At 52.0% G+C, this 57,671-nt stretch carries 21 protein-coding genes, 11 tRNA genes, 2 rRNA genes and 3 pseudogenes (2 of these 37 cut by a window edge); 1 reads left to right on the top strand and 36 read right to left on the bottom strand.

The features are described from left to right. From MKX59_RS04205 to MKX59_RS04135, 15 genes and pseudogenes are all read right to left on the bottom strand, one after another. On the bottom strand, nucleotides 1–10,986 hold the 5' portion of the coding sequence (locus tag MKX59_RS04205) for a non-ribosomal peptide synthetase (RefSeq protein ID WP_340857669.1). The gene continues 7,776 nt to the left of window position 1, outside the view; only the first 10,986 of its 18,762 coding nucleotides appear in the window; its start codon is at nucleotides 10,984–10,986; the stop codon falls past the left edge of the window. Nucleotides 10,987–11,216: 230 nt separating this feature from the next. After that, entirely contained in the window at nucleotides 11,217–12,950 is a 1,734-nt protein-coding gene (locus MKX59_RS04200) for an ABC transporter ATP-binding protein (RefSeq protein WP_028542659.1), read from the bottom strand. Continuing rightward, entirely contained in the window at nucleotides 12,947–14,773 is a 1,827-nt protein-coding gene (locus MKX59_RS04195) for an ABC transporter ATP-binding protein (RefSeq protein ID WP_028542658.1), read from the bottom strand. The genes MKX59_RS04200 and MKX59_RS04195 overlap by 4 nt, the downstream gene beginning before the upstream one ends. Then, nucleotides 14,763–18,071 (bottom strand): non-ribosomal peptide synthetase, encoded by a 3,309-nt coding sequence (locus MKX59_RS04190; protein ID WP_310168857.1) that lies wholly within the window; start codon nucleotides 18,069–18,071, stop codon nucleotides 14,763–14,765. The genes MKX59_RS04195 and MKX59_RS04190 overlap by 11 nt, the downstream gene beginning before the upstream one ends. A gap of 154 nt (nucleotides 18,072–18,225) precedes the next feature. Then, the gene (locus MKX59_RS04185; protein WP_340857666.1) at nucleotides 18,226–33,111 is read right to left on the bottom strand and encodes an amino acid adenylation domain-containing protein; all 14,886 of its coding nucleotides are present in this window, start codon (nucleotides 33,109–33,111) and stop codon (nucleotides 18,226–18,228) included. Nucleotides 33,112–33,790: 679 nt separating this feature from the next. Continuing rightward, nucleotides 33,791–33,991: pseudogene (locus MKX59_RS04180) on the bottom strand (diaminobutyrate--2-oxoglutarate transaminase); the annotation flags it as partial. Between the two features lie 419 nt (nucleotides 33,992–34,410). Then, on the bottom strand, nucleotides 34,411–34,575 hold the full coding sequence (locus MKX59_RS04175) for a hypothetical protein (RefSeq protein WP_340857664.1): 165 nt from the start codon (nucleotides 34,573–34,575) through the stop codon (nucleotides 34,411–34,413). Continuing rightward, nucleotides 34,572–35,021: a group II intron maturase-specific domain-containing protein gene (locus MKX59_RS04170; protein WP_023990471.1), complete on the bottom strand. Its 450-nt coding sequence runs from the start codon at nucleotides 35,019–35,021 to the stop codon at nucleotides 34,572–34,574. The genes MKX59_RS04175 and MKX59_RS04170 overlap by 4 nt, the downstream gene beginning before the upstream one ends. A gap of 516 nt (nucleotides 35,022–35,537) precedes the next feature. Beyond that, a complete protein-coding gene (locus MKX59_RS04165; protein WP_179086231.1) occupies nucleotides 35,538–35,927 on the bottom strand; it encodes a hypothetical protein in 390 nt (129 codons plus the stop codon). Between the two features lie 471 nt (nucleotides 35,928–36,398). Then, nucleotides 36,399–36,680 (bottom strand): helix-turn-helix transcriptional regulator, encoded by a 282-nt coding sequence (locus MKX59_RS04160; RefSeq protein WP_256703709.1) that lies wholly within the window; start codon nucleotides 36,678–36,680, stop codon nucleotides 36,399–36,401. 484 nt (nucleotides 36,681–37,164) lie between these two features. Next, nucleotides 37,165–37,563: a hypothetical protein gene (locus MKX59_RS04155; RefSeq protein ID WP_076265428.1), complete on the bottom strand. Its 399-nt coding sequence runs from the start codon at nucleotides 37,561–37,563 to the stop codon at nucleotides 37,165–37,167. 122 nt (nucleotides 37,564–37,685) lie between these two features. Continuing rightward, nucleotides 37,686–37,775 (bottom strand): annotated as a pseudogene (locus MKX59_RS04150) (DNA-binding response regulator); the annotation flags it as partial. 62 nt (nucleotides 37,776–37,837) lie between these two features. After that, nucleotides 37,838–39,145, bottom strand: a pseudogene (locus MKX59_RS04145) (histidine kinase); the annotation flags it as partial. 121 nt (nucleotides 39,146–39,266) lie between these two features. After that, nucleotides 39,267–39,848 carry a TetR/AcrR family transcriptional regulator gene (locus MKX59_RS04140; RefSeq protein ID WP_053326174.1) on the bottom strand — a complete coding sequence of 194 codons (582 nt, stop codon included), beginning with the start codon at nucleotides 39,846–39,848 and terminating at the stop codon, nucleotides 39,267–39,269. A gap of 92 nt (nucleotides 39,849–39,940) precedes the next feature. Then, entirely contained in the window at nucleotides 39,941–40,951 is a 1,011-nt protein-coding gene (locus MKX59_RS04135) for a fumarylacetoacetate hydrolase family protein (RefSeq protein ID WP_071558190.1), read from the bottom strand. 165 nt (nucleotides 40,952–41,116) lie between these two features. Here MKX59_RS04135 and MKX59_RS04130 point away from each other — a divergent pair, with 165 nt between their 5' ends. After that, complete coding sequence (locus MKX59_RS04130) at nucleotides 41,117–42,139, top strand: MBL fold metallo-hydrolase (RefSeq protein WP_068939586.1); 1,023 nt, start codon at nucleotides 41,117–41,119, stop codon at nucleotides 42,137–42,139. Between the two features lie 402 nt (nucleotides 42,140–42,541). Here MKX59_RS04130 and MKX59_RS04125 read toward each other — a convergent pair whose 3' ends face one another. From MKX59_RS04125 to MKX59_RS04025, 21 genes are all read right to left on the bottom strand, one after another. Continuing rightward, nucleotides 42,542–42,880, bottom strand: a complete 339-nt coding sequence (locus tag MKX59_RS04125; protein WP_025683559.1) for a helix-turn-helix domain-containing protein — start codon at nucleotides 42,878–42,880, stop codon at nucleotides 42,542–42,544. Nucleotides 42,881–43,060: 180 nt separating this feature from the next. Continuing rightward, the gene (gene glmS / locus MKX59_RS04120; RefSeq protein WP_023990480.1) at nucleotides 43,061–44,893 is read right to left on the bottom strand and encodes a glutamine--fructose-6-phosphate transaminase (isomerizing); all 1,833 of its coding nucleotides are present in this window, start codon (nucleotides 44,891–44,893) and stop codon (nucleotides 43,061–43,063) included. 631 nt (nucleotides 44,894–45,524) lie between these two features. After that, on the bottom strand, nucleotides 45,525–46,865 hold the full coding sequence (gene glmM / locus MKX59_RS04115; RefSeq protein WP_013312125.1) for a phosphoglucosamine mutase: 1,341 nt from the start codon (nucleotides 46,863–46,865) through the stop codon (nucleotides 45,525–45,527). A gap of 60 nt (nucleotides 46,866–46,925) precedes the next feature. Further along, the gene (locus tag MKX59_RS04110) at nucleotides 46,926–48,395 is read right to left on the bottom strand and encodes a CdaR family protein (protein WP_028542644.1); all 1,470 of its coding nucleotides are present in this window, start codon (nucleotides 48,393–48,395) and stop codon (nucleotides 46,926–46,928) included. Beyond that, nucleotides 48,392–49,225 (bottom strand): diadenylate cyclase CdaA, encoded by an 834-nt coding sequence (cdaA, locus tag MKX59_RS04105; RefSeq protein ID WP_013312127.1) that lies wholly within the window; start codon nucleotides 49,223–49,225, stop codon nucleotides 48,392–48,394. Before cdaA ends, MKX59_RS04110 begins: the two co-directional genes overlap by 4 nt. Before the next feature lie 221 nt (nucleotides 49,226–49,446). Beyond that, on the bottom strand, nucleotides 49,447–50,070 hold the full coding sequence (locus tag MKX59_RS04100; RefSeq protein WP_013312128.1) for an anti-sigma factor: 624 nt from the start codon (nucleotides 50,068–50,070) through the stop codon (nucleotides 49,447–49,449). A gap of 150 nt (nucleotides 50,071–50,220) precedes the next feature. After that, nucleotides 50,221–50,787, bottom strand: coding sequence for an RNA polymerase sigma factor SigW (gene sigW, locus MKX59_RS04095; RefSeq protein ID WP_016818747.1), 567 nt, complete (start codon nucleotides 50,785–50,787; stop codon nucleotides 50,221–50,223). A 191-nt stretch (nucleotides 50,788–50,978) separates the two neighbouring features. Then, nucleotides 50,979–53,771: a phosphoenolpyruvate carboxylase gene (ppc, locus tag MKX59_RS04090; protein ID WP_028542643.1), complete on the bottom strand. Its 2,793-nt coding sequence runs from the start codon at nucleotides 53,769–53,771 to the stop codon at nucleotides 50,979–50,981. A 738-nt stretch (nucleotides 53,772–54,509) separates the two neighbouring features. After that, nucleotides 54,510–54,580 (bottom strand) — tRNA-Gly (locus MKX59_RS04085). 9 nt (nucleotides 54,581–54,589) lie between these two features. Next, nucleotides 54,590–54,663, bottom strand: a tRNA-Pro gene (locus MKX59_RS04080). A gap of 18 nt (nucleotides 54,664–54,681) precedes the next feature. After that, nucleotides 54,682–54,758, bottom strand: a tRNA-Arg gene (locus MKX59_RS04075). 5 nt (nucleotides 54,759–54,763) lie between these two features. Continuing rightward, nucleotides 54,764–54,838: transfer RNA gene (locus MKX59_RS04070), tRNA-Gly, on the bottom strand. Nucleotides 54,839–54,848: 10 nt separating this feature from the next. Then, nucleotides 54,849–54,929: transfer RNA gene (locus tag MKX59_RS04065), tRNA-Leu, on the bottom strand. Nucleotides 54,930–54,940: 11 nt separating this feature from the next. Beyond that, nucleotides 54,941–55,016: transfer RNA gene (locus tag MKX59_RS04060), tRNA-Lys, on the bottom strand. A 4-nt stretch (nucleotides 55,017–55,020) separates the two neighbouring features. After that, nucleotides 55,021–55,095 (bottom strand) — tRNA-Gln (locus MKX59_RS04055). Between the two features lie 55 nt (nucleotides 55,096–55,150). Further along, nucleotides 55,151–55,226, bottom strand: a tRNA-Val gene (locus MKX59_RS04050). Between the two features lie 11 nt (nucleotides 55,227–55,237). Continuing rightward, nucleotides 55,238–55,309, bottom strand: a tRNA-Glu gene (locus MKX59_RS04045). 11 nt (nucleotides 55,310–55,320) lie between these two features. Continuing rightward, nucleotides 55,321–55,393, bottom strand: a tRNA-Thr gene (locus MKX59_RS04040). A 3-nt stretch (nucleotides 55,394–55,396) separates the two neighbouring features. Further along, nucleotides 55,397–55,472, bottom strand: a tRNA-Asn gene (locus MKX59_RS04035). A 19-nt stretch (nucleotides 55,473–55,491) separates the two neighbouring features. Beyond that, a 5S ribosomal RNA gene (gene rrf / locus MKX59_RS04030) occupies nucleotides 55,492–55,608 on the bottom strand. A gap of 150 nt (nucleotides 55,609–55,758) precedes the next feature. Next, nucleotides 55,759–57,671 (bottom strand): 23S ribosomal RNA (locus tag MKX59_RS04025) (it continues 1,013 nt past the right edge of the window).

Below are 57,671 nucleotides of genomic sequence, written 5' to 3'. Positions count from 1 at the left end.
AAGCTCCGGCCGCTCTTTCGATACGCAATGGCTGATGACTTCACGCAAGCTCGAATGAAGCAGGGTGCCCAGGCGCTCTACCGTTTCCCGTTTATACTGGGTTTCCCCATAACGGATCGTGAGTTCCTGCACTCCTTCCGACACCATACCGTTGATATCGAGGACATAATCCATCACTGCATTCGGGCTTGAATCGGAGCCCGGGCTGAACGGAGACGGCCTCGAGCCGCTGCTTTCGTAATCCTGGTCGAACTGACCCAAATAGTTAAAGCTGATCTCCGGCTCCAAAGCGAAGCGCTCGCCGTCACGCGGCGCCGACAAATAACGCAGGATGCCGTAGCCGATTCCTTTGTTCGGAATGCGGCGCAAGCTTTCTTTAACCTGTTTCACCTGATGACCGAGCGCCTGGGCGTGACCCGGCTCCAGAACGACAGGGAATTGGCTTGTAAACCAGCCTACCGTGCGCGTAATGTCCACATCCGGCAAAATATCTTCCCGGCCGTGGCCTTCGAGATTCACCAGCACGCGTTCCCGGCCGCTCCAAGCTTGTACCGCGAGGCCAAGCGCGGCAAGCAGCAAATCGTTCATTTCCGTATGGTAAGCACGGTGTGCCTGCTTCAGCAGCTGTTCGGTTTCCTCCGCCGTCCAGCGAACGGTCACGAGCCCGCTGTCCTTCAGCTTGGATCTGCCTTGTTCAAAATCTTTCGGAAGCGGCTCATAGGTCAATTGCTCGATATGCTGCCAATACTCTCTCTCGCTTTCCATCGCCGGACCGTTCGCATAATCAGCGAGCTGTTTCGCCCACGTTTGGAATGAATCCGTTTTGAGCGGCAGACGGATCGGCTGCCCTTGCAGCGCCTGCTCATAGCCGGCAGCAAAATCCTCAAGCAGAATCCGCCAGGATACGCCATCTACGACCAAGTGATGGATCGCGATGAGCAGGTGGTCGCCGTCGTCGCAGCGGAACAAGCCGAGCTTCACCAGCGGACCGTTTTCCAGATCGATGCTCGCTTGAATGTCATTCGCCTTAGCCTCTACCGCTTCTTTCACGTCGCCGACTCCCTTGAAATCGACAACTTCCAGATCGAACAGCGCTTCGTTCTCTCCGGCGCCGCGGTTCCAGGCGGTATAGCCGTTCTCGGTTTGGCGGTAAACCGTACGGAGAGCATCGTGATGCACGACAAGCTGACGCACCGCTTGGCGTAAAGCTTCTTCGTCAAAGCCTTGCTTGGAGAACTGCATGAACGCCTGGTTGCTGTGATGCACGTCGGCCGGATTTTGTTCAAAGAACCAGCGCTGAATCGGGGTCAAGATGACCTCTCCCCTCACTTCGGCCTGGCTTGCCGTTCTCTCCGCCGTTTGCAGCTGCAAACTAAGGGCGGAAATCGTCGGGTAATGGAACAAATCTTTCATGACCAGCTTGTACCCCGTTTGCAAAAGACGGGACGATACCTGCAAGGCCTTGATCGAATCGCCGCCGAGCGCAAAGAAATTGTCCATCGTGCCGACCTGATCCACGCCCAGCACCGACTGCCAGACCGACGCAAGTGCTTGCTCGGCAGGAGTACGAGGCGCCGTGTATGCAGCCTCGGCACGAATGCTTCCTTCCGGCACAGGCAGCGCTTTACGGTCGATCTTCCCGTTCGGCGTAAGCGGCATTTGATCCAGGCGCATGATGCGCGAAGGCACCATATGGGAAGGCAGCGCGGCGTCCAGATGGGCCACAAGCCCTTCCAGATCGAAGCTGGAATCCGCTACGACATACCCACACAAATATTTCTGCCCCCGCTCGTCCGTCCGGTCGATGACAAGCGCTTGACGCACGCCGGCAAAATTTTTCATAGCCGCTTCAATTTCACCAAGCTCGATCCGATAGCCGCGAATTTTCACCTGGTTGTCGATCCGGCCGATGAAGTCCACGTTGCCGTCCGGCATCCAGCGCGCCAGGTCGCCCGTCCGGTACAGACGCTCCCCAGCGGCGAACGGGCTGTCTACGAATTTCTCCGCCGTCAAATCCGGGCGGTTCAAGTAACCGCGGGCCACACCCGCTCCGCCGATAACCAGCTCGCCCAACACCCCGATCGGCACCGGCTTCAGATTCGCATCCACGATGTAGAACTTGGCGTTCAGCCACGCTTTCCCGATCGGCACGCTGCCCGTCTTCGGCAGCTTCTCCAGCGGCTCGTCATAGAAGCTGGAGTCAATCGCCGCTTCCGTTACGCCGTAGCTGTTAATAATACGGAACTGCGAGCCGAAGCGCTCCTGCAAGGTGCGGTAATCCGCTACGCTGCACGCATCCGAGCTTGTGATCAGCAGCTGCATCGAGCTGAGGTCCAGACCCTCGGCATGCACATGCTCCATGAACGGCACGATCAGCGCCGGAGTCGATTCGAACACCGTCACGGCGTAGTCGCGAATCCAGCCGTAGAGGCGGGTTGGATCAATCCGGTCGTCCTTCGGCACAATGACCATGGTGCCGCCGTTGTACAGCGTCCGCGCAATGTCGCCGACGAACACGTCGAACGAGAAGCTGGCGAGCTGCAGCAGCCGGATCGGGAACTGATCCAGGCGGTAGTCCCGCCGGTAGCCCGCCGCCGTGTTCACCAGGCTGCGGTTTTCCACCGCCACGCCCTTCGGACGGCCCGTCGTACCGGAGGTGTAGATGACGTAAGCCAAATCGCGCGGCTTGTTCACATTCGCCGGATTCGATGCGAGATCCGCCGCTAGTACGTTCTTCTCGGCTTCTGCCGTGGCGGACGTTTCGGCGGCAGCCGTTTCCGCTTGCGCCAAAGCCTCCGCCTCTGCGCCTGCTTCGCCCACAGCCGCTTCCGCCGCTCCGAGGCTGTACGTCGCGGCGTCGTCAAGCGCAAGCACCGTTTGCAGCACTAGAGCTCCGTCGCTGCGCCAAGCTTCCGCCTGCTCCAGCAGGCGGGTCTGCGTGAGCAGCACCGACGCCCCGCTGTCCGCGAGCATATACTCGATCCGCTCCGCCGGATAGTCCGGGTCGAGCGGCACATAAGCGCCGCCCGCTTTCCATACGGCGAGCACCCCGATCAACAGCTCCGCCGAACGGTCGGCCAGAATGCCGACCACCTGTTCCGGCTTCACCCCGCGCGCCCGCAGTGCATACGCCAGACGATTCGCTTTGGCGTTCAGCTCCGCATACGTCAGCTTACTGTCTTCGTAGACAACCGCCAACGCTCCCGGAGTGCGCTCCGCCTGCTCCTCGAACAGCTCGTGGAACGTTCTCTCTCTCCACGACTCATCCGCCTCCAAACCTGTACCCTCTGCGGCGGGTTGCTTCGCAAGAGCCGAAGACGACACGTCAAACCCGACCAGCAAATCATGCTTTTCGCTGTCCGTCAAGATATCCAAATCCGAAATCCGTGCACCCGGCTGAGCCAGGATCGACGCCAAAAGCTGCTCGTAATGACCCGCCAGCCGGACCATCGTTTCCTGTCTAAACAACGAGGTAGCGTACTCGATCTTGCAAACCAGCTCGTTATCGGCTTCCACGATATCAAAGCTAAGATCAAACTTTGCCGTCTTTTCCTCGATGTCGAACAGCGACCATTGCAAGCCTTCCAGGGTTAAATCCAAGCTTTCGTGCTTTTGCAAAGAAAACATGGTGTCAAACAGAGGATTCCGGCTTAAATCCCGGCTCACCTGAAGAGCTTCCACCAGCTCCTCGAACGGATAGTCCTGGTGCTCGTAGGCTCCAAGCGTCGTTTCCTTCACTTCCTGCAAGTAATCCAGGAACGTCCGCTCCGCCGCCGGACCCAAGCGAAGGGCCAGCGTATTGACGAACATGCCGATAATCGGCTGCAGGTCGGCGTGAGAACGGGCGGCAATCGGAGTGCCGACCACTATATCTTCCTGTCCCGCGTATTTATGAAGCAATACGGAGTACGCAGCCAGCAGAAGCATGTACAGCGTCGCTCCCGAATCGCCGGCAAGCCGTTTGAGAGCTTCGCTTTTCTCCGCATCCAGCGTAAACGTGAGCGTTTGACCGTCAAACTGCTGGACAGCCGGGCGGGAGAAGTCGAGAGGCAGCTCAAGAACCGGAAGCTCGGAGTTGAATACCCCGCGCCAGTATTCCTCCTGCCGTTTGATGCGCTGGCGCTGCTCCTCGGATTGCTGCCAAACGGCGTAATCCTTGTATTGAATCCGCAGCTCCGGCAATTCTTCCCCATTGTAAAGCCGCACGAATTCGCGCAGCAGCACGTCCATGGAAAGGCCGTCGGAACCAATATGATGAATATCCAGCGCGAGCAGGAATTTCTCTTTCTCCAGTTCGATCAGCAGGGCGCGCAGCAAAGGCGGCTGGGTCAAGTCAAAAGGCTGAATGAAGCCTTCAAGAATGGCTGCAACCTGATCTTCGCTTGCTTGAAGCTTCTCGACCTTGAAAGCTACGAGCGGATGAATACGCTGAACCGGCTCCCCATTCACGATTTCAAATCCGGTGCGCAGCATATCGTGCCGGGCCACCAAAGTAGTCAGCGCCTTTTCCACTTTGGCCTCGTTCAAAGCCCCTCTCAATTGCAAGGCGCTTGGGAGATTATAATTCAGCTCCAAGCTATCCAGCTGGTGCAGGACGTACAGCCTTTTTTGCGCGGAGGAAACCGGATAGTACGCTTTCTCTTCCGCTTTCGGAATCGAGCTGTGCTGCGATTCTTCTAAGCTGGCAATAGCCCCGGCCATCGATTCTACCGTCATATAGCGGAACACATCGCGCAGCGGAAGTTCAACGTTCATTTCCTTCCGAATCTTGCTGACAAGGTTCGTCGCCCGCAAGGAGTGGCCTCCGAGCTCGAAGAAATTGTCCAGGACTCCAATACCGGAGTAACCCAGCACTTCCTCCCAGATCTTCACAAGCTCGGACTCCGTCCGGTTACGCGGTGCTACATATTCGACGCCCGTCTGCAAGCTGCCTTGGGGCTCCGGCAGCGCTTTGCGGTCTACTTTGCCGTTGGCCGTCAGCGGCATGCGCTCCAGCTGCACGAAGTACGACGGGATCATGTACCCCGGCATTCCCTGGGCCAGCGAGGTTCTCATTTCGCTGACCGTCAGTGTCCGGTCCGCCACAAAGTAGGCGACAAGTGCCTTCTCGCCCCCGCCGTCCTGACGGGCAAGCACCACCGCTTCTTCCACGCCCTCGACGTTCAGCAGCTGCGTCTCGATTTCGTCCAGTTCGATCCGGTAACCGCGGATTTTGACCTGGTGATCGATTCGGCCCAGGTATTCGATATTGCCGTCCGGCAGCCAAGCCGCCAAGTCGCCCGAGCGGTACAGTTTCTCCCCCTCCGCAAACGGGGAATCGACGAACTTCTCCGCCGTCAGATCCGGACGGTTCAGGTATCCTCTCGCAAGGCCTTCCCCGGCCACGTACATTTCGCCCGCTACGCCGATCGGCACAGGGCGGCAGCTTTCATCCAGGACATACACGCTCAGCGTCGGGATCGGCTTACCGATATTGCTCTTCGCCGCCTCTATTTCGACCCATGTGATTTCCTTATATGTAACGTGGACCGTCGTCTCGGTAATGCCGTACATATTGATTAGCTTCGTCTCCGGGTACTTCGTCTTGAAGCCCTTGAGCAGCAGCGGACTCAGCGCTTCGCCCCCAAAGATCACATTGCGAATCCGCAAATCGTATGGATGATCCGTCAAGACCTCACGCAGCAGCTGGTAGAAGTACGTTGGTGTCTGGTTCAAAATGGTAACCTGTTCGCGGCCCAGCAGCGCCAGGAAATCGGCCGGATTTTTCGCCGTGAGCGGCGGTACGATGACCAGCTTGCCTCCGTACAGCAGCGCTCCGTACATTTCCCAGACAGAGAAATCGAAGCAGAACGAGTGGAACAGCGTCCACGTGTCGGACGGCCCGAAGTCGAACAGGTTCTTGTCGTTGAACAGGAGCCGCACGACGTTCTTATGCTCGATCAGCGTTCCTTTCGGTCTGCCGGTCGTTCCCGACGTGTAGATGACATAAGCCAGGTTATCCGGCCCGGAAATCTGCTCCAGGTTCGAAGCGTCCAGCGCACCTTCGGAGTCCGCCTCTCTGTCCCTCCAAACGAAATCATCCAATTCGAGGCGCGTTCCTGCGAAGTCAGTCTTCTCGTGCAGATGCTTTTGAATCAGCAATAACGGCGCGCCCGAATCCTCGATCATGAAGCGGATGCGCTCCTCCGGGTAGTCGGGATCGACAGGCACGTAGGCTCCGCCCGCTTTGAGAATCGCCAGAATGCCGACAACCATATCGAGCGAGCGTTCGGCCAGAATCGCTACCAGCTGGTCCGCTTCTACTCCCGTCTCCCGCAGCTTCCGCGCAAGGCGGTTGGATCGCTCGTTCAGCTCGCGGTAGGTCAGCTGCCGCTCGTTCATGACGGCGGCCACGTTGTCCGGGTAAAGCTCCGCCTGCTCTTCGAACAAGCCGTGAATCGTCTGCTGTCGCGGGTAGTCCGCCTCCGAATCGTTGAAACCGCGCACCAGCTCGCGGATTTCCTCCTCCGTGAGCATTTCCAACGAGGCAATATCCCCGTCCGGCGCTGCTGCGATGGTTTCGAGCAGCTTGTCATAATGTCTGGCGAACCGCTCCGCGGTCTCTTGTTTATACAAAGCCGTAGCGTACTCCAACCGGCATTCGAGCTGACCGTCCAGCTCCGAAATATCCAGGAGCAGCTCGAACTTGGATGTTTGGTTTTCCAGTGGATAAAACGATTGCTCCAGCCCCTCGATGACAATTTGCTCGTTCTCCGTATTTTGTAGGGAGAAGAACGTGTCAAAGAGCGGATTCCGGCCGGTCGCGCGCGGAATGTGAAGACTTACTACCAAGTCTTCGAACAAATAATTTTGGTGTTCGAAAGCCCCGAGCGTGATGTCCTTGATTTCTTCCAGGTACGAAAGGTACGGCTTGGAACGCTCCGGACGGCTGCGAATGGCCAGCGTGTTGATAAACATCCCTACGATCGGCTGCACTTCTTCCTGCGTTCTTCCGGCAATCGGCGTTCCTACGATCAGATCTTCCTGACCCGAATATTTATGCATAAGGATGGTGTAAGCCGACAGCAGCACCATGTACAGGGTCGTCCCCGTCCGTGCCGCCAGTTCTTTCAGCTTCTCTGTCCGCTCTTTCCCGATATAAAACTTCACGGTCCGGCCGTCAAAGCTTTGCACGGCAGGCCGCGGGAAGTCCGTCGGCAGCTCCAAGACCGGCAGCTCGCCCGACAGCTGTTCCAGCCAGTACTCCTTCTGCGGCTGGAGCAGCTGCCCGTAAGCTTCGGAATGCTGCCAAACGGCATAATCTTTGTATTGAATGCGCAGCGGGGTCAGCTCCTCGCCCCGATACAGGCGGCTGAACTCGTCGAAGAGCAGCGCTGTCGAAATGCCGTCCGAGACGATATGGTGCATATCGAACAGCAGAATGTGGCGATCCTCGGCGACTTCGATCAGGCCGATGCGGAGAAGTGGGGGCTTGGTCACATCAAACGGATGATAGTAAGCTTCCACCACTTGGTCCACTTCCCGCTCGCTCCCCTGGAAATAATCGACAGCAAACTCCACCTCGTCATAGATGCGCTGGACAAGCTCGCCTTGAACCTGCTCGATCCCGGTACGCAGCGTCTCATGGCGCTGAATCAGCGCCCGGAACGCGTGCTCGACGCGCGTGCGGTCCAGCTTGCCTTCGAGAAGAAGCGCCGCCGACATATTGTAGCTGCGCTCGGCCCCGTCAAGCTGGCGCAGGACGTACAGACGCTTTTGCTCGGATGAAACCGGATAGTACTCGGCCTCAGCCGCCTTTGTGATCTCATACGTCTCCTGCTGCCTTAAACCGCTGATTCTTTGGGCCAGCTGTTCGATCGTGGTGTAGCGGAAAACTTCCCGCAACGGAACCTCGACTTGCAGCTCTTTCCGAATCTTGGAAACAAGCGTGGAGGCCCGCAAGGAATGACCACCCAAGTCAAAGAAATCGTCTTGGACTCCAACTCGCGCAATACCCAGCACCTGCTGCCAAATGAGGGCAAGTCTTGTTTCCAGCGTTGTGCGAGGAGCCACATACTCACGGCCTGCTTCTACCTCTCCGGTCGGTTCAGGCAGCGCTTTACGGTCAATTTTGCCGTTCGGCGTGAGCGGAAGCTTATCAAGAGACACCAGCCGGGCCGGGACCATATGGGCCGGCAGCTCTTGCTTCAATTGGGACAGCAGATCGCTCAGCTGCAAGGAAGCATCCGCCGCCACGTAGCCGCACAAATACTTTTGCCCCTGCTCATCCGTACGGTCGGTCACCACAGCCTGCTTGACGCCCGGGAAACGCAGCAGGGCCGTTTCAATTTCGCCGAGTTCGATCCGGAACCCGCGAATTTTCACCTGATAGTCGATCCGGCCGATGAAGTCGACGTTGCCGTCTTTCAGCCAGCGGGCCAAATCGCCTGTCCGGTACAGACGTTCGCCCGGCACAAACGGGCTGTCCGCAAACTTCTCGGCGGTTAGGTCCGGACGGTTCCAGTACCCGCGCGCCACCCCGGCGCCGCCGATGACAAGCTCGCCCGGAACCCCTACAGGAACCGGCTTTAACGCGGCATCGACAATGTAAAACCGGGCGTTCAGCCAAGCTTTGCCGATCGGCACATGACCCGACGGCGGCAGCTTATCCAGCGGCTCACCGTAAAAGCTGCTGTCAATGGCCGCTTCGGTAACGCCATAGCTGTTGATGATGCGGAATTGTCCGCCGAATCTTTCCTGCAGCAATCGGTAATCGGTGACACTGCAAGCATCCGAGCTGGTAATCAGCAACTGCATGGAGCTAACGTCCAGCCCTTCTTCATAAATATGCTGCATGAACGGCAGGATGAGCGCAGGCGTCGATTCGAATACCGTAATGTTTTGGTCCCGAATCCAGCCGTACAAGAGGTTCGGATCAATCCGGTCATCCTTCGGCACAATCACCATCGTGCCTCCGTTATACAGCGTCCGCGCGATGTCTCCGACGAACACGTCAAACGAGAAGCTGGCCAGCTGCAGCAGCCGCACCGGAAACTGATCCAACCGGTACTCGCGACGGTACGCATCCGCCGTATTCACGAGACTACCGTGCTCGATCATGACGCCTTTCGGGCGTCCCGTCGTACCCGAGGTGTAAATCACATAAGCCAAGTCTTGCAGGGCGCTGCCGGCAGATTCAAATTCCACGGCTAAGGCATCCCCGTTATAAATCTGTTCATCGTCCATGGCATAGACAGCTTGAAGCTTCAGCCGGTCATCGGCCAACCAACCTCCGGCCCGCTCCAACAGATGACGCTGCGTAAGCAGCACCGATGCATCGCTATCGCTGAGCATGTACTCAATCCGCTCCGCCGGATAATCGGGGTCCAGCGGTACATAGGCTCCGCCGGCTTTCCAAACGGCGAGCACCCCGACCAGCAGTTCCACCGAACGCTCCGCCCAGATCCCCGTAATCGTCTCCCTTCCCACGCCCTGTTCGCGAAGGAGAGAAGCCAGCCGCTCGGCGCGTTCGTTCAATTCGCCGTAGGTCAGCTGTTTGTCCATGTAGACGACTGCCGGATGATCCGGAATTTCCCGGGCAAACTTTTCAACATACCGATGAAACGCTTCTCCCTCGCTCAGCCCTGCCACCGGCGGGTTAAAAACGTTGAGAATGCGGTGTCTCTCCTCATCGCTCAGCAGAGAAATCTCGCGTACCGGCAGTTCGGGAGTCTGAAGAAACTGGTCCAGAACGGTTACATACTGTTCCATAATCCGATCAATCTCGGCCGTCTCGAACAGGCCGGTACGATAGGAAGCATGGAGAATTACATGGCCTTCATTCAGCATATGGTCGAAGCGCAGCAGCAAATCGTCCATCTCGTGCCTAGCGAAGTGAGCCTCCAGGCGTACCTTGATTTCTTCGTACTCCACGATTTTCAAAGGCAGATATTCCAGAGACGTGCGGAACAGCCCCGAAAGATCGTTGCGGCCGTGTTGTTCGCGTAAATCCTGGATCAATTGGTTATAAGGGTATTTCTGATACCTCAGATCCGCCGTATTTTCCTTGGAAACCGTTTGGATCAAGGAAAGCACGTGCCTGTCTGGATTCAGACGAATCCGCGTAGCCACGGTGCTGACGAACATGCCGATCGTTTCTTTTTCCTTCTTGCTGGTGCGATTGGCGAAAACCGTGCCGACCGGAACATCGGTGCTGTCGGTCAGCTTGTACAATAAGGCGTACATGGCGGACAGAAATAACGTATATAAGCTGACCTGATATTGTTCGCTAAAGGCCAGAATGCGTTCATACCGGGAACCGTCCAAAGTGATGGCCAGTTTATTGGATTCGCTGCCGATCGAGAATGGCGGATACGATTTAATGCCGGTCGTTTCAGGCAAAGTGTTGTACTTCGTCAGCCAGTATTCCTTGCCTTTTTGATAACGCTGCGATTGCTCATATTCACGCTCCGCGGAAATATAATCCAGATAGGAAGGGGCCTGGTAACTGCTGGAGATGCCTTTGCGCAGTTCCAGGTATTTTTCCATCACCGCATGCAGCAAAGCATTGACGGACAAGCCGTCGGCGATAATATGATTTACCGTCAAATTGAGCCATACTTGGCCGTTCGCAAAATGGATAATCGTAAATTGGTAGAGGTGTTCGTCGAACACGCTGGCCGGTTTTTCGCTTACTTCTTTCACCCAAGCATAGAATTGTTCGGTTGTACCTATTTCGAGGTGGCTTATCCTAGCTTGGACATTCTCCGGCTCTTCGAACCACTGCGTTGGATTTTGCAAATCCCCGCTAATGCGGATTCGGAAAACGTCATAGGTTTTGACGATCTCTGCCGCCGCTTGCTCCAGAAGCTGTGTGTTGATCTCGCCCGTAATCTGGTAGGTCGCGGAAAGCATCGTGATGGACGTTCCCGGATTCATAATTTCCATGAACCATATTCGGCGCTGGGCTTGCGTTAATCCATATTGCTCGTTAGTATTCTCTCTCACATCGACACACTCCCAGTTTAGAGATTCTTTATAGATAGGCTTCGTACCTAGATGTCACTTAGTCACTCTTAGAAGAACCGCGCAGGCCATTCCCGGAACGGCTCCTTCGGACTCTTCCTCCTTTTTCGTGTCTACGTTTTCTGGTAACTACCGGTTATAAAGTCATACCTCGGATTACTAAAAGACTCTGTCGCATTCGCAAGCAGGAAGCCGCCCGCCGTAAAGCGGGTCTAGCCGTACAGCCGGGCGTAATAACCCCCGAGCGCCAGCAGGTCCTGATGGCGGCCCCGCTCGACGACCGTCCCTTGGTTCATGACGGTAATCAAATCCGCATGTTCCACGGTGCTGAGACGGTGGGCGATCAGAATGGTGGTGCGCCCCTTCATCAATACGTTCAGGGCCTGCTGTACCCAATGCTGGGATTCATTATCCAGCGCGGAAGTCGCTTCGTCCAGCAGCAGAATCGGAGCGTTTTTGAGAATCGCCCGGGCGATCGCAATTCGCTGCCTTTGTCCGCCCGACAACGACGCTCCTCTCTCTCCCACCGGCGTTTTATACTGTTCAGGAAGTTCCTGAATGAAATGGTGAGCGTACGCCGCTTTGGCCGCTTCGATCACTTCTTCATCCGTTGCATCCGGGTTGCCGTAGCGGATGTTTTCCTCAATCGTGCCGGTAAACAAGAACGGCTCCTGCGGAACGTATGCAATCTGCCTGCGGATTTCGTCCAGCGTGTAATGGCCGAACGGTTTGCCTTGGAGCAGGATTTCTCCGCTGTCCACAGGATAAAAGCCGAGCAGCAGCTTGATCAGCGTACTTTTGCCGCTGCCGCTGGCCCCCACGATAGCGGCGACCTGGCCGGGAAACACCTGCATGGACATGTCGACAAGCACCTTTTTATCCGCCTGATAGGAAAATTCCACATCGCGAAACTCCACCGCAGCCTCCGACACGAGCTCGCTGTGAGGAGATCCCAAACGCTCCGGTTCCTCTTCCTCTCTTAGTACCTCTTGAATCCGGTGAGCGCCCGCGAGCGAATTTTGGATCATCGACAGAACCATCCCCAAGTTCAACAAGGCGTGCGTCAGATTCACTTGCAGAACCGCCAGGGCGGCGACGCTTCCCATCCCCATCAATCCGTAGGCATAAAGAAGACTGCCGATGACGATGATGCCGCAGAACGTGACGTAGCTGATAAAATGGTTCACCGCAGCCTGCATGCCGTTCTTCTGCGCCGTTTGCCGAAGCGTCTGCGTCATTTGTTCGTTCAACGCCTCGTACTGGCCGTAAATCGTGCGGATGCGGAACAGCTTCACCAATTGAATGCCGCCCATAAAATCTTTGAATTTTTCGGTCATTTTACCGAGCGTTTGCAAGCCTTGTTCGGACAAGACGCGAACATCCCGCGCAAATTTCAGGCTGACCACGGAGGACAGCAGCAGAATGACAAAGGATACGCCGGCAAAACGCCAATCGATCAACACCATGGAGACAATGGAGCCGATGCAAAAGACAACTTGAAGCAGCAAAACGAAGTAAACCTGCGAGAATGTAAACTCAACGGTCGTTACGTCGTTGTTCACTCGCGACAGCAAGTCCCCATGGTGCGTCTGCTCCAGAAATTTCGGCCGCACCCGGCACAGCTTGTCATAAAGACGTTCGCGGATATTCAGCACAGTCAGCTCGACACTGCGCTGGTATAAGTAAATGAACCAGGGAGAAACTATATTTTCCAGGAACAGGGACACGCCCAAAATAATAAAGGCTTCCACCATCAGGGACGTATCTCGGGACACGGAGAAATCAACCAAGTTTTGTACGACCAAGCTGAAGGCGATCAGGAACAATGTCTGGGAGAGCGCCGTCACGACCAGGCCAATAGCGTACTGGGTTTTGCGCTTGCCGTTCATAAACGTCAGCAAGTAGCAGAGTTCTTTCACTTGCGAGAGCCATCCGCCCTTTTTCAAGTGTACGCCACCTCCCTGCGTTCGGCAGACTTGGTAAATTCCTGGTAGTACGACTGGGCGTACAGTCCCTTCATCTCCAGCAATTGTTCATGAGTGCCCTTTTCCACAATATTTCCTTGTTCCATGACCCAAATTTCGTCGGCGTTTTGTACTGTGGAAAGCCGGTGGGCAATAACCATCGTCGTTCTCTGCTTCAGCAATATGTTAAGCGCTTCCTGAACCGCGCTTTCCGACTCCGGATCAAGAGCCGACGTTGGCTCGTCCAGCAGCAGAACGGGAGCATCCTTCAGAAAAGCCCGGGCCATTGCAATGCGCTGGCGCTGCCCGCCGGACAAAAAGCCTCCGCGCTCTCCGACATACGTCTGATAGCCGCCAGGAAGCTGCATAATGAAGGAATGCGCCTGAGCGGCTTTGGCGGCTTCGATAATCTCGTCCATCGACGCTTCTTCCCGCCCGTAGCCGATATTTTCGGCGATCGTGCCGCTAAACAAATATGAATCCTGGGTTACCACGGAAAAATACGACCGAAGCTGCTCCGGATCGGCGCCGTGGATCAGGCTGCCGAACACGCGGATTTCTCCCTGGTCCTCCGGAAGTGGATAAAAGCCGCATACAAGCTTAAACACCGTGCTCTTCCCTCCGCCGCTCGCTCCGACAAGCCCGATCGTCTTTCCTTCCGGCACTGAGAAGCTGACATTCCGCAGAATCGGGGAGTTCTCCTCATACCCGAAGGTTACGTTCTGAAACTCGATGGGGGCGGCGCTTGCTTTCGGAAGCGAACGGCCATTTTCCGTTTCGGTCGGCTGCTCGACGATTTCGGAGACCCTTCTCAGGGCACCGGACATTTCGAACGTCCGCGTGATGAGCTCGGGAATATGCTCCAGCGGCTCCAGACACAGATTCAGCAAGTACAGGAAGGCAATCAGCTCTCCCGCACCTAGCTGCCCGTTGTAGATCAAATAGCTTCCGTAACTGACGGCGAAAATGATCGGGCTGATCATCAGCGTGGAAAGCAGCGGGTTGACCCAGGCTTCCCGCTTTTTCACGGCCAGCTTTTTTTGAGCCGTCAATTGCAGCAGCACTTGGTAGGAGCGAGATAACATGCCGGATAGCAGATAGCTTTTTACAATAGGCATACCCCCAAGCGTATCCTGGAGGTTGACGTTCATTCGGCCCATGTTCACCTGGGCTTCCTCCGTTAACCGCTCCAACTGCTTGCCGATCCATTGGGAAACCAGCAGCGCTAAGGGAAATAACAGCAGGCTGTACAACATCAGCTCCCATTGGAGGTAGATCAAATAAGCGAAACAGCCGATGAACAAAAGCGGATGATAAAACCACTGGGCGAAGTCCCGAACCATAAACTGCTGGATGAGCTGCAGGTCGTTGTTGACCCGCGACAACACGTCGCCGGAATGCTGCTTTTCCAAATAGGAGACCGGGAGTTTGCCGATATGACGCATGACATGATTGCGGATATCCTGCACCGCAGAGGCGCTGCTTCGCTCCACGCCGAAGCTCATGAAAAACTTCGCCGGCACACCGATCAAGATGACCACAAAGACCGTGTACACGATTTGCAGAACGACTGGCCCCGCCCCCTTCTCGGCCTGGGTGGTCAGCTGCTCGATCAAACTTCCCGTCCATACCTCAATAACGGCGGCGGCAATCGCGGACAAGATACCGACGATCATCCAGCCTTTGTGACGGCTTACATAGGACATCAGCCAGCGGAACGCTTTCCAGGCGGCGTAAGCGGTTTGGCGCCTGGAAGACGCCGCTGTGCCTTGTTCTAGAACAGACGGCTGTCGGTCAGCTTCCATGCAGTACCCCGGCCTCCGCTTCGATTTGCCGCTTGACTTGCTCTAAGATGTCCCGGATGACGACGGCCGTTTCTTCCACGCGCGCGAGTTCCAGCAATTCCTCGTGCGCGCCCTCCAGCCGGTAATCGGCATAAGCTTGCGTCGTTGCCCCCCGCCAGGAAGGCAATTGGTACTTCAAGCGGAACGCTTCGCTGTCCTTCGCAATCAGTTCGTAAATCCGGGCCGGGATCGTGCCGGAATTAATAAGCTGCGCTTCGTACGCCAAGGTCGCTTTGACCTTCCGATGAACCCGCTCCCGCACGAGCGGGTTGCTCATTAATTCCTTCTCTTCTTCGTCGAAATCAGCAAGCATTTCTTCAAGCTCTTTCTCCGACGTTTCGGAAGGCGTCAGCGCGTCCTTAATCCACGAGTCCACCATGAGCACGTCCGTTACGGAATACCCTCTTTTCTCCATCGTTTTGGCTACCTCGAACGTCAGGTTGCCTCCGAAGCAGTAGCCGAGCAGCACGTAAGGTCCTTCCGGCTGGATGCGGACGATCTCGTCCACATAACGGTTCAGCATGGCCTTGTAATCGACGGCATCGTCGATAAAATCAATGCCGTAGAGCACGAACCGGCCGTCGAGCCTGCTTGCGAGCTCTCGATAACCGATGCCGAAGCCGCTGCCCGGAGGGAAGCAGAACACGTTCAGATCTCCTGCTTTATTCAGCTTAATGAAGGAGTCTCCTCCTTTATCCAGGCCGAGATCCCCCTCTCCGAAAGCCATGGCTTCAACTGTTACATTATGGAATTGGCGGTTCAGCGGTATCTCAAATCCCGTTTCATCATAAACGGCTTGAACGAGCCTCATCAGACTTAACGAATTGCCACCCAACTCAAAAAAGTTATCCTTTACGCCGACCTGCGGAACGCCAAGCGTATCCTGCCAGACGCGGGCGATCTTCATTTCAAGCAGCGTTCTCGGCGCGACATATTCCGCTCCTCCGACCGCGGCTTCCTCCGGCGCGGGCAGCGCTTTGCGGTCGATTTTCCCGTTCGGGGTCAGCGGCATCCCCGAAAGCTGCACGAGGTACGAAGGAATCATATACCCCGGAAGCTGCTTGGCGAGCTCCTCCTTGAGTTCATGCGCCGCCAGCCTCGTTTCCGCGACATAGTAAGCGACAAGCTGCTTTTGGCCGTTCGCGTCGTCGCAGTCGAGCACCTTGGCTTCTTGCACGGCGGCGATCTTCAGCAGTTGCGTCTCGATTTCGTCCAGCTCGATCCGGTACCCGCGGATTTTGACCTGGTGGTCGATCCGTCCCAGGTATTCGATGTTGCCGTCCGGCAGCCAAGTCGCCAAGTCGCCCGAGCGGTACAGTTTCTCCCCCTCCGCAAACGGGGAATCGACGAACTTCTCCGCCGTCAGATCTGGACGGTTCAGGTATCCTCTCGCAAGCCCTTCCCCGGCCACGTACATTTCGCCCGCTACGCCGATCGGCACAGGGCGGTGGTTTTCATCCAGGACGTACACCCTCAGCGTCGGGATCGGCTTGCCGATATTGCTCTTCGCCGCCTCCATTTCGACCCACGTGATTTCCTTATACGTCACGTGAACCGTCGTCTCGGTAATGCCGTACATATTGATCAGCTTCGTCTCCGGGTACTTCGTTTTGAAGCCCTTGAGCAGCAGCGGACTGAGCGCTTCGCCCCCGAAGATGACGTTGCGAATCCGCAGATCGTACGGATGGTCCGCCAAGACCTTACGCAGCAGCTGGTAGAAGTACGTTGGCGTCTGGTTCAAAATCGTGACCTGTTCGCGGCCCAGCAGCGCCAGGAAATCGACCGGATTTTTCGCCGTGAGCGGCGGTACGATGACCAGCTTGCCTCCGTTCAGCAGCGCTCCGTACATTTCCCAGACGGAGAAATCGAAGCAGAACGAGTGGAACAGCGTCCACGTGTCGGACGGCCCGAAGTCGAACAGGTTCTTGTCGTTGAACAGGAGCCGCACGACGTTCTTATGCTCGATCAGCGTTCCTTTCGGTCTGCCGGTCGTTCCCGACGTGTAGATGACATATGCCAGGTTGCCCGGCCCGGAAATCGGCTCCAGGTTCGAAGCGTCCAGCGCATCGGCGGCGTCCGCCCCTCTGTCGCCCCAAACGAAATCGTCCAATTCGAGGCGCGTTCCTGCGAAGTCGGTCTTCTCGTGCAGATGCTTTTGAATCAGCAATAACGGCGCGCCCGAATCCTCGATCATGAAGCGGATGCGCTCCTCCGGGTAGTCGGGATCGACAGGCACGTAGGCTCCGCCCGCTTTGAGAATCGCCAGAATGCCGACAACCATATCGAGCGATCGTTCGGCCAGAATCGCTACCAGCTGGTCCGCTTCTACTCCCGTCTCCCGCAGCTTCCGCGCAAGGCGGTTGGATCGCTCGTTCAGCTCGCGGTAGGTCAGCTGCCGCTCGTTCATGACGGCGGCCACGTTGTCCGGGTAAAGCTCCGCCTGTTCTTCGAACAAGCCGTAAATCGTTTTCCCCCGCTCGAACCCGGTTTCGGTGTCATTAAATCGCTTCAGCAGCGTCTCCCTCTCGTCTGGGGACAGCACATCGGCTTGTCCGAGCTCCAGATCCGGCTGAAATAAAAGCACGGACAGCAGCCGAACAAGATGGTCGGCCGCCTGTTCCACAAATGCCCGCTCGTACCGCTGCCCGTCAAAGCTTATTTCCAGCTCGATGGAGTGGTTTTGGCGGTCGAAGCGAAAAACCGTATCAGCCGCCACCCGGTTAACCAGCGGTTCCGGATGAATCGGGGCGAAGGATGCGACGGTGTTGACGACCGGGAGGCCGTCCCCCGTATAGTCCAGATGGAGCGGCTCCACCATTTTCCGAAAAGGCAGGTGCTGATGCTCCAGCGCCTCGCCGATGGAGGCTTTGATGCCCCCGAGCAGCGTTCTCAGCGTCGTCTGGCGGCTTACGGACGTCTTGATCACCAAGATGTCATGCGGCGGCGGAGTCCCGTCGGGGTCTGCGCTATAAGAAGGCATGCCGACCAGCACTTGGTCCCGCCCGGTATATTTGAACAGCAGGCTTTTTACTCCTGCCAAAACAATCATGTACAAAGCCAAATTCGAACCGTTGGCGAGGCAAATGATTCTCTCCGAGAGTTCGCTCGGCAGAGTACGGTGAAGCAAGCCCGGCTCGGCCGCAGCTTCCCCGTCGGCGGATAATTTGGAGGATTGACTGTAGGGAAGGAAGCTCAGGCTGTCATCGGCATCAAACTTGCCGCTCCAGTACCGTTCTTCCTTTTCAAACAAAGATTTCATTTGTACCTCCCCTAAAAATGAAGTGACCGCATGCCCTGGCGCAGGTCCGAAAAAGCTTGCTTTCGGCCTGCGCGTTTACGGGCTTGGACGTTGTTCGCCGTCTTCCTTGGGATGCGCGCCGCTTTCGCTTGACGGCGGAGGCGCGCTTGTAGGATTAGAACGCGAATTCGATCGTATCGACGGCACTCTTTGCGCCTGCCGCCGGTTTATGACATTCAATCCGACTTAGCTCGAGTTGTGGATTTTCCGCAATTTGAGACAGTACCCGCAGGTAATCCTCGGTCAAGGTGCGGATCATCGCTTCTTTGAACAGCTTGGTGGCGTAGAAAAGGCCCCCGCTCAGCGCCCCGTTGTTTTCATACATAAACAGCGTCAGATCGAACTTCGCTTCTTCCAAATGGTCAAGCTCGTAAGTCTTCAGGCTGACCCCTTCCAGCTCGGCGTCTCGTTCTTCGATATTTTGCAAGTCGAAAACGGCATCGAACAGCGGGAAGCGGCCCGGCTCCCGCTTCACATTCAAACGCTCCACGAGCTCCTCGAATGGATAATCCTGGTTCTCGAAAGCACCCAAAGCCGTTTCCTTCACTTCTTCCAGGTAGGACAAGAACGTTTTGTCGCCCGACGGACGATTGCGGATCGCCAGCGTATTGACAAACATCCCGATGACCGATTCCAAATCGGCGTTCGTTCTTCCCGCCACCGGGGTGCCCACGACCAAGTCCTCCTGCCCGCTGTACTTGGACAGCAGCACGGTATAAGCCGCAAGCAGCACCATGAACAGCGTGCTTTCACGCTCGGCCGCCAATTTGCGCAGCCGCGCAGAGAGAGAAGCTTCGACGTCGAACTCCAGATGCGCGCCTTCGTAGCTGCGAGCCGCAGACCGTTCGTAGTCCATCGGCAGGTCCGCCGTCGGCAGCTCGCCTTCGAAGGTTTGCAGCCAGTACGCTTCCTGCCGCCCGATCCGCTCTCGGTGGGCCTTCGACTGCTGCCAAACGGCATAATCCTTGTATTGAATGCGCAGTGGCGGCAGTTCTTCCCCGGCGTAGAAACTTGAGAACTCATCGATCACAATCGCCATCGATACGCCGTCGGACACCATATGGTGCATGTCGAAAAGGAGAATATGCAGGTTCGACTCCAGCTCGATGACCCCGGCTCGCAGCAGCGGCGGCTTGCCGAGATCAAACGGACGAACGAAGCTGCGGACGATCTGCTCGATTTGAACCGCATCTTCTTTATCCGCTTGATGATGCTCGATAGCAAAATCGACCTGCGGGTAAATCCGCTGAACCGCTTCGCCCTTCACGATTTCAAAACCGGTGCGCAACGATTCATGCCGTGTTATCAATTTCCGCAAGGCGGCTTCCAACCGGTCTAAATCAAACTCGCCTTCCACCTGCACCAGCTCCGGCATGTTGTAAAGCTGATCCGCTCCATCCAGCGTGTGCTGAATGAACAGCCGTTTCTGCGCGGAGGACAGAGGGTAGTACTCTCTCTCCTCCGCTTGAGGAATGGCCTCATGCTCCCGCCGTTCCATCCGGGCGATCGCCTCGGCCATCGCCGCAATCGTCGAGTGACGGAATACGTCGCGCAGCGGCAGGTTGACGTTTAATTCCTTAAATACCTTGCCCGCCAGCGTCGTCGCTCGCAGGGAGTGGCCGCCGATGTCAAAGAAGTTGTCGTGAACGCCAATCTCCTTCGCAAGCCCCAGCACCTCCTGCCAAATCGCCGCCAGCTTCGTTTCCAGCTCATTGCGCGGTGCGACGTACTCCGTTCCGCTTCCCGCTTCCCCTTCCGGCGCCGGCAGCGCCTTCCGGTCAATCTTTCCGTTCGGCGTCAGAGGCAGGCGCTCCAGCTCCACGAAGTACGACGGGATCATGTAGCCCGGCAGCTCCTGCGCCAGCGCGCCGCGCAGATCGTTCACTGCCAGCTCCGCTCCGGCATCCGGCGTGTAATACGCGCATAGCGCCTTCTGCCCGTTCGCGTCACTTCGAACCAGCACCACCGCTTCGCGCACGCCTTCCACCCGCAGCAGCTGCGACTCGATCTCGCCCGTCTCGATCCGGTAACCCCGGATTTTCGCCTGGTTGTCGATCCGGCCGATGAAGTCCACGTTCCCGTCTTCCATCCACCGCGCCAAGTCTCCCGTGCGGTACAGCCGCTCGCCCGCGGCGAACGGGCTGTCTACGAACTTCTCTTCCGTCAGCTCCGGACGGTTCAAGTACCCGCGCGCCACTCCGACTCCGCCGATGACCAGCTCGCCCAGCACCCCGACCGGCACCGGATTCAGATGCGCATCCACGATGTAGAATTTCGCATTCAGCGACGCTTTGCCGATCGGCACATGGCCTGTCTGCGGCAGCTTCGCCAGCTCCTCGTCGTAGAAGCTTGAGTCGATCGCCGCTTCCGTCACGCCGTATGCGTTGATGATCCGGAACAACGAGCCGAAGCGTTCCTGCAAGGTCCGGTAATCCGCCACGCTGCAGCTGTCCGAGCTCGTGATCAACAGCTCCAACCGGCTCATGTCCAATTGCTGCTCGTGCACGTACTCCAGGAACGGCACGATCAGCGCCGGCGTCGATTCGAAGATGGTGACCCGCTCCCGCTCAATCCAGTAGTGCAGACGAGACGGATCGATCCGGTCGTCCTTCGGCACAATCACCATCGTGCCTCCGTTATACAGCGTCCGGGCGATATCTCCCACGAACACGTCAAACGAGAAGCTTGCGAGCTGCAGCAGCCGCACCGGGAACTGATCCAACCGGTATTCCCGCCGGTAGCCCGCCGCCGTGTTCACCAGGCTGCGGTGCTCGATCATCACGCCCTTCGGCTTGCCCGTCGTTCCCGACGTGTAGATCACGTACGCCAGGTCCTCCGGACGGCATTCGTGCAAGTGATCATCCGCTTCCAGCGGCGCATTCGCCCGCTCGTCGCTGTACGACGCTTCATCGTCGAGGTACAGCACCGCCGCCAGCGCCAGCTCCTCTTCGCCGAGCCATGCTTCGGCACGCTCTCGCAGCGGCGTTTGCGTCAGCAGCACCTTCGCTCCGCTGTCTTCAAGCATGAACCGCACGCGGTCCGCCGGATAATCCGGGTCGAGCGGCACATACGCACCGCCCGCTTTCCAGACGGCCAGCACGGCCACCAGCAAGTCCACCGAACGCTCGGCGAGAATGCCGACGATCGTCTCCCGGCCGATGCCGCTTGCGCGCAGCGTGCCCGCCAAGCGGTTCGCCCGCTCGTTCAGCTCCGCATACGTAAGCCGGTCGTTCTCGTACACGACGGCCTCCGCTTCCGGCGTGCGCTCCGCCTGTTCCTCGAACAGCCAGTGGAACGCGGCCGCAGGAGCCGCTTCCGGCTGCGCCGGGTTAAACGCGCCGAGAATTTGTTCTTTTTCCTCTGCCGTCAGCAAGTTCAGCTCGGCGATCTTCGCATCCGGACGGCTTACGATCGTTACGAGCAGCTGCTCGTAATGTTTCGCCAGCCGTTCGATCGTCTCCCTTTTGTAGAGAGCCGTCGCATATTCGAAGCTGTAATCCAAGCCGCCGTTCTCCTCGCCCACATCCAAGCTGATATCAAACTTCGCGGTATCCAGTGCGCTCGGATAAGGAATCAGGCGAAGCCCTTCCAGCTCAAATTCCTCGTTCTCCGTATTCTGCATTGTAAACAGCGTGTCGAAGAGCGGATTGCGGCTTAAATCACGGGTGACTTGCACCTTGTCCACCAATTCTTCGAACGGATAGTTTTGATGCTCGAAGGCGTGGAGGGTCGTTTCTTTGACTTCGTTCAGGTATGACAGGAATGTCTTCTCCGAAGCCGGATAACTGCGGATAGCCAGCGTGTTTAAGAAAATCCCGATCAACGGCTGCACATCCCCATGATTCCTTCCGGCAATCGGCGTACCGACGATCACGTCTTCCTGACCTGAATATTTATGCAGAAGGACGTTATACGCCGCAAGCAGCACCATAAACAGCGTTGTGCCCGTTTCCGAGGCCAGCTGCTTCAGGCCGTCGGTTTTCGAAGCGTCGAAGAAAAACTCCAGCGTTTGGCCTTCGTAGCTCTGCACGGCCGGACGCGGATAGTCGGTCGGCATTTCCAGCACCGGAAGCTCGCCTTGGAACATGTCCAGCCAGTACGCCTCCTGACGCTGAAGCCGTTCCTTCTGCTCCTGCGAATGCTGCCAAACGGTGTAGTCTTTGTACTGAACGCGCAGAGGCTCCAATTGCTCGCCGCCGTACAAGCGGACGAATTCTTCAACAAAGATTTCCATCGAGACGCCGTCGGAAATAATATGATGCATGTCGTACATTAGAATATGGCGTTCCGGAGCCAGCTCGACAAGGCCTACCCTCAGCAGCGGAGGCTTCGCCAAGTCAAACGGACGGACGAAACGGCGAACCGTCTCTTCGGCCTCTTGCTCATCCACTCGATAGAACTCCACAGCAAAATTCACGTCATGGTATAACCGCTGCGATGCTTCGCCATCCACCATTTCGAACCCGGTGCGCAGCATTTCATGCCGCGCCACGAGCTTACGGAACGCTTCTTCGAACCTTGTCCGATCCAAAGCACCCTCCAGCAGCATCGCTTCCGGCATGTTGTAGCTAAGCTCCGCGCCTTCCAGTTGATTCAGGATAAAGAGACGTTTTTGAGCAAAAGATTGCGGGTACACCTCCCGGTCATCCGCCACCGGAATGGCAACGAATGTCTGCTCATCCAGCCGGGAAATGGCGGATGCCATGCTCTCGATCATGGAATGGCGGAACACGTCACGCAGCGGCAGATCCACGTTCAACTCTTTATGAATCTTGCTGACCAGCGTCGTCGCCCGCAGGGAGTGGCCGCCGATGTCGAAGAAGTTGTCGTGAACGCCAATCTCCTTCGCAAGCCCCAGCACCTCCTGCCAAATCGCCGCCAGCTTCGTTTCCAGCTCATTGCGCGGTGCGACGTACTCCGTTCCGCTTCCCGCTTCCCCTTCCGGCGCCGGCAGCGCCTTCCGGTCAATCTTTCCGTTCGGCGTCAGAGGCAGGCGCTCCAGCTCCACGAAGTACGACGGGATCATGTAGCCCGGCAGCTCCTGCGCCAGCGCGCCGCGCAGATCGTTCACTGCCAGCTCCGCTCCGGCATCCGGCGTGTAATACGCGCATAGCGCCTTCTGCCCGTTCGCGTCACTTCGAACCAGCACCACCGCTTCGCGCACGCCTTCCACCCGCAGCAGCTGCGACTCGATCTCGCCCGTCTCGATCCGGTAACCCCGGATTTTCGCCTGGTTGTCGATCCGGCCGATGAAGTCCACGTTCCCGTCTTCCATCCACCGCGCCAAGTCTCCCGTGCGGTACAGCCGCTCGCCCGCGGCGAACGGGCTGTCTACGAACTTCTCTTCTGTCAGCTCCGGACGGTTCAAGTACCCGCGCGCTACTCCGACTGCGCCGATGACCAGCTCGCCCAGCACCCCGACCGGCACCGGATTCAGATGCGCATCCACGATGTAGAATTTCGCATTCAGCCACGCTTTGCCGATTGGCACATGGCCTGTCTGCGGCAGCTTCGCCAGCTCCTCGTCGTAGAAGCTTGAGTCGATCGCCGCTTCCGTCACGCCGTATGCGTTGATGATCCGGAACAACGAGCCGAAGCGTTCCTGCAAGGTCCGGTAATCCGCCACGCTGCAGCTGTCTGAGCTCGTGATCAACAGCTCCATCCAGCTCATATCCAGCCGCTGCTCGTGCACGTACTCCAGGAACGGCACGATCAGCGCCGGTGTCGATTCGAAGATGGTGATCCGCTCCCGCTCCATCCAGTGGTGCAGACGAGACGGATCGATCCGGTCGTCCTTCGGCACAATCACCATCGTGCCTCCGTTGTACAGCGTCCGCGCGATATCTCCCACGAACACGTCGAACGAGAAGCTTGCGAGCTGCAGCAGCCGCACCGGGAACTGATCCAACCGGTATTCCCGCCGGTAGCCCGCCGCCGTGTTCACCAGGCTGCGGTGCTCGATCATCACGCCCTTCGGCTTGCCCGTCGTTCCCGACGTATAGATCACGTACGCCAGATCCTCCGGACGGGCTTCATGGAAGCTGTCGGCATTCGTCCGCTCCTCGCTGTACGACGCTTCGTCGTCCAGGTACAGCACCGCCGCCAGCGCCAGCTCCTCTTCGCCGAGCCAGGCTTCGGCACGCTCTCGCAGCGGCGTTTGCGTCAGCAGTACCTTCGCTCCGCTGTCTTCAAGCATGAACCGCACGCGGTCCGCCGGATAATCCGGGTCGAGCGGCACATACGCCCCGCCCGCTTTCCAGACGGCCAGCACGGCCACCAGCAAGTCCACCGAACGCTCGGCGAGAATGCCGACGATCGTCTCCCGGCCGATGCCGCTTGCGCGCAGCGTGGCCGCCAAGCGGTTCGCCCGCTCGTTCAGCTCCGCATACGTCAGCCGCTCGTTCTCGTACACGACGGCCGCCTCTTCCGGCGTGCGCTCCGCCTGTTCCTCGAACAGCCGGTGGAACGCTGCCACAGGAGCCGCTTCCGGCTGCGCCGGGTTAAACGCGCCGAGAATTTGCTCTTTTTCCTCTGCCGTCAACAAGTTCAGCTCGGCAATCTTCGCATCCGGACAGCTTACGATCGCCGCAAGCAAATGTCCGAAATGAGTCGACAGCCGCCGGATCGTGCTTTCTTTATAAAGAGCCGTTGCGAATTCAAAACTGCACTCCAGGCCGCCGTTTTCTTCCGTAACATCCACACTCAGGTCGAACTTGGCCGTGCCGTATTCGCTAGGGTACGGGGACAATTTCAGCCCTTCCAGCTCAAACTCTTTATCCTCCAAGTTTTGTAGGGAGAACATCGTGTCAAACAGCGGGTTGCGGCTCAAATCCCGGCTGACCTGCACTTTATCAACGAGCTCTTCGAACGGATAATTCTGATGCTCGTAAGCGCCTAAGGTCGTTTCTTTCACTTCTTCCAGATACGACAGGAAGGTCTTCTCCGAAGCCGGATAATTGCGGAGCGCCAGCGTATTGACGAACATTCCGATCAAAGGCTGCGTGTCTCCGTGCGTTCTGCCCGCAATCGACGTTCCGACGATCAAATCGTCCTGACCTGTGTATTTATGCAAAAGCACGGTATATGCCGCAAGCAGCACCATATACAGCGTCGTTCCTCTTTGAGCGGCCAGCTGCTTCAAGCCTTCGTTCGTTGCCTCGTCCACGAAGGACGTCAGCGTTTGTCCCTCAAAGCTCTGCACGGCAGGACGCGGATAGTCCGTCGGCATTTCCAGAACCGGCAGCTCGCCCCGGTAACGGTCCAGCCAGTAAGCTTCCTCGCGTTTCAACTGCACTTTTTGCTCGTCCGACTGCTGCCATACCGCATAGTCCTTGTATTGAATGTGCAAAGGCTCTAATGACTCGCCGCCGTACAGACGAACGAGTTCCTCGACTAACACGTCCATCGAAACCCCGTCGGAGACGATATGGTGCATGTCGAACATCAGCAAATAACGTTCGGCTGCCAGCTCTACGAGCTCCGCCCGCAGCAGCGGAGGCTTCGCCAAGTCGAAAGGCCGGATGAAGTCCTGCACGACTTCAGGCGCTTCTTCCTCGCTCGTATGACGGTACTCGACGGCAAAGTCGACGCTCTCGTAAATGCGCTGTATTGCTTCGCCTTGTACGATCTCAAGGCCGGTTCGCAGTGTTTCGTGCCGTGCGATCAGTCCGCGGAAAGCCTTCTCCAGCAGGCTCCGGTCAATCGATCCTTCCAGGAGCAGCACGCCCGGCATGTTGTAGCTCTGATCGGCCCCTTCCAGCTGATTCAGGATAAACAGCCGCTTCTGAGCTGAGGAAAGCGGATAATATGCTCTTGCGCCTGCCAGCGGAATCGACGAGAACGACTGCTCTCCGATCCGGGAGATGGCAAGAGCCATCTCTTCGATTGTCGAGTAGCGGAATACGTCGCGCAGAGGCAGCTCGACGTTCATTTCCTTCTGAATCTTGCTGACAAGGTTCGTCGCCCGCAAGGAGTGGCCTCCGAGCTCGAAGAAATTGTCCAGGACTCCAATGCCGGAGTAGCCCAGCACTTCCTCCCAGATCTTCACAAGCTCGGACTCCGTCCGGTTACGCGGCGCTACGTATTCGACGCCCGTTTGTATGCCGCCTTGCGGCTCCGGCAGCGCTTTGCGGTCCACTTTGCCGTTGGTCGTCAGCGGCATGCGCTCCAACTGCACGAAATACGACGGGATCATGTACCCCGGCATTCCCTGGGCCAGCGAGGTTCTCATTTCGCTGACCGTCAGCGTTCGGTCCGCCACAAAGTAGGCGACAAGCGCCTTCTCGCCCCCGCCGTCCTGACGGGCGAGCACCACCGCTTCTTCCACGCCCTCGACGTTCAGCAGCTGCGTCTCGATTTCGTCCAGCTCGATCCGGTACCCGCGGATTTTGACCTGGTGGTCGATCCGGCCCAGGTATTCGATGTTGCCGTCCGGTAGCCAAGCCGCCAAGTCGCCCGAGCGGTACAGTTTCTCCCCCTCCGCAAACGGGGAATCGACGAACTTCTCCGCCGTCAGATCCGGACGGTTCAGGTATCCTCTCGCAAGGCCTTCCCCGGCCACGTACATTTCGCCCACTACGCCGATCGGCACAGGGCGGCGGTTTTCATCCAGGACGTACACCCTCAGCGTCGGGATCGGCTTGCCGATATTGCTCTTCGCCGCCTCCATTTCGACCCATGTGATTTCCTTATACGTCACGTGAACCGTCGTCTCGGTAATGCCGTACATATTGATTAGCTTCGTCTCCGGGTACTTCGTCTTGAAGCCCTTGAGCAGCAGCGGACTCAGCGCTTCGCCCCCGAAGATGACGTTGCGAATCCGCAGATCGTACGGATGGTCCGCCAAGACCTCACGCAGCAGCTGGTAGAAGTACGTTGGCGTCTGGTTCAAAATCGTGACCTGTTCGCGGCCCAGCAGCGCCAGGAAATCGACCGGATTTTTCGCCGTGAGCGGCGGTACGATGACCAGCTTGCCTCCGTACAGCAGCGCTCCGTACATTTCCCAGACGGAGAAATCGAAGCAGAACGAGTGGAACAGCGTCCACGTGTCGGACGGCCCGAAGTCGAACAGGTTCTTGTCGTTGAACAGGAGCCGCACGACGTTCTTATGCTCGATCAGCGTTCCTTTCGGTCTGCCGGTCGTTCCCGACGTGTAGATGACATATGCCAGGTTGCCCGGCCCGGAAATCGGCTCCAGGTTCGAAGCGTCCAGCGCACCTTCGGAGTCCGCTCCTCTGTCGCCCCAAACGAAATCGTCCAATTCGAGGCGCGTTCCTACGAAGTCGGTCTTCTCGTGCAGATGCTTTTGAATCAGCAATAACGGCGCGCCCGAATCCTCGATCATGAAGCGGATGCGCTCCTCCGGGTAGTCGGGATCGACAGGCACGTAGGCTCCGCCCGCTTTGAGAATCGCCAGAATGCCAACGACCATATCGAGCGAGCGTTCGGCCAGAATCGCTACCAGCTGGTCCGCTTCTACTCCCGTCTCCCGCAGCTTCCGCGCAAGGCGGTTGGATCGCTCGTTCAGCTCGCGGTAGGTCAGCTGCCGCTCGTTCATGACGGCGGCCACGTTGTCCGGGTAAAGCTCAGCCTGTTCTTCGAACAATTGAACGAGCGTCTTCCCGCGCGGAAATTCCGTGGTGGTGTCGTTAAAACGTCCGAGAAGGTCGGCCTTTTCCGCCTCCGTCACTAGTTCCAGCTCGCCCACGGTAATTTCCGGGTTATCCGTCACTTGCTCCAGCAGATGGACGAGATGCCCCTTGAGCCGCTCGATGCTGTCTTTATCGAACACTTCGGCGTTAAAGTCGAACCGAATTTCGATCTCGGCTCCCGGCACCACGGTCACGTTGAAGTTATAGTTCGTCTGCTCCTCCATCTGAACGTCAGCGATCGTCAGGTCGCCGTGCTGCTGGTCGCCCGCCTGCTCCATCTGCTCGTCCACCGGATAGTTCTCGAAAGCGATGATATGGTTGATCAGGTTCTGCTTTTGCATGCTGCGGGCTTGAATTTCATACAACGGATAGTAATCATATCGCCCGGACTCCAGCGCACGCTCTTGGAGCTTCGCCATCATATCGGCGAACACGGTGTCGGCTTCGCTCGTGACGCGGACCGGCACCGTATTGATGAACAGCCCGATCATGGACTCGATGCCCGGGATTTCCACCGGTCTTCCGGCCACGACGCTGCCGAATACGGCATCGTTTGTTCCGTTATATTTTTGCAGCATCACGCCCCAAGCGGCTTGCAACAGCGTATTGACCGTAACCAGGCGCTCTTTCGCCACCCGATCCATCCGCTCGCTCAACTCCTTGCCCAGCTCGGCGGTGACGTGATCAGCCGTAAATCTGCCGTTCAGCGCCGGTTCCTTTTGTCCCGGGAGTACAGTTTGCCCTTCATAACCTGACAGGAATGCCGTCCAATAGCCGGATGCCGCCTGATCGTCCTGTTTCTCCAACCATTCGATATAGGCGCCATAATCCGATCCCTTATCTCCCGCTGGCTGCTTGCCGGATGCCAAGGTCGAGTACGTCTCAAACAGCTCCTGCGTCAGCTGCGCCAGGCACCAGCCGTCCATCAAAATATGCTGGAAACTCCACAGCACATGATAGCTTTGCTCTTCGGTGCGCAGGATCGTAACCCGAACGAGCGCGTCATGTTCCAGGTCGAAGCCGCGAAGCTTGTCATCCTCGGCCTTTTTATCCAAATACGCTTGTTTCTCGTCCACCTGCAAATGAAGCAGCTCTTCATATTCAAAGCCGACCGGCTTGTCGCGGTATATGATTTGCAGCGGCTCGCCCGCCGGTCCTTTCACAAAATTCGCCCGCAGCACCAGATGACGTTTTGCAAGCTCCATCCAGCTCCTCTCGAAAAGCTGGACGTCGAGCGCTCCCCGCATCGTAAACCGCGTCTGCTCGAAGTAAGCGGCAGTTTGCCGGTCAAGCGCGCTGTGGAACCACATGCCCTTCTGCATCGGCGTAAGCGAGTAAATATTTTCGATTTCCCCGAGATGGCCCGAGCGCTGGGCGATTTGCTCCAATTCCGCGATGGTCAAGCCTTTAAATTGCACGTCGCTCGGCGTCAATTCGGTGTTTTCTTTGCCTGCGCAGTGGGTAATGAGCTCTCGGAGACTTTGCTCAAGCCGCTGAGCGAAGGCTTCCATCGTTTCCTTGCGATACTGCTTCCGGCTGTAGCTGAGATCGAGCGATAAAGTGCCGTCCAGCACCATGCCGTTGATATCCAGCACAAAGCTGCGGGCCTGCCGGTCGCTGGCCGGGCTGCCGCTGGAATAAGAAGATATGCCGATCTCGTCCTGATTGACATCATCGTCGAACTGGCCGAGGTAGTTAAAATTAATTTCCGGCTCTGCGCCCCAAACAAAGCCATCCTCCGATTTGGAGAGATAGCGGCATACGCCGTACCCAAGCCCCTTGTTCGGAATGCGGCGCAAGCTTTCCTTGACCTGTTTAATCTGATAGGCCAAATCCCGGTCGGTTTCCGGCTCCAGGACGACCGGAAACTTGGTCGTAAACCAGCCGACTGTGCGCGTGATGTCGATATCCGTTCCGATCGATTCGCGTCCGTGTCCTTCGAGATTGATCCGCACCCGTTCGTGTCCCGTCCACTTGCGAACGGCTATGCCGAGCGCCGTTACCAAAATATCGTTCATTTCGGTGTTGTAGGCCCGGTGAACCCGCTTCAGCAGCAGCTCCGTTTCTTCGGGAGTCAAACGGACGAACAGCGATTCGCTGTCCTGCTGCGTCGTAACGTCCGCCTCCAGATCCTTCGGCACGGCCGGAACCGCAATTTGTTCCACGGCCTGCCAATAGGCCCGTTCCTTCGCCATCTCCGGGCTTTGCGCGTAAGCGGCTAACTGCTCGGACCAAGTGCGGTACGCATCCGTTTTCGCCGAGAAACGAATTTCCTCGCTTTTGCCGGCCTGCTCGTAACCCAGAGCGAAATCCTCCATCAAAATGCGCCAAGACACGCCGTCCACCACGGCATGATGAACCGCGAGCAGCAAATGATCGCCGTCCGCGCACCGGAACAGTCCCGCCTTCACGAGGGGCCCGTTCTCCAGATCGATGCCCGCTTGAATGTCCGTTGCCTTCGCTTCCACAGCCTGCGCGGTATTCTCCGCATCCTTGAAGTCGAACACGTCCAGCGTGAACAGCCCTCCGTCCTGAATCGCGCGGTTCCGCGCGCTAAACCCTTGTTCCGTCTTGCGGAACATCATCCGCAAGGCGTCATGATGCTCGGCCAGCTTTTGCAGCACCTGACGCACCGTCTCTTCGTCGAAGCGTTCCTTCCGGTACAGCATCACCGACTGGTTGAAATGATGCGGGTCCGCAAAGGAGCTCTCGAAAAACCAATGCTGAATCGGCGTCAGCGCCGTTTCACCCGTTATTTCGCCCTGATCAATGGTACGTCCGATCGGTTTCACATGCAGGCTGAGCTGTGAAATAGTCGGATATTTGAACAAATCCCGGATTTCCAGCTTGTACCCGGCTTGATGAAGCCGCGAAGATACTTGAATGGACTTGATCGAGTCTCCGCCCAGCTCGAAGAAATGATCCGTTACCCCAACGCGATCGGCGTTCAATACCGCCTGCCACACATCGGCAAGCGTCCGCTCGGCTTCATTGCGGGGAGCTACGTACGCGCCGCCGGTCAGCGCGTTTCCTTCCGGAGCGGGCAAAGCCTTGCGGTCGATTTTGTCGTTCGGCGTGAGCGGCATCTGCGGAAGCTGAACAAAATGCGCCGGAATCATGTAATTCGGCAATTTTTGCGCCAGCGCGCTTCTTAGCTCGCCGAGCGTAAGCGGGCGCCCCGCGACCAGGTAAGCGCACAGTTCTTGCCCGCTTTTGCCTTCCCGCGCGATTACGATCGTCTCCTGCACGGAGTCGATCTTCAGAAGCTGCTCTTCAATCTCGCCGATCTCGATCCGGAATCCACGGATTTTCACCTGATGGTCGATCCGGCCCAAGTACTCAATATTTCCGTCCGGCAGCCAGCGGGCGAGATCTCCCGTCCGGTAAAGGCGTTCTCCCGGCGCAAACGGATGTTCCACGAACTTCTCTGCCGTCAGCTCCGGATGGTTCAGGTAACCTCTCGCAAGCCCCACGCCTGCCACGCACAGCTCGCCGTCCACTCCCGGAGGCACAAGCTGCAGGTGGGCATCCAAAATAAAAATCCGGTGATTGGCCAGCGGGCGCCCGATCGGAATGACTCTGCCCTCCGGCTGCTCCTCATCCGCATCCCAAAGCGTCGTAACAATCGAAGCTTCGGTAGGGCCGTAAGCATTGAAATAGTGGACCTTGCGTTTCCACTGCTGCACGAATTCGGCCGATACCGCCGAGCCTCCCGTTACGAGCTTCGTTAAGCTGGGAAGGCGGTCCGGGTTCAAATAAGCACTGTACGTCGGAGGCAAAATCGCCGCCGTAATCGCATGCTCGTTCATATAACTCTCGAACAGGCGGTTGTCGAGAATCGTCTCGGCCGTCGGGATGTACAAAGCCGCGCCAAAATAGAGCGCTTTGAACACTTCCCAGCAGGACGCGTCGAACGACAGGCTGGCGAATTGAACGATCCGGTCATGCTCCGTGATGCCCAGCCTGTCCGCGAACATCAGCTTCAAGCTGACCAAACCGCGATGCTCCAGCATGACCCCTTTGGGATTGCCCGTCGTACCTGACGTATAGATGACATAAGCCAGATCGTTCGGACCGCTGGCCGGCTCCAGGTTCGAGCCATCGTCGCTGTAGGCCTGCTCGTCATCCAGCGCCACCACGGTCCCTTCGAACGGCACCTGCTGCAGCAGGTGCCGTTGAGTCAGCAGCAGCTGCGCATTCGAGTTCTCCAGAATGTAGCGGATGCGTTCTTCCGGGTATTCCGGGTCGATCGGCACGTAGGCACCGCCAGCTTTCAGAACCGCCAGAATGCCAACGACCGTCTCCAGCGATCTCCTGACCATCAAGCCTACCAGCTGATTGGGCAGCACGCCGACCGATCGCAACGTCCGCGCCAGCCGGTTCGCCCGTTCGTTCAGCTCCGCGTACGAAAGCCGCCGCCCCTCAAAGACAACCGCCGTCGCTTCGGGCACCCGCTTCGCCTGCTCCTCCACGAGCTGATGAATCGTCCGATCACGGGGATAGTCCTTCTCGGTATCGTTAAAGCTTTGCAGCAATTGAAATTTCTCGTCTTCCGACAGCATGTCCGCCCGCACGATGTCCAGCTCCAACTCGTGAAGCCCCACGGCCAGCAGGCGATTCAGATGGCCGACGACCCGAGTCATAAACTCGGAGTCATATAAGTGCTCGTTATATGACAGCGCTAGCTGTATCGTCCCGTCGGTTAAGCTGAATTCAAAGGAACAATCCGTGACCACATTTTGCCCGATTTCGTCCAGATGCAGCTCCTTAAGGGATACTAGCGTATGGATGACGGGTATACCGTCTGCATATTGCAGGTCCAGCTTCTCCGTCATTTTCAAGAACGGAATATGTTGATGCTGAATCGCTTCCGGCAAGGAAGTCCTCAGCTCGCTCAGAAGCGTTTTAAAAGTCGCACCCGCCGAAAGCGAGTTTTTCAAAATGACCGTATGATTAACGGATCGACGCGTCTCCGTCGGTTTCCGTACAACCGGCATGCCGACCAGAATGTCAGAAGCGCCTGTGTATTTATGCAAGAGTGACTGAACACCGGCGAGCAAAATCATGAAAGCGGCCAGCGGAGCGCCCTTGCTCATTTGAAGGACGCGCTGCGCCGCTTTTTCCGAAAGCGAACCGCCCACGGTTTTCATAATGGGCGCCAGGGAGCTTGGAGCTTTGCTGTAAGGCAGCGGCGTCAAGGTATAATCGTCGCTACCGAATTTTTCGTTCCAAAACAACGTTTCTTTTTCAAAAGCCATCTGGATCGTTCCCCTCTCTTCATCGGTAAAAGCAATCCGGCGGAGCATATGCCGCAGCAACGCTTCAGCCTCGCTCCCCGCCTTTTCAAACATGTGACAACAATGTCAATGGCTTTCGCCAGGTCACCGCTTCGCTTGCCCGTTTGATCGCATGCGGCAATCCTCTGCCTAGCAGCTGTCCCGCTCGGCTCCCATGCGTGAAAGACAACAAAGAGCATCGTTCTACGCAAGAGATGCAGCTGCTTCCGGCTCCTCTGCTTCAATATGCTTGCTGCGGACGAGCCGCCCGAAGACGGGCTTTGGTTTAACATTGGGTTCGGAATTAGATTTGGGGGTGGACAAGGGATGTTCCACCCATCGATGTTAGGCTTGCTGTAGGGTTCCGGCCGGCCAGCAGGAAGTCGACCGTACCTCCGGATTCGGCACCGGAGCTGCCTTTGTCGAAGCCTATGTTTAAGGGATATTGATACACTCTATGTACGATTTTAGTATTCCCCCGCCTGGTGTGGATAAGTAAAGATCTGGCTGCGGGGTAGTGAGCTTTTCCTGACGATTAGATGTGACAATGGTGCTGCATGAGGCTCAAAGAATGCTCCGTATGGCATAAACGGGACAGCCCTTGGATCGGCGGTGAATTCCATGCTGCCTGACGGTACCGCAGGCAGCATGGGGAGAAAATCTTCCAATGGGATGAAAACGTTATCTTAACATCAGGGCCGCACGACCCCCAGAAGGCACTTCCGTGCCTCTTGCCGGGGCGTCCACCTGCTTTCGTTACCAGCAAATCCTGGGTCTCCTGAGAGATCACCTGCTGCATACTGGACTTGATAATGTCGCAGCCGGCGGCCAGATGCTCCATCGAGACGGTCAGCGGAGGCATGATCTTCAGCACGCAGTCTCCTCTGCCGGCTCTTTCAATGATGAGCCCGTTCTCGAAGCTGATCTCCGTCATCCGCTTCGCCTCGGCTTCATCCTTTCTGAACCTTCTGAAGTCATGGAGCAACATATTCTCGGCAGTCATTTTCCACAATTGTCGGTCCCCGCATGCCAGCTTGCTGGGTAGCCAGTGGACTGGTCTCTCGCACACAGCTTGGATAGGTATAAAAACCATCCAATTCTATTTTCTATCATAATTGGAAAGGTAACCTAAGTAAAATTATATCAAAATTCCGAAGAATGTATAGTAAAACTTTAGTTAAATTTGGTCAAGGTGTTAATATTTTGCCTAAAAAGAGCGAATGGAGAAGAAACGCTGGGAATGGTTTGCCATCAATCGAGGAATTCGACGCGTGTCGACATTCAGGCGGGGTGCCAGCCGATTTGGGAGATCTTCCCTGTATACATTCTCTGCCGGTGCTCCGAATCCTTGCGCTTTGCGATAACTTAACATGATTACCTGACGAATTTCTGGAAGCCTGGCTGGAAACGTGACTGGATGTCTGCTGGATATTCTGCTGAAAATCCGTTGGATACTCGGTTGGAACTGCCCGGCTGGAAGCTGGCCGTAGCGTCCGCCCGGATGGCAGCCGGCATAGTTTTGTATCCCGCCGTCTTCACTGCGCCTCTGCTAGAGTAAAGGGCAGATAAATTCTGCCCCTCCTCATCAAACCGTACGTGAGGTTTTCCCTCATACGCTTCTTGGCATACCATTTTGTGAGTCGCTGAAGGATGTACCAGTCACGTTTAGCCATCTTCCTTTGGCTGTAGGTCGTAACGTAGTAGTTACGCCAACCCTGTATTTTCGGGTTTAAGTATTCCAAATGTTCTTGGAATGATTTGTGACGCATATTCGCAGGGGCTAGTCGTTCCTTCACGACTTCCCTAATTCGCTCCTTTGCCTTACGGCACAGCCATTGTTGGGTCGTATAATATACTTGGCTTTCGGAAGTTTCGGCCTTCGTCTTTCGGTGAAGCATGCCTAGGAAGTCGAAGCCTTCTTCTCCTGTCCATAGTCCGACGATTCGCGTTTTTGTCGGGTGTAACGTTAACTCCAGACGTTCCATTATCGTTCGAATGATCTCGTATGCCCGATCCGCATCCTTCTTGGGGATAAATTGGCGCTTTACGGGTTTCCCATACCCTGGCCTTTACCTTGTTTTATCCATTTTTCTATCGTGGTGGGAATCGGATATGCTTGAGCCATAATGCCCCTCCATTCACCTCGTAGTTTCTTAATGCAAAAAAAGCCCCATTGTAAAAACAAGGTGCCTGACTTTAAGATGTGTGATATATAATTTTTCAAGAGAGATTTCAGTACTAGGCTAGCTTCTTAATAAACTAACTTTCGACAAAAAAGCGTAAATTATAAAGGATGTATATTTAGTGAGATTATACCATGAATTGTGCTTTAAGGAATAAAAAAATAGGTCTTACCATCATAAATATCTTGGTTATCGAGGTTGATATACAATCGCTCAGCACGTAATTTCACATCTTTGGTCTCCGTCGAATTATCTTAGGTTGCTTTCTTTTATTCTCCAATCCCTTTGAAAAATAACACTGCTACAGATAGTGTCGTCTTAGAGGAATCTTAAATTGGGTTGCTTTTTATGAAAAAATTTATGCATCCATTCGTCTTTCTCCAGCTTGGTCAGTATATATTTAGTCGTTATATTTTTTAACTGACGAAACCGATTAATCTCAGATTTTTTAAAGAAACCTTTTGCAGCATACTCCATCAATAACTCGTAATTAATACGCCCAGCACAAACTAAAGAATCCTCACTTAATTGACCAAGTGCATCTTTGACATTAAGCTGCGGACTTGGGATCACTACATTCAAGCTTCCAAAAGGAAGCTCTATTCTTTGAATTTCCTCTTTGCCCCCCCCCCCCGACTCATGGCTTCGCATGAGCTGTAGAAGGATATACGAGTGTACGCATATACTCCAAGGAGCACTAATATTCAAACCAGGACTCGTAACGAACATCTTATAGACGTCGGTGTGCCCATGGCATCAATTACATCTTGGATGGAAGATCCTATCGTAAATGGAGCGGCCCCCTTCTTCTTTGAGCCAATAGATACTTTCAAATTATGGTTGATATTATTCCACCCAATGATATGATCATTAGAGTCCAATTCCACATGTGATTCCCATAAGTCCATGAGTTTCCGATGACCGATGTCGAAGTTCCCATAACATCAATCACTTTTTGCTTCGGAGACCCTATAGTAAAAAAAAATTGGGACTTTCTTCTTCCAGATTTATATGGATAGCCGTGTGTCCATCTCAATTGGATGGATCATATGTCTAATGTGAACTTAAAACATAACTACTGAAGGCTTTGCAATAATGAGTCCCCTTCACGGCTCCGCGAAAGTTCATTTATCTCTATACCGCTTTAACTTCAAATCAACAATTCCCTCTATTTCCTGTTTATCGCCCAGGAAATCCTGAGATTAATTTTGATTCAAGATCATCTAACTTAACTTGAAATAATCCACTATAAAAAGTTGCCGCCTCATCAAGTAATAACCAATCTAAATCAATATCGAAATTTAGTTTAAGGGCAATTACGGTTTCTAAGGATGGTTTGTACTTATCTTTTTCCAATTCACTTAATGTACCCTGAGAAATACCAATAGTAGATGAAAAGTCAGTTTGATTAAGCTTATTTAATTTTCTTATACTCTTTATCTTTTCACCCAAAGTCTTCATTGTTCCACCTACCATCCATAAAAATGAAATACATACTTAATTTATAATAGTTATATATATTATATATTCATTTGTATTTTAGATAAAAAAACATTTTTTTCATCGCGACAATAAGCTCTTGATTTCTCATACTGTTTTTAACAGAAACTTGGATTTCTCCTGCTTCAATTACTTAAGATACCAATACAGGAAAGGGTTCAAAGCCCTTTGATTTGTCATGCAACTATACTCGCTCTGATTGAGCCAAAGCAGTCGCCTCCTGAATTTAATAAAAAAAGCCCGATGATACTTGCTCATCGGACTTTTGTTAAATACTTACTAAGAAGAGATATTATTGTTATTTTTCATTAATATTTAGTACACAACTTTATTGTTTAGTACACAACTTTATTGTCCGAAGACAAATTAGTGTCTATATACAATAAAGTTGAGTTCTCAAATCATATTTAAAGCTTCTCCTTCAATTAAAAAAGTCATTTTATAATTATCCGTTATTACTTAGCCCCTCATCGGATTTTAATTTCAAAAAGTTGGCCACTGAATCAGAGAAATAAATCATATAAATAATGTAGATAAGGGGATTAATCAACGCCTCTTTTCCCCAGAGCGAAGGAAGCACAATATCCTGATCTGACAGCCCAATTTGCGACAACATTTCTTCGCCAAAGCGACTGAGAAATTTTGAATACATTGTTGTTGTATAAAAAGAGTGGGTTTGTTCAACTTTATCTCTATTTAAAAAATAAAACATGTTCTTTCGGATTTTAGTAAAGCGAATGGCTCTTTGCATGTGAAGTAGGAGCCAGTTATTGTGGGCAATGGTAAACAAGTCGTTATTAATATTTGAATGAGTACAATGAAGGGATTGAAAAAACTCGCGCAAATGTTCAATCCTGGTATGTTAAACGTAGCAAGAGGGATGACATAGCTTGGAGACAATTTGTGATTTACCAGCCCCCACATATAGCTTGATTGCGCGCATAAAAACAACCTTCTCCCCACTTTTCAGGTGCCTTGTTCAAGCGCATATCTTGTAAGCTGGACACGATTTTGAAGATACAACTTTTGCAATATAATTTTCAAATGGTTTTTAAGCATAGTATAACGAGGTTCCATTTATTTGAATGCAGGCATTCAATGATACTCTTCTCTTATACTTAACCTTGCATAATACTATCGGGAAGAGTATCTCGCTTGATATGAGGATCGTAATTGGCGACCACAAGAATATCCATATGCCGCGCAGTGCTCAGTAACTTTTGGATAATTGTTCCTTCTCGTAAACGTTTCCATATGGGGCTGTCACTCTGACCAATAATGAGTTGGGTAGTATGATATTCATTAGCTCTGGCAAGAAGAACATCTGCAAGCTTATCAGAATGCCCAAGTGGCACAACTTCAAAATGCCCGCCTAGACGCACTACCAGGCTTTCGAGTTTCTCTTTTTTCATCAATTCCTCTTCATTCATCGTATCCGTAGGGTGTACATATGTGACAATCCATTGTGCCTTTAGTCGGAATGCAATTCTAAATCCCCGCCGGATTAACCTTTCTGCATTGGAACTCAGCTTGACGCATACGAAAATGACCTCCCGCTTATTCCAGGGTCCACGTAAGGAACTTTTGCGCTCCTATGCTTCCAGACGTTCATCCACATCGTCCGCAATTTCCCGAAGCGCCAGCTCCCTTAAAGCAATTAATTTTCCAATTTAAAAAAAGTTCCCCAGAGTCTGATCTATCTTCTCCCGGGCATATATCTTTCCTTCCTTCATACGGGCTTGTAGAGCCTGCGGTGCCACATCGATCAGCTCGACCTCGTCAGCAAGGCGAAGAATGGAATCCGGGACGGTTTCCCTGACACGCACCCCTGTAATTTGCTCCACTGCATCATTTAAGCTCTCTAAATGCTGAACGTTAACGGTAGAAATGACAGAAATCCCAGCATTCAAAATTTCCAATACATCTTCATATCGCTTTTTGTTTTTGCTACTGGGAACGTTGGTGTGAGCCAACTCGTCGACAAGTACCAGTTCAGGATTCCGCCGGATGATTGCCCCAGTATCCATTTCTACAAGTTCTGTGCCTGAATATTTGATTTTTGTGCGCTCAATTAATGGCAGTTCTGCAACCTGCTGGATGGTTTCTTTTCGCCCATGCGTTTCCAGCAAACCAAATACAACATCAATGCCCTTTTTAAGAAGATGATTGCCCTCTTGCAGCATAGTGTAGGTTTTGCCAACTCCAGGAGCCGCACCAATAAAGACCTTGAATCTTCCCCTTTTGATTCGTCCAATTTTCTCATCCACTTCCCGTGAATTTAAGCGGTGATATAACGGGTTTTTCTTCGGATTGGTCATTTTGGCTGGCAGAATTCGCTCTCCATGGTGCTCCGCCCGATCAGCAACGATAAAGATATCCATATTTTTGGATTTTTTTAGAATGTCATTGATGACGGAGCCTTGCCAGAAATAATGTCCCGGTTGCAGTATAACGAGCTTTCGAGCATCTTGGTGCATCTTCTTTCAATTGTTCTAGAGTTAAAGCTGCGCAAGCAGTCTTCGGCATATTTAAATAAATCAACAAAGCTTATGACTGAGACAAAATTCCTTTTACAAACAATGAGACACTGTGCTTGTAGAACTCTTCCTCGGTGACGAGTTGGGACTGATATTGCCGGTGAATCAGCTCGCTCATCTGAAATCCGTAGCACATCGAGAGAAAAGACATGGCGGCAAGACGCTCATCCTGTCTGGCTATAACTTTTTTCTTCTGCAAGCGTTCAAAATATTCAACCAGCAAGGAGTGCAGCTTCACCGGCGGATCGGCCAGCACTCTGTCCAATTCGGGAAGCATTCCTTTGTCGCGGATGCCAATCAAAATGATGTCCGCATTTTTATGGAAAAACAAACGGTACTGCTGGCTTACATTCAGCAGATCGACTTCCGGATTATCGGTCGCGTCCTCTTTTAACAGCTTCTCAAATTGCGGGATATCCGAATGTCTTTCAATGATGGCTTCCAATATGCCTTTCTTGCTTCCAAATTGCCGGAAAATCGTAGATTCATTGACTTTAGCTTCCGTTGCAATGGCTTTGGTGCTTACTCCCCGATAGCCCTTCTTTTTGATGAGTCGTGTCGCGGCTTCAATGATTCTGTCTGAAGTTTGCATTGTATTTCTCCTTTTGCATATGTTAAACCTATTCTACTACAAGTTTTGCATGTGCAGCAGGGTCGGGGTTCATCATTTTCATAAACGTTTATTTAAGGCAAATCGCTTCTTTTTTCCCAGCGGCTTGGTTCCGTAATCTTGACATGATCAGGCACCAATTGCGTGAGCGTGCCTAATTTATCAAATGTAATCTGGATTCGGTCAGAGGGCAACAGCCATTGTTCGGTCTCGATTGCGCAGCAATCCGGTATCGTCCCCATTCCTATAATCGTGCCCGGGAGCGGCGTGAAAACTTTGAGAACCTCCTCCATCACTTTTGCAGGATGTGCAGAATACTCGGATGTGCTTCCCTTCCAGTGCAGTCTCTCCCCGATGCGTACATCCACATCCAGTACCAGCGGGTTGTCGATTTCATCCGGCGTAACCAGAAATGGTCCTATTCCTTTGCTGCGATCAAAATCTTTGCAGCGCGTCGGTCCGGTCAGCGCCTGGAAATCCGGCCACTGCACATCGCGGACAGTACTGTCGTTAAAAATAACATAACCTGCAATGCAGTTCCCCTTCCCTGTAACAAAGGCCAGCTCCGGCTCGATATCCAGGTAGGAAGTGTACGAAGGCCAATGAATCGTATCCCCATCGCCAATTAATGCATTATGGTTACACTTGTAATAACTGAAAGTTACTTTATTCGGATCTTTCTGGAATTTTTCGGTAATATTTCGTTTAAGCTCTTCTCTTTCCGACCCTGTATATTCTCTTTGCAGCAGATTTGCGCCAGCATTTCTCAGATGTCTTGGCGTCAGCCCAAAATCGATAAGCGCAGCCGGATTCGGAACCGGCGGCAGCAGTTTTACCGCTGCAATCGGGCAGATTTCATGTTCATTGAATTGATGCGACTGTTCGACAGCATATTGCATCAATTCCTTAGCGGCATCATAACTTGCCGGCAAATAATGAAGATAGCTGTCCATACATTCAAGACTGTCAACGAATGTTCCCTGCTTTTTCATGATTGCGGCAAAAGACACGACAAATTTCTCGTTAATTACAAGCCCAAACAAAGGTTCCTGGGATGTCTTGGTTTGAAAGGTTACTAGCTTCATGTTGCAGCGCCTCCATCCATGTAGTGTGATGTTGTTCTGTTACTATCATATAGCACAGAGAAAATGCATGCAAGTACATGCTTGCATTTCTGTTTTCCATTCTCTATAATAAAGACATAGTCAGTATGCCTTACCCCAAAAACATATACGCAAAGGAGAATTTTCATGAAGTATGGACATATTATCCAAAAACCTCGTGTTAAATTTTTTGAAGTTGCAGATGGCGTCTTTGCCGGTATTTCGCCGTATCGCGGCATCAGTTGGGCCAATGCCGGGTTCATCAACAAGGGTGAAGGGCTGGTGTATGACACGTTCTTCGATTTGTTCCATGCGCGGGAAATGCGGGAGGCTTTTATGGAAGTAAGCAACGGCGGCTCTCCCGCATATGTGGTGAACTCGCACTATAACAGCGACCATGCCTGGGGAAACAAAGTGTTTGAAGATGCTTGCATTATTATGCACAAGGAAGCGTCCAGAGAGCGTCTCACCGAAAATATCGCCTGGATGGACAGCGTCATTAGAAGAGGAAAGGATTCTCCGGAATCGACTTCGGGCGAGCGGTTTTTTGCAGCGGAATTTGAAGGATTCGACCTGGAAGGCGTAGATTGGGTGCTCCCGAATATTGAGATAAAGGACGATATCAACATCCGTCTTGGAGATACGGAAGTTATGATTTACAACGTAGCTCCGGCCCACTCTGACAGTGACTTACTGCTGTGGATGCCAAAAGAAAAAGTGCTGTTCGCCGGCGATGTCGTGTTTAACGGTTGTACGGCATACAGCGAAGAGGGAACCCTCAATTGGGTTAAAGTGCTTGATCGCATTATTGATGAAATTAAACCCGAAATCGTTGTTCCAGGACATGGCGCCATCTGTGGCCTGGACTTCGTGAAGGAGCAGAGAGACTACCTCCTGAATCTGATCAGCGAGTTCAACAAGCATTACAATGGCGAAATTGATTCCTTGTCCCTGACCAAGCAAATTGATATTTCCCGCTTTCTTCATTGGATTCAGCCAGAACGCTTGTATGTTACAGTGGATATCCTATTGAAAAGCAAACGAGGGTTACCACCCCTTCCAATTTGGAACGAGGTGCCTGCTAAGCTGGAAGACATGAAAGCTTTTTTGGCCGGAAAATATGGTAATCAAATCAAGCCATGGGACCCTATGAGTGTTTGGCAAGAATAGCAATTTGAAGCTAGCCTACGAAAAACAAAAAACGGCCCTGTCGCAAACGATGCGAACAGCGGCCGTTCTTTCGAATTGTTCCACGGAAATAAAATCGGCGCTTAGAACCGATTATGAAAAAAATGGAGATGGACTTATGACTTACTAGTAGAACTCTTCTAAAACGATATAACCAAAATTTGATGTTAAGTGTATTTCTCTTCTTTAAAGGGATTCCAAGACTTTTGGCGGTAGCCACCATCACTAACCTGCCCGTTAGCTTAATGACGAATCGTCAGTCTAAGACTTTATTTTCTCAATCTATATCTTTATTTTCTTAGTCTAGAACTTTGTTTTACGGTCTAATACTTTATTTTCTTTTAACATTTTTAAGGCATCTTAATAAGAAGCTTCCGGGAAAGATTAGTACCGAACAATCTTCAGCTTTATAAAATCAATAATTTCATCTCTATCTTCTTTAGTAAGTTCTCGAAACAAAGAAATAAGTTCTAATTCCTGAGCTTCAATGGCTAAATTAAAAATAGTGTTCTTTGATACAGGCGTATCTCCAAAGATTAACCACTCTATATGGGAATTGAAGTTTTCTTTAATTGCTATAATTATATCAAGAGAGGGTCTGTATTTATCTTGCTCCAGCTCACTCAACGTTCCTTGAGAAATTCCAATTATATTTGCAAACTTTATTTGATTTAAGTTGTTTGTTTTTCTAATAGTTCGAATTCGTTGGCCTATTGTAGACATAATTGCCCTCCTAAGCTAAAAAGATCCCGATATATCATCGGGATCTTTCTTGATGTTTGTAAAATGACTAGTTCCAGACTTTTTTTACTGGTTCCACAGTTTTTTTATTGGTTCCATACATCTTTTACTGGTTCCACACTTTTTTATCACCAGACAATTAGTTTAGCATTTTACTAAAGCTTATTCTACGGTAACACTTTTCGCCAGGTTACGTGGTTTGTCAACATCATGACCCAGTGCAAGAGAAGCGTAGTAAGCCAACAGTTGGAGAGATACAACCGAAATTGCAGCAGACAGGATTGGAAGTGTCTTTGGAATGGCAAATACCTGATCCACGGACTTCAGCAACTCAACTGCGTGCTCTTCGTACGTAATCGCAAGAACATCTGCACCACGAGCCTTAACTTCCTTAATGTTGCTCACGGTTTTCTCCAACACGGATTCCTGTGTTACCAAAGCGATAACCGGAATGCCGTCTTCAATCAATGCCAGTGTACCATGCTTCAATTCACCCGCAGCATAAGCCTCGGAATGAATGTAGGAGATTTCCTTGAGCTTCAGGGAGCCTTCCTGTACTACAGCATAGTCCTGACCGCGACCAATAAAGAACAGGTGCTTGTGGCTTGCAATTTGCTCAGCATAGGCTTTGATCGCATCTGCTTTACCCAGCATCTCTTCCACTTGCTCTGGCAGAGATTCCATAGCAGCCAGCACATGAGCTACTTGCTCACCCGTTTGTGTGCCACGCACTTGAGCGAGATACAAACCAAACAGATAGAACGCAATCAACTGTGAAGAATATGCTTTAGTGGAGGCTACGGCAATTTCCGGTCCTGCCAGTGTAACCAACACATCATCTGCATCACGGGCAATGGAGCTGCCGACTACGTTGGTAATCGCCAGTACATGAGCGCCATTTGCTTGTGCTTCACGCAGTGCTGCCAACGTGTCAGCAGTTTCACCGGATTGGCTCACTACGATCACCAATGTCTCTGGTGTTACGATAGGTGAACGATAACGATATTCGGAAGCCACATCGTTTTCTACCGGTATACGAGCCAGACTTTCAATAACTGTACGACCAATCAAACCAGCATTGTAAGCTGTACCACACGCGACAATTTGAATGTTGCGGATATTTTTAATTTGTTCTTCTGTCAGCTTCAGCTCAGGAAGAACAACTTTTTTAGTATCTTTATCGATACGGCCCAACATTGTGTCACGATAAGCCTTAGGCTGCTCGTGAATTTCTTTCAGCATAAAATGCTCATAGCCGCCTTTTTCTGCTGTTACAGCATCCCATTCGACATGAATCATTTCCCGAGAAATAAATTGGCCTTCGATTGTCATTAATTCGACAGCATCACTGGTCAAAACAGCCATTTCGCCATCGTTCAAAATAAATACATTGCGTGTATATTTCAGAATAGCCGGAATGTCGGAACCGATAAAGTTCTCGCCTTCTCCCACACCAATAACCAGCGGGCTAGCTTGACGAACAGCAACCAGCTTATTAGGCTCGTGCTCTGTCAGCACACCCAGTGCAAAAGCACCGCGCATAAAGGTAATTGCTTTTTGTACTGCTTTAACGATATCCCCTTTATATTCACGCGCAACCAGATGGGAAATAACTTCCGTGTCCGTTTCGGAAATAAAGGTATGACCTTCGCTAATCAGCTGCTCCTTCAGCTCCAGATAGTTCTCAATAATTCCGTTGTGAACTACAGAGAACTTTTGGCTCTCATCCAAATGTGGATGGGAGTTTTCATCAGAAGGCTTACCGTGCGTTGCCCAACGTGTATGTCCGATACCTGCATGGCCTACCAATGGCGTACCATCCAGTTTAGCTTCCAGATTCGCCAGACGACCTTTAGCCTTAGCTACTTGCAATCCTGAATCTGTAAACACGGCAATACCCGCAGAGTCATAACCGCGATACTCCAGCTTCTTCAATCCGTCAATCAATACCTCTTGTGTATTCTGATTACCAATATATCCTACAATGCCACACATATTCGTTATCCTCCCGATCATCATTTCACAAGACGACTCATCACAGGACTAACGTGTGCGGTAGATTGCGGAATAAAGTTCATTCATCTATGAAGTTGTCAATGATAACTATAGAATTTACAGGCATCTCTTCACGAATGTAACGAAATTCCCAAACCGCGCACGCCAATGATGATGGCCGCACATTCATGAAATGAATCTTATAATTTAGGTTATAAAATAATAAAGGCATCTACCGGTGCGTTGTGTAAACAGTTGCCTGTTCATTTTCCGCTGCCGGTTTACGGCTTGATGCTTCACCGGAAGGTCCCCGCCGAATGTTTCGAACACCTTCACCTCGTCAGCTTGTTTTGTCGTGAACCGATTTGCGAGCAACTTTATCTCAACTGAATCCGTTGCTTCTCCACCAAGTTCCCCCGCACAAAATCAAGCTCTGGCGCTTGTATTACGAACCTTACAACCCTCACTTTCTCTATCTGAGTCACAGCATCCCTATATTATATTCAGCTAAGTATCATTTGGCAATGACACTTTATTCATAATTACACCATGAAGGTCATAAATCGTTAGTAAATAACCGCAAACGCCGTTGCCTGCTTCTTTTTCGCAGGCAACCGACGTTTACAAAATTTTAAACTAATTCTTTCTTCACGACATCTACGATCTGACCGACAAATTGCTCCAGTTCGTCCTTATCCGGGCCTTCGGCCATCACACGAATAAGTGATTCTGTGCCTGAAGCACGGACCAATACACGCCCATTATCACCCAATTGTTGTTCCACCTGCTCAATTGCTTCTGCAATAGCAGGATTCCCCTCGTAATTGCGTTTGTCCTGCACACGCACATTTACGAGCACTTGCGGATACTGTTTCATGAGCGATTTTAGCTCACTCATTTTCTTGCCAGAAGCTTTCAAGGTATCTACCAGCTGAATCCCGGTCAGCATGCCATCGCCTGTCGTATTGTGATCCAGGAAAATAACATGACCAGACTGCTCACCGCCCAGATTAAATCCACCCCGACGCATTTCTTCCATCACATAACGGTCCCCGACCGCAGTTTTTGCAGTCTTGAGTGCCAGCTTTTCAGTAGCTTTATAAAAACCGATATTACTCATCACTGTCGATACAATGGTGCTATCCTTAAGTTTTCCCGCGCGGTTCATTGCATCTCCGCAAATGCAGAGAATATAGTCGCCGTCTACCTCTTCCCCGTTCTCATCAATCGCGATCAGACGGTCGGCATCGCCGTCAAAGGCCAGACCAATATCCGCTTTCAAGCGGCGCACTTCCTCTTTCAACTTCTCAGGATGAGTCGATCCGCAATGATCATTGATATTCAAACCGTTTGGCTCGGCACCGATGGTATGTACCTCAGCTCCCAGTTCTGCAAAAAGCTTCGGCGCCAGCTCATAAGCTGCTCCGTTTGCACAATCCAGTACAATTTTTAACCCTTCAAAAGAATGGCTAATTGTTGTTTTCAAGAACTCCAGATAATCGTAGCGGGAGTGCTCGTCTACAACAACCGTTCCCAATCCGCCACCAATCGGACGAGGCAGTTGGTCTTCTTTTGCATCCATCAGCTCTTCAATTTTCAATTCCGTTTCGTCTGTCAATTTAAAACCGTCGCCGCCAAAAAACTTAATGCCGTTGTCTTCAACTGGATTGTGGGATGCTGAGATCATCACACCAGCGTCAGCTTTCAATTGACGTGTGAGATATGCCACCCCAGGTGTCGAAACAATACCTAGACGAACCACATTAGCCCCAATGGACAGCAAACCGGCTACAAGAGCCGATTCCAGCATCAGTCCAGATATCCGTGTATCCATACCAATAACAACTGTCGGTTTCTCTACATTACCTGCTAAAACATATCCGCCGCAGCGGCCAATGCTATATGCCAGTTCGGCTGTAAGTTCCTGATTAGCAACGCCTCGTACACCATCTGTACCAAAATATTTCCCCATGTAAAATGACTCCCTTTTTTTGTCTAATAAATCATGATTATTTACTACAGATAAAACATGTTATGGCTGACTGTTCTCCGAGGTTCCATTCGCAGAAGAATCTGCGCCGTTATGAGGATTTGTTTTATCCTCCGCAGCTGCGTTGTCCCCGGTCTTAGCGTCAGAGTCTCCACTTTGACTGCCTTGCCCCTCCTGTGGCCTCTCCTGCCCCTTTTCGCCACTACCAGAGGGGTTTGATTCATTCTCACTGTTCGGATTCGTTACAGCAGGCGTAGAAGGGCTCTCAATGTTGACCGTTGCCTTTAGTTGGCTAGCATTTCCGGCTTGCGTAATATATTTAGGCAAGCCTACTTTCAGAGTAACCTCGTGTTGACCAGCCGCGAGGCCACTTACATCTGCCACCAAACTAATATCATCATTGGTTAAATTGTTTACCATATCCTGCGGGCCCTTCACAGTAACATCCATCGTCTTGCCTGCGGGCGCTGTAACAGTCGCAGTCGCTCCATCTCCTGCACCTTGTAAAACGATTGGGATGCCTGACAGCGTCCGTTCCGTATCTGTGACTTCATTGGAAGGAACGACGGTCACCTGAATTTGTATTGACCCTGGCTCGATTTTATCAGAACCTGAGGGGGCTGCCAAATTAGCTTGAACTGCACGGGTCCCCGCTTCCGTAAATTGACTTAAATCCAATGTAGCCGTGACGTAAGAACTAAGGCTGCCCAATACATCCTGCGATGCATACACCGCCGCTTCTTTCACGTTTGCATTGACTTTAGAAAGCGCCAATCCGTCTGGCAACTCTCCGGAATATACAATCTTAACAGGCACAGATTTCGCCTGCTGAGTTACCGGAATTTCAACGGACACAGTGGATGGCTCAATGACCGCACCTGTAAGTTCCTGTCCCTTTTTGTTATAAGCCTTCAGTTTTACACGCTTCTGTTCAAACTTTTCTGAGATGCCATCCGTATTAACAGCCCCCTGAACGGCAGTGACGGTACTCAACTGGCTTTTGGGCAAGGTAACCTTCACGGTTTGAGGAGCAATCACAGGCTTACCAAGCTGCAATCCCGCATCTGGATTTCCTTGAGGAACTATAGATACATTAAATGATTTCGTTTGTTTTTCCTCAATCGTCACTGTAACACGGTTAGGAGTCATAGATACCAATTCCACCCCGTCCGGTAAATCCGGTTCGAGTGATAATGTTTTAGTGCCTGCTCCTAAGCCGTTTAAGTTTAGCTTTGCCTGATAATTATCCGCGAAAAAGGAAGTCAGCACAGAACGCTGTCCTCTAACTTCCATCTTTACATGGTCAGTATCCATGGTAGACAATACATATTTTGAATCATCCAGACCACTGGCCTGAATGGCCACATTATCAATCACTTTATTATTATAAGAAACGGTCAGCGTAGATGAAGGTGTACCTGTATCTAGATGGACCATTCCCCACAGCAGAACAGCAACCGCAAGCGCCAAAATCTTTGAAATCGTATTATTGTTAATCCATTTGTCCATCATGAATTTCCACGGCCTCCCCTCCGATTCCAGAATGAGCCGCGTTTTTCCTTCAAAGACGGTGTTGGCCGCAACTCCTCATACAGCTTGGAGATTAGGGATTCTTCCTTAATGTCGCGCACGACCTGTCCATTAATGGCCAAAGAAATTTGCCCTGTTTCCTCTGACACCACGACAGTTACGGCATCCGTTACCTCACTCACCCCAATCGCAGCACGGTGACGGGTTCCCAGCTCCTTGCTGATGAACGGATTTTCCGATAATGGCAAATAACAGGCCGCAGAAGCAATCTGTTTATTTTGAATAATCACCGCACCATCATGCAGAGGTGTATTAGGAATGAAGATGTTAATTAGCAGTTCAGAACTGACTACAGCCTGTGTCTTGATACCAGACTCTGTATATTCGTTTAGCCCTGTCTCACGCTCAAATACGACCAAAGCTCCTATTTTCCTACGTGATAAATAATTCAGCGCCTTAATCATTTCTCCGATTAACTTGTTAATCTCTTCATCATCCGCAGACGAACGCCCAAATAGTTTGCCACGCCCCAACTGTTCTAGTGCACGACGCAACTCAGGCTGAAAAATAATAAAGATAGCCACCACACCAAAGGTGAACATCTGGTTCATCAACCACTTGAGGGTATACAAATCAAACCAGGTACTAACCGCCCAAATGACAACCAGAAACAGAATCCCTTTCAACAATTGAACTGCACGCGTTCCGCGAACAAGTAAAATAAGCTGATACATAATATAGGTTACGATCAAAATGTCGATAATATCTTTAATGGACTCTTTCCAAGTCAGGTCCGCAAAATAATCCAACATGCGCATGCCCCCGCAATTTTCTGTAGTGAGTGGGTGTAATATGTACACAGTATGCTCTCTCTATCTAGGTTATAACGATCAGGCTCACGTTGCAAGCTGTGTGACAAAAGAACCGCTAAAATCAGTAAAATACAGTACAATTCGCCAGCTTCATATACAAAAAAACGCCTTTTCCAGCGGAAAGAGGCGCTCGATATCGTCCTTGCCATTTCAAGCTTCTTTTATGGAGAAGAGGGTCCCCCGAATAAATCAGTAACCTTGTACCAAATCCAATCCAAGGTTTGATCAATACTTTTAACCTGTCCTGCAATATGAGCGGTGGACGCTTGATAATAAGAACCATCAATTACAGTTACATTTCCTTCCACATCGCCGTATACACGGGCTTCACCATTTTGCACTGTTAGATCTCCGGCAATGGATTTCCCTTCAGGCACAATCACAGTATCACCCTGAATAACGACTTGATCCAGTTGGCTTCCTTTGACTACCAATTGATGGTCCGTGCTAGAAAAGCTGGCCATGCTTGAGCATATAACAATAAGGAAGAAGGCAGCGGCTGTTACAGCGGGATGCCTTTTCACCCACGTCAGCATAGGCACCGCAGTCTGTCTTTTATGCGGTGGCAAAGCATTCATAATGCGAAATGTCAGCTCATCCGATACACACGGCACTTGATGATAGCGTGTACCGTAAAGCATCGCATCCGTCCGCTCCAGCTCTTTAAAACGCATGCGGCATTCCGGGCAGTCTAACAAGTGCTGTTCCAACTCATGTTTGTCCTGCTCAGACAGGTCGCCATCTAGATAGTCATGCATAAAAGAGACGGCTTGTTTGCAATCCATATGAGCCAATCCTTTCTAATATTCTTCCGTGTTTCTCAACATAACATGCTCCGGCTTAGAAACTTTGCTCATCTTACATACGTTACAACGAGCATTATGTTTCATAAAAACATCTACGCAGACTCTTTTCCTAGAATCTATGCGCATGATCTATAGCTTGTGCTCCAGTTTTTTGCGCAGAAAATCCCGGCCCCTGTGTACTCTTGTCTTAATCGTGGTGACTGGGAGATTGAGCACATCGCTGATTTCCTGTAAGGAAAGCTCCTGCAAGTACCGTAAAACCATAATCGTCCTATATTTATCCGGAAGGCTGTCAATGGCGTCATGAATTAAAGCCTGCGTTTCGGACAGAAGCGTACTCCCCTCAGGGGTAAGCTCTTCACTGGCGAGCATGGCGTACCCATCGACACCTTCCTGATCATTCATTTCAGCATCAAGTGAGTATGTAGGTTTTCTCCTTCGCAGACGATCAATGCACAGATTTGTAGCAATTCGATAAATCCAGGTTGAGAACTTCTGTCCATGATCGTATTTTTCCAAATTACGATACACACGCAAAAAAGTTTCCTGCACCAGATCCTCCGCCTCATGGCGATTACCTAGCATCCGGTAGGAAAGATGAAAAATCCGATCTTTATATAACTCGACTAACTCCGCAAAAGCTCGCTGATCACCTTTCTGTACCAGCCTCACCAAGCGGCTTTCCATATTATCCACTCTATACTCCCCCAGACTTGCTGATGGGTTACTTACTACATGTTTATGATTATTCATCGTAGTTTAATTTTATCCGGAAATCAACTGTAGTATTGTTACTAACTGCAAGCACACCTGCCATCAATATACAAACAGCACAATCGGGCACCCCATGAGTACCCGATTGCCTGTATTCGTACAACCACACTATATCAGCCCGTATTTCTTAAGCCTGCGGCAATTCCGTTAATCGTCAACAATACCTCACGCAGCATTTCAGTGTCATCACCGTTCTGATCCCGCAGCTCCCGTAGCTCACTTAGCAATTGAACCTGCAAGTAACTTAACGGATCAACATAAGGATTACGCAACCGGATAGATTCCTGAATAACCGGCACGTCGTCCAAAATCTCGGATTGTCCGGTTATTTTCAAAATCAACTCAGATGTCAGCTTGAACTCCGCTGAAATCTGTCCGAAAATGCGCTGCCGGGCCTCTTCGTTATCCGACATTCCAGCGTACTCTTCTGCAATCAGTAAATCCGCTTTAGCGATTGCCATTTGCAGTGTATCAATAAGTGACCGGAAGAAAGCAGAGTCCCTAAACATCGTTTGCAGCACTTTAAGGTTATCCTCATTGTTTTGATAGAAGCTTTGCAAACCTGTTCCAGCCGCATACCACGCAGGTAATAAGTAACGGCTTTGTGTCCATGCAAAAACCCATGGAATGGCGCGCAAGTCCTCAAAACGTTCGCTGTTCTTACGCTTGGACGGACGAGATCCAATATTCAGCTCGCCCACCTCAGGCAACGGTGTAGATTCTTTGAAGAAGTTGAAGAAATCTGGATCTCGGAAAATCAAATCCTGATACTTATCCAGTGATACTTGGGAAATGCGGGCGATAATCTCCTCCCAGCTCTCCTCAAACACTTCCTTCTTCCCGGAACGATGATATGCCACAGCCGTAATCAGCGCCGATGTTGCCTGCTCCAAGCTCCGGTACGCGATGCCTCTAAGCGAGTATCGGGATGATAGTACTTCGCCTTGCTCCGTAATCTTGATTCCGCCTCCAATCGTATGAGGAGGCTGAGCCAAAATACTGCGATTAAGTGGCATTCCACCACGACCCAGCGCACCTCCACGACCGTGGAAAAACTTCACTTTTACGCCAAACTCATTAACTACTTCCGTAATGCTATTCATAGCGACCCGAAGTTCCCAGTTCGCTGTAACCACACCGCCATCTTTATTACTGTCCGAGTATCCCAGCATAATCTCCTGAAGCTGGTCCATCGCAGCCACAGATTGTCGATATACAGGCAAGTTCATCAATCTTCTCATAATATCAGGTGCAGCATGCAGATCATCTATCGTTTCGAACAAAGGGACGGATTGCAGCGTACAGATAACAGTACCATCCTTCTCGATGCGGAACAGGCCTACCTCTTTGGATAAGACCATAACCTCCAGTAAGTCACTGGCTCCCTGAGTCATACTGATCAAGTAGCTTGTAATGGACTGCTTGCCGAATTCCTCCTGAGCCAAATAAATCGTACGATATACGTCAAGACATTCCTGTGTGCTATCGCTATATTTTAAATACGGTGAAGTAATCGGACGAGGTTCATTCAGCAGCTTTTCCAGCAGATTTATTTTTTCTTCTTCTGACAGCTTACTGTAATCCGACACAATATTCATTTTAGAAAGAATTTCAGTCATCGCATTTTCATGTTCTTGACTATGCTGACGCACATCCAGCGTAGCTGTATGGAATCCAAACAACTCTACCTGGCGAATCATCTTTTGAATATATGTGTTTGCTACATAATCGGCAAAATGATGACGCAGGCTGTTATCAATAACATTTAGGTCTGCAATGAGCTCTTCCGCAGAATTATAACGCTCATTGGTGCCCTGTTTGCTTTCATCCAGGATGTTGTTCACTTTAGCAATCATAAATGCTAGTTTAATGCGATAAGGCTCTTTTTCGTTATGCCATACTTCCATCTTTTTAAGTGTAATGTGTGTACGGTCTTCTTCAATAGAAGCCAGCAGATCATCGGAAACTCGCACAATGCTGGTGCTGAAACTCAAGTAACCCATGAGTTCCTTTAACGTGTGCTGATATTCTCTCAAAGCCAACTTGCGCTGCATACGTAACGTTTCCCAAGTCACATGAGCTGTCACAGACGGATTGCCGTCTCGGTCTCCACCGATCCAGGAACCAAATCTCAGATAAGTGGGTATGTGCCATTTTTGTTCGGGATAATATTTGTCCAAACATCGTTCCAATTCTTGGTACACATCTGGGAGTACATGAAACAAGGTCTCGTGAAAATAATACATTCCATTTCTTACTTCATCTAATACAGTTGGCTTGCGATCACGTAGCTCATCTGTCTGCCACAGCGTAATTACTTCGTTTAGCAGATTCTCCCGTACCTGTTCCCGCTCACGCAAGGTAAGCATCGGATTATCCAGCAGCATGACGTCCTCGGAAATGCGCTTGTGGATATCAAGTATTACTCGTCGTGTCGCTTCTGTAGGATGTGCGGTCATGACCAGCTCCAAAGAGAGCTCATTCAGCAAATTGCTAACGTCCTCAGCGGAGAAGCCCCCTTGTTTAAGCTCCTGAACGGAACTTTCAATGGAACCGGGCTGAACATCTTCACCAGCCGAATGCTCATAATCCCGCTTACGGCGAATACGATGGTTTTGCTCAGCGATATTCACCAACTGAAAATAAATCGCAAACGCGCGAATAACCTGGTGACGAATATCCGTATCCAGTCCGCTGACCATTTGTTTGAAATTCTCATACAACTCCGGCTGATACCCGGCACGTAACGATTTACTTGTCTCACGTATTTTCTCCACGATATCCAAAAGTTCGTTGCCACCCTGATGAACCAAAACCTCACCAAGAATATTCCCTAGAAAACGAACGTCCCGCCGTAGCAGATTGTTGGATTGGTTTTTGTTAGCGGTTAACGTAAGCTCAGTCATGCTTTTCCCCCCATCTGATCTGTTCCACACCATATACAGTTATAGCAAAGGTACGTATACACACGAAATTTGACACTTTCTTAACATCATACAATAAAAACGCATGAAAAGCTGCAAAATTTACAGTAAAAAATCATCTTTTTGAATTACTTCTTTCGAGAAAATATTGGATTGTTATGAATAAATATGAAATTAATAAATAGAAATGAATGTATATACTAGTGATGCGTGAAACATTATGCACAGTCTCTTATAAAGAGTGTGTTTTTAAAGGTACAAATTCATGCGACATAGTGTGTATATGTTTATTATTTGTTGACAAAGTCAACTCCATTAGCCTTCTATCCACAAAGATATACACAAATTAGCCATTTTCTCAGTGTTTCTAAGGTATTTCCTCTTTAACACTTCGCTTTTTACCCACATAAATAAAGGGAAATGTGCACAACCCAAGAGCAACTGTTGAGTTATCACCATGAATTCGTACCATAATAGCTATAGGATTCCTATATTTAAAGGATTTGATCACGAAATTAGCCTTACTGCTGGAGAAAGGGGTACGTTAGAGGGGAAATTCGGGATCTAGGTGTCAAAAGTAACAAGAGCCTATGTACAATATGCACAAGTCATCCCCAACTGTGCATGACAGGAGACATAATTGCACTAGCTTATATACATAGAAGTAAATGTAATGTGGACAAAATAAAAAGAAGCCTTTCGGCTTCTAGGTAATCGGTAAGCGGGTGATGGGAATCGAACCCACGCTATCAGCTTGGAAGGCTGAAGTTCTACCATTGAACTACACCCGCAAAATAGTATCGGGATGACACGATTTGAACATGCGACCCCCTGGTCCCAAACCAGGTGCTCTACCAAGCTGAGCTACATCCCGATATAATTTTTTAAAATATGGCGCGCCCTGAGAGATTCGAACTCCCGGCCTTTTGATTCGTAGTCAAACGCTCTATCCAGCTGAGCTAAGGGCGCAAATATGGAGCGGACGACGGGAATCGAACCCGCGACCCTCGCCTTGGCAAGGCGATGCTCTACCGCTGAGCCACGTCCGCAAAAACAAGATGCGCGTGGAGGGACTTGAACCCCCACGTCAAAGACGCTAGATCCTAAGTCTAGTGCGTCTGCCAATTCCGCCACACGCGCATGGAATACAATGGTGAGCCATGAAGGACTCGAACCTTCGACACCCTGATTAAAAGTCAGGTGCTCTACCAACTGAGCTAATGGCTCTTAATGGCTGGGGATATAGGATTTGAACCTATGCATGACGGAGTCAAAGTCCGTTGCCTTACCGCTTGGCTAATCCCCAATATGCATATGATTCACAATTCCCCAAGATTCCATCCAGGTAAGAGGATGAAAAATGGTGGAGGCTGAGGGGATCGAACCCCCGACCCTCTGCTTGTAAGGCAGATGCTCTCCCAGCTGAGCTAAGCCTCCATAATATCCTATGACCCGTAGGGGATTCGAACCCCTGTTACCTCCGTGAAAGGGAGGTGTCTTAACCCCTTGACCAACGGGCCATCCTATAACAAGCTCTCAACCGGGTTCGAACCGGTGACCTCATCCTTACCATGGATGCACTCTACCTGCTGAGCTATGAGAGCAAATGGCTCCCCGAACAGGACTCGAACCTGTGACAACTCGATTAACAGTCGAGTGCTCTACCAACTGAGCTATCAGGGAATATTAATCATAAAGCTCTGCTTGGCGACGTCCTACTCTCCCAGGACCCTGCGGTCCAAGTACCATCGGCGCTGGAGGGCTTAACGGTCGTGTTCGGGATGGGTACGTGTGGAACCCCTCCGCTATCGCCACCAAACATGAATTTACATCGTAAATTCTTCCGTATGGTTATTCGGTTCATCACTTATCGTGTGAATGAATAGCCATGCACTTGTCGTATGTCACTTGTACATACCTTCAAGGTTACACCCTGAAAACTGGATCCGAAACTCATTTGCGTTTTATTTAGGATAAGCCCTCGACCGATTAGTATTGGTCAGCTCCATGCATTACTGCACTTCCACCCCCAACCTATCTACCTCGTCGTCTTCAAGGGGTCTTACTAATTGGGAAATCTCATCTTGAGGGGGGCTTCACGCTTAGATGCTTTCAGCGCTTATCCCTTCCGTACATAGCTACCCAGCGGTGCTCCTGGCGGAACAACTGGTACACCAGCGGTACGTCCATCCCGGTCCTCTCGTACTAAGGACAGCTCCTCTCAAATTTCCTACGCCCACGACAGATAGGGACCGAACTGTCTCACGACGTTCTGAACCCAGCTCGCGTACCGCTTTAATGGGCGAACAGCCCAACCCTTGGGACCTACTTCAGCCCCAGGATGCGATGAGCCGACATCGAGGTGCCAAACCTCCCCGTCGATGTGGACTCTTGGGGGAGATAAGCCTGTTATCCCCAGGGTAGCTTTTATCCGTTGAGCGATGGCCCTTCCATGCGGTACCACCGGATCACTAAGCCCGACTTTCGTCCCTGCTCGACTTGTAGGTCTCGCAGTCAAGCTCCCTTCTGCCTTTGCACTCTTCGAATGATTTCCAACCATTCTGAGGGAACCTTGGGGCGCCTCCGTTACTCTTTAGGAGGCGACCGCCCCAGTCAAACTGCCCACCTGACACTGTCCTCGCACCGGATCACGGTACCAAGTTAGAACCTAGATACGATCAGGGTGGTATCCCAAGGATGCCTCCTCTCAAGCTGGCGCTCAAGATTCAACGGCTCCCACCTATCCTGTACAGATCGTACCCAAATTCAATATCAAGCTGCAGTAAAGCTCCATGGGGTCTTTCCGTCTTGTCGCGGGTAACCTGCATCTTCACAGGTATTAAAATTTCACCGGATCTCTCGTTGAGACAGCGCCCAAGTCGTTACGCCATTCGTGCGGGTCAGAATTTACCTGACAAGGAATTTCGCTACCTTAGGACCGTTATAGTTACGGCCGCCGTTTACTGGGGCTTCGGTTCATAGCTTCGCCCGAAGGCTTACCACTCCCCTTAACCTTCCAGCACCGGGCAGGCGTCAGCCCGTATACTTCGCCTTGCGGCTTCGCACAGACCTGTGTTTTTGCTAAACAGTCGCTTGGGCCTTTTCACTGCGGCCCCCTCGGGCTATTCACCCTACCGAGGCACCCCTTCTCCCGAAGTTACGGGGTCATTTTGCCGAGTTCCTTAACGAGAGTTCTTCCGCGCGCCTTAGAATTCTCTTCTCGCCTACCTGTGTCGGTTTGCGGTACGGGCACCTTCTCCTGGCTAGAGGCTTTTCTTGGCAGTCTGAGATCATGACCTTCGCTACTATAATTTTCGCTCCCCATCACAGCCCAGCCTTAACGATGTGCGGATTTGCCTACACACCAGCCTCACTGCTTAGACGGACATCCATCAGTCCGCGTCACTACCCTACTGCGTCACCCCATTGCTCATAACGGATTACGGTGGTACAGGAATTTCGACCTGTTGTCCTTCGACTACGCCTATCGGCCTCGCCTTAGGTCCCGACTTACCCTGAGCGGACGAACCTTCCTCAGGAACCCTTAGGCTTTCGGCGGATCTGATTCTCACAGATCTTTTCGTTACTCATACCGGCATTCTCACTTGAATGCAGTCCAGCGCTCCTTACGGTACACCTTCAACCCGCATTCAACGCTCCCCTACCCCTGATGCAAGCATCAAGCCATAGCTTCGGTGGTGTGTTTAGCCCCGTTACATTTTCGGCGCAGAGTCACTCGACCAGTGAGCTATTACGCACTCTTTCAATGGTGGCTGCTTCTAAGCCAACATCCTGGTTGTCTGTGCAACTCCACATCCTTTCCCACTTAACACACACTTGGGGACCTTAGCTGATGGTCTGGGCTGTTTCCCTTTCGACAAT

Source organism: Paenibacillus sp. FSL R7-0340, assembly GCF_038002205.1.
Lineage (GTDB): Bacteria > Bacillota > Bacilli > Paenibacillales > Paenibacillaceae > Paenibacillus > Paenibacillus polymyxa_B.
Note: the sequence above shows the minus strand (reverse complement) of the source record. Positions and strands in the feature narration are given on the sequence as shown.

Coding starts and splice junctions, on each gene's coding strand:
- MKX59_RS04170 (WP_023990471.1), bottom strand. CDS start 35,021: ATGGAACGTCTGGAGTTAACGTTACACCCGACAAAAACGCGAATCGTC.
- MKX59_RS04130 (WP_068939586.1), top strand. CDS start 41,117: ATGAAGTATGGACATATTATCCAAAAACCTCGTGTTAAATTTTTTGAA.
- MKX59_RS04195 (WP_028542658.1), bottom strand. CDS start 14,773: ATGGAAGCTGACCGACAGCCGTCTGTTCTAGAACAAGGCACAGCGGCG.
- ppc (WP_028542643.1), bottom strand. CDS start 53,771: ATGACTGAGCTTACGTTAACCGCTAACAAAAACCAATCCAACAATCTG.
- MKX59_RS04100 (WP_013312128.1), bottom strand. CDS start 50,070: ATGGATTGCAAACAAGCCGTCTCTTTTATGCATGACTATCTAGATGGC.
- MKX59_RS04140 (WP_053326174.1), bottom strand. CDS start 39,848: ATGCAAACTTCAGACAGAATCATTGAAGCCGCGACACGACTCATCAAA.
- MKX59_RS04135 (WP_071558190.1), bottom strand. CDS start 40,951: ATGAAGCTAGTAACCTTTCAAACCAAGACATCCCAGGAACCTTTGTTT.
- MKX59_RS04125 (WP_025683559.1), bottom strand. CDS start 42,880: ATGTCTACAATAGGCCAACGAATTCGAACTATTAGAAAAACAAACAAC.
- glmM (WP_013312125.1), bottom strand. CDS start 46,865: ATGGGGAAATATTTTGGTACAGATGGTGTACGAGGCGTTGCTAATCAG.
- glmS (WP_023990480.1), bottom strand. CDS start 44,893: ATGTGTGGCATTGTAGGATATATTGGTAATCAGAATACACAAGAGGTA.
- cdaA (WP_013312127.1), bottom strand. CDS start 49,225: ATGTTGGATTATTTTGCGGACCTGACTTGGAAAGAGTCCATTAAAGAT.
- MKX59_RS04190 (WP_310168857.1), bottom strand. CDS start 18,071: ATGAAATCTTTGTTTGAAAAGGAAGAACGGTACTGGAGCGGCAAGTTT.
- MKX59_RS04110 (WP_028542644.1), bottom strand. CDS start 48,395: ATGATGGACAAATGGATTAACAATAATACGATTTCAAAGATTTTGGCG.
- MKX59_RS04160 (WP_256703709.1), bottom strand. CDS start 36,680: ATGAAGACTTTGGGTGAAAAGATAAAGAGTATAAGAAAATTAAATAAG.
- MKX59_RS04185 (WP_340857666.1), bottom strand. CDS start 33,111: ATGTTTGAAAAGGCGGGGAGCGAGGCTGAAGCGTTGCTGCGGCATATG.